The following is a 53,889-nucleotide window of genomic DNA, read 5'->3' on the forward strand; positions in this document are numbered from 1 at the left end:
CGTCCTCGCCCGCCCGCCGCGCCTCCATCTTCAGCGCCTCGATTTCGCCGAACACGTACGGCGGGAGGGCGTTGATGCGACGGAACTCCATCCGAGATCACGGTATCAGGGGCGCCCTTCGCCGCCGGTTACCGTTTCTGCCCGGTGAGCCCCGTGCAGGCTGTGCTGCTCGACCTCGGCGGCGTCTTCTACCTCCCCGACCACGACCGCGTGCTCGGCGCGCTCGCCCGACTCGAGCGCACGATCGAGCGTCACCGCATCGACGAGGCGCACTACCACGGTGTCGCGGCGCTCGAGGACTTCCGCGACGGCGACCGCAGCGTGTGGCACGCGTACAACCGGGCGTACGCCCGGGTGTGCGGGATCGCGTCGGACGGGATCGACGGCGCGACGGCGGAGCTGCTCGAGGAGTTCGGCCGGGGCGGCATGTGGACGCGCGTGATCCCGGGCGCGACGGCGGCGCTGCGCGAGCTCAACGCCCTCGGCCTGGGCCTGGCGGTGGTCTCGAACGCCGACGGCACGGTCGAGGAGCAGCTGCGGGCGGACGGGATCTGCCAGGTGGGGGCGGGCGACGGGGTGCCCGTCGCCGCCGTGCTCGACTCGAGCGTGGTCGGCGTCTCGAAGCCCGACCCGGGCATCTTCCGCCTGGCGCTCGACGCGCTCGGCGTCGCGCCGCACGAGGCCGTGCACGTCGGCGACACGCCCGCCGCCGACGTCGAGGGCGCACGAGCGGCGGGCGTGACACCGGTGCTCGTCGACCCGTACGACCTCCACCCCGAGATCGGGTGCACGAGGATCCGCTCGCTGCCGGACCTGCCCCCGCTGCTCCGGTCGGGCCGCGTCGACGGCAACGGTTCGCGCCGAGGCTGACCGGACCGACCGGGCTCGGACCGATCGCCGGATCCGGACCGCTCGGCTGCACGCGCGCCGCGGTCGGCGGCCACGGTCGCCCGCTCCCGCCGCCGTCGGCTCACCGTAGGATCGCCCCGCCCGTCCGCCCCGTGGAGGTGCGATGCCCGAGACCCTCGATCTGTCGACCGACGACTGCGTCGTCGAGCGGGAGGGGCCGGTCGTGGTGATCACCATGAACCGGCCCGAGAAGCGGAACGCGCTCAGCCCCTCGATGCTCGTCGGCCTGGCCGACGCGTACGGCTACGTCGACGCCACCGACGACGTGCGGGTCGCGGTCCTGACCGGCGCGGGGGGCGCCTTCTCGTCGGGGATGGACCTGGTGTCGATGAACCAGCCGCGCTCCGAGTACGTCGAGCGGCGGATGACCGAGGAGCCGACGCTGCACTGGAAGGCGCTGCTGCGCGACTACCGGTGCTCGAAGCCGATGATCGCGGCGGTGGAGGGCTACGCCGTGGCCGGCGGGACCGAGATGCTGCAAGGCACCGACATCCGCGTCGCCGGCGAGGGTGCGATCTTCGGTGTCTGGGAGGCCAAGCGCGGGCTGTTCCCGCTCGGCGGGTCGTCGTGCCGGCTGCCCCGCCAGATCCCGTACACGGTGGCCATGGACATCCTGCTGACGGCGCGGCCGGTCACTGCCGAGGAGGCGCGGCGGGTCGGGCTCATCGGTCGCGTCGTCCCCGACGGCATGGCGCTCACGGTCGCGATGGGCGTCGCCGGTCAGGTCGCCGAGTGCGGGCCGCTCTCGACGAAGGCGATCCTCCGAGCCTGGCGCGAGACGGAGCACCTGCCCGACGCGGAGGCGATGCGCCGCCAGGACGCGATCGGCTGGGAGGTCTTCGCGAGCGACGACGCCAAGGAGGGGCCGCGCGCGTTCGCCGAGAAGCGCCCGCCCGTGTTCCACGGTCGATGACGAGCGGCCCGGAGCCGGGGTCGATCCGCGACTCGTCCCTCCCGTCCGCCCCGGCCGGACCGCGCGAGCGGCTGGCCGCCGCCGTCCGCAGCCTGCTCGACACGGTGCTGACCGTCGACGCCGACGGCGCCGCCGTCGACGAGGCGGCCGAGACCACCGAGGCCGTCGTGGCGCGGCTGCGCGCCCGCGGCCGGCGACGGGACGGCTGGTCGGCCCGGGCCCGCCGTCACGAGGACTACCTGCCGCGGAGCCCGGCGCTCGGCGCGCTCCACCCCTCGGCGCCGCCGCTCGCGTGGCGGGTGTGCGACGGGCGCTTCGTCGCCGAGGGCACCCTGGGGGCGGCCTTCGAGGGCCCGCCCGGCTACGTGCACGGCGGCTGGGTGGCGCTGCTGTTCGACGAAGCGCTCGGTGTCGCCAACGTGGCGGGCGGGGACCCGGGCATGACGGCGCGCCTGCACGTCCGCTACCGCCGGCCGACGCCGCTGCACGCCCCGCTGCGGCTCGAGGCCTGGACGACGGGCCGGCAGGGGCGGCGCATCACGACGGCGGGGACGCTGCACGCGGGCCCGACGCTCTGCGCCGAGGCCGAGGGCCTCTTCGTCGACATCGGCGCCGATCGTGCCCTCGAGTACTTCGGCGAGCGCCCGGCGGTGCCGGACCCCGTCGACCCGCTGCCGTAGTCAGGCGAGCGCCGCCGCGCTCGCCCGGAGGCGCGGGGCCACCTCCTCGCCGAGCAGGGCGGCCTGGCCGGGGTCACGGGCGGAGACCGGGCCCGCGATGACCCAGTCGGCACCGGCGCGGGCGTAGCGGGCGAGGCCGTGGGCGACGCGGTCCGGGCCGCCGACGATCGTGCTCGGGTCGGGCCCGATCCGTCGCGCCTGCTCGCGGGCGTCGTCATCGTCGGCGGCGACGAGGACCAGCCCACCCCACGTGCACGCGAACGGCGACCGGGCCGCGTCACGACGGAGCGCAGCGGCGTGACGCCCGAAGACGGCGGGGGTCGACCCCCACTGGTTCCAGCCGTCGGCGTCGAGCGCGGCCACCCTGCGCACCGCCGGGAAGCCGCCGGCGACCCACACCGGGAAGCCGCGGTCGCGCGCCGCCGCGACCGCGGCGCGCAGCGCGCCCACGCGGTCACCGGCGGTCGGGGCCGGGACCCCGAAGGTGTCGTTCTCGTCCTGGCTCGCCGCATCGCCGGCGCCGATGCCCGCCACCAGCCGTCCCGGGGCCAGGCGAGCCACGGTCTCGAGGGCCGCGGCCAGGGCCGCCGGCGGGCGCAGGGACGCGCGCGCCACCAGCGTGCCGATTCGGATTCGCTCGGTGGCGGCGGCGACGGCGCCGAGCGCGGCCACGCACTCGATCGCGGGCCGGCGGTGACGACCGGCGTCGACGCGGAACAGGTGGTCGAAGACGAAGACGCCGTCGATGCCGACCGATTCGGCGGCGCGGGCGACCGTGACCAGCTCGGTCGGCTCGGTGACGAAGGACGGGAGGGTGAGGCCGACCTTCACGCCAGCTGGCGCGCGAGCGCGGCGGCGCCGACCACACCGGCGCGATCGCCGAGCGCGGCGGCGACGATCGGAACCTCGGGCCGGTAGGGCGCGCCCTCGAGGTGGGCGCCGAAGGCGTCGCGCAGCGGCGTCAGGAGCACGTCGCCGAGCCCGACGAGCCCGCCGGACACGACGATGAGCTCGGGATCGAGGATGTTGGCGAGGCCGGCGAACCCGAGGGCGACCTGGCGGGCGTACGCCTCGAGGATGCTCCGCCCGTCGGCGTCGCCCGCGGCCGCGGATTCGCCGACGTGCACGCTGGTGACGGCCCGCGGGTCGCCGCCGGCGCGGGACAGCACGTTCGGCGCCTCGCCGGCGGCCGCGCGCGCACGCGCCAGCGCGCCGAGCCCGCCCCCGCTCGCCTGGGCCTCCCAGTGGCCGGGCTCCCCGCAGGCGCACGCCGGGCCCTGCGGGTCGAACTGCCAGTGGCCGACCTCGGCCGCGAAGCCGTGGGCGCCTCGCGCGATGCGACCGTCGTGGATGATCCCGCCGCCGACCCCGGTGCCGAGGGTGATCACGAGCCCGTGCCGCACGCCCTGAGCGGCGCCGTACCGGAGCTCGCCCAGCGCGGCGACGTTGGCGTCGTTGTCGACCGCGACCGGCACGTCGAGCTGCTCGGTGAGGAGCGCCTGGAGCGGCACCCGGATGAGCTTCGGGATGTTCGGCGCGTAGTGGACGGTCCCGTGCCGGTCGACCATCCCTGCCGCGCCGACACCGACCGCGCCGACGCCGGGACGGGCCCCGGCCAGACGGTCGAAGAGCTCAACGATCGTGGCGAGCAGCGCCGGCCAGTCGGCTGGGGTCGGCGCCCGCTCCTCGACCTCGACCTGTCCCTTCCCGTCGACGACCGCGGCGCGCACGTTCGTGCCGCCGAGGTCGATGCCGACCGTCGGCGGGCCGCTCCGGGTCACTCGTTGCGTTCGATGGGGTGCACGGTGGCCGTCGAGGCCGGCTCGGGGGGCGGGACAGGCTCGGCCGACGGGCGCAGGTCGCGCTGCTCGTCGACGGCGCGTTCGGCGGCGTCGACCACCGCCTGGGCGGCCAGCAGGAGCTCCTGCGCGGCGCGCACGACGTGGTCGGCCACGTCGGGTCCGGCCTCCAGGAGCGCGTTCACGAGCGACTCGAGCGCGGTCGGCGGCGGGAGGCCCGGTCGGGGCGTGGTCGCCTCGTCCGGCTCGGGCCCGTCGGGGGTCGGCTGGTCGTCGCGCACCGGTTCCATCACGTCCCCTTCGGCCGTTCGTCGGCGACCCGGCCCGCTTCAGGGCTGGGCGCGCTCGGACTCTTTCTTCAGCTCCTTCAGCGCCGTGTTCACGATCATGCGGGCCGCTTGGCGCTTGATGAGACCGGGCAGCGGGATCGCCACGTCGATGGCGAGATCGTAGGCGACCCGCGTCCCGGCGCCCTCGGCCTCGAAGCCGTAGCGACCGTCGAGGCGGCGGAGCTTGTCGGCCTCCTCGAGCCGCCAGGAGAACGCGCCGGGCGCATCGGCGTAGTCGTAGGCGAGCACGTAGTGGATGCTCTGGCCGAGGCCGGCGACGCGGTACTCCACGCGGGTGCCCCGCCCATCGGCGTCACGCTCGAGCACGGCGACGTGCTTCACGTCCCGGGCCCAGTCGGGATACCGCTCGAAGTCGACGGCGACGGCGTAGACGCGCTCGGGCGTCGCCCCCACCGTGATGTGCTCGTGGGCCTCGTCGGCCATGCCCAGATCGAACCAAGCGCGCGCGCCCGCGCGCAAGCCCGCGTCAGGCCCGCTCCCGCCGGGCCGGGAACACGCCGTGCCGCGCGCCCCAGAGGCCGACGAGCCCGAGCGGCAGCATCGGGACGAGGATGCCGAAGGCGTCGGATGTGCCCGTGCCGGCGGCGATCGCCACCGACGCCGCCAGCGCGACGAACAGCTGGACCCGGACGGACCGGGGCGCCGAGCCCTGCGCGAGGAAGAGGGTGCCGACGACGATGTCGGCGCCGTTGGCATTGCGGGCCAGCGCCACGCCGAAGGCCCAGACCCACACGGCGATGCCGACGAGGAACAGCGTGACCGCGGTGGCGAGGCCGGCAGCATCGAGCGCGGAAACGCCCGCGGCGGTGGGGATCGCCGTCGCCGCGAACAGCGCCACGCTGACCCAGGACGCGGTCACGATCGCTCGTCCGGGGTACGGCTCCCTCACGCGCCGAGCGTATCGAGGCGCGGGTCAGGTGCTTCGGTCGAGTACGGCGAGGTCTCCGGCGGCGAGGGGCGCGAGGCGCGCCGCGAGCGTGTCGTAGGAGAACTCCTCGTGCGCCCGTCTCTGGGCGGCGGCACCGAGTCGATCCCGCAGGGCGCGGTCGCCGACGAGGCGCGCCACCGCGGCGCGCACCGCGGTGACGTCGCGCGGCTCGACGACGAAGCCGGTCTCCCCGTCCGCGACGGCTTCGTGAGCGCCGCCGCTGCGGCCCGCCACCGCCGGCACGCCGCACGCGGCGGCTTCGAGGAACACGATTCCGAAGCCCTCGGCTTCGAGGCCGCCCCACCGGTCGCGGCACAGCATGGCGAACGCGTCCGCGCACGCGTACAGGGCCGGGAGCTCGTGGGCCGGGACCCGACCGAGGAGGCGGGCCCGGCCGCCGAGGGACCGGGCTCGTCGCTCGAGGCGACGTCGGTCCCGCCCGTCGCCGGCGATGGCGACCTCGACGCCCTCGAGCCCCCGGACCGCCTCGAGCAGGACGTCGAAGCCCTTGCGGGGGACGAGCCGGCTGACGCCGAGCACGAGCGGCGCCTCGGGGTCGAGCCCGTGCCGTCGACGGGTGGCGCGGCGGGTCGCCTCGTCGGCGGGTGCGAAGCAATTCGAGTCGACCCCGGGCGGCACCACGAGCGTCGGGACTCGTCGCCCCGCGACTCGTGCCGCCTGGGTGGCGGCGAACTGGCCGGCGGCGACGACGCCGGCGGCGCGCCGCAGGGTCCGGCGGCCGAGCGTCGCCGTGCCGGGCAGGTGCCCGTAGACCGTCACCTCGGCGCCGTGCGCGACGACCACCGTCGGACGCTCGAGGCGAGCCGCGATGTGCCCGAGGGGGAACATCGGATCGACGAAGACGACGCCGGCCTCCACCTCGGCCGCGAGCGCATTGACGCGCCGCGCCAGGCTCGTCGTGGGCACGAGGAACCGGGCGTCGGTCCGCTCGATCCGGAACCCCTGCGCGGCGTCCCACGACGCCGCGTCCGGGTGCGCGGTCGTGAGCACGACGGTCTCGTCGCTGGGCAGCCGTCGCCAGAGCTCGTAGAGGTACGACTGGATCCCGCCCACCTTCGGCGGGAAGTCGTTCGTGACGAGGAGCGATCGAGTCACGCGGCGCGCCGGTGGCGCTACAGGTCGAGCGTCGCGCCCGACGTCACCCGGGCCCGGCGGAGGATCTTGGCCTTCATGGCCAGCAGGACGGGGCGCGGCGCCAGCGCGATCTCGCGCGCGACGGCGGTCGCCGCCTCGAGCACGGCGTCGGCGGGGACCACCCGCGTCGCCAGGCCGAGGGCGGCCGCTTCGGCGGCGTCGACGGACCGGCCGGTGAGCGCCAGGTCGCGGGCGACGCCGGCTCCGACGAGGTCGTGGAGCGGCGCGTAGACGACCGGGCTGAACCGGTGCTCCGGGTGCGCGAAGCGGGCGGTCTCGCTCGCCACCCGGAGGTCGCACATGACCGCGAGGTCGAAGCCGCCGCCGAGCGCGGGCCCGTTCACCGCCGCCACCGTGGGCAGCGGGAAGGTCAGGATCCGACGGTGCCATCGGTCGCTCGACGACCAGAGCGTCTCGGCGACGCTGGCGTCGGCGAACTCGTCGAGATCGAAGCCGGCGCTGAAGGTGTCGCCAGCGCCGGTCACCACGAGCGCCCGGAGCTCGTCGTCGTCGGCGAGACGGTCGAGGGCGTCGCTCATCTCGTCGCGGAGCGCGATCGAGAGGGCGTTGCGCTTCTCGGCTCGGTCGAGGCGCAGCACCGCGACGCCGTCGGGGTCGGGCCCGGTCAGGGCGACGAGCGGCACCGCTAGCTGGCCCGCTGGGACGCCACCGCGTCGTCGAAGGGCACCCGCTCGGCGATGAGCCGGCGGTAGTGCATGAGGGGCCGGGGTCGGCTGAACCCGACCGCGCCGACCAGGCGGCCGTCGCGTCCGACCGCGGCCACGAACCGCTGCTCGGCGAGGGAGCCGTCCACGACCTCGATGCGGTCGTCGCCGCGCACGCTGCCCGCGACCTGGATCTTCACGTCGTACTGGTCCGACCACACGAACGGGACCGGGTCGAAGGTGGGCGCGGCGCCGTCGCCGGCGAGGAGGCGACGGCCGACGAAGGCTCCCTGCTCGGCCGCGTTCGTCCAGTGCTCGAGCCGGATCGACTCGCCGTCGTAGAGCGCGCTGGGCCAGCGGGCGACGTCGCCGGCGGCGACGATGCCGGGAGCGGCCTGGCAGGTGGCGTCGCAGACCACGCCGTCGTCGATCCGGAGGCCGGAGCCCTCCAGCCAGTCGGTCGCCGGGCGCACCCCGATGCCGACGACGACGACGTCGGCGGCCACGCGGGTGCCGTCCCCGAGCAGGACCGCCTCGACTCGGTCGCCGCCCTCGAAGCCCGCCACCCCCACCCCGAGGCGGAGGTCGACGCCGTGGTCTCGGTGGAGCCGACCGAGCGCGTCGCCGAGCACCGGGCCGAGGCCGCGCACCATCGGGGCCGGCAGCGCCTCGAGGACCGTCACCGACAGGCCCCGACCCCGGCACGTCGCCGCCACCTCGGCCCCGATGAACCCGGCGCCGACCACGACGACCCGGGGGCCGCGCTCCAGCTCGTCGCGCAGCGCCTCGCAGTCGTCGAGGCTCCGCAAGAGGTGGATCCCCGGGAGCGGTGGCGTCCCTGGCAGCGTGCGCGGCACGGCCCCGGTGGCGAGGACGGCCCCGTCGAAGGACAGGCGCTCGCCGTCGGCGAGCGCCACCGTCCGGGCCCGGGCGTCGAGCGCCGCGGCGCGGCGGCCGAGCCGCCAGTCCAGGTCCAGGTCCTCGTAGGGCTGCCTGCGGAGCGCGGTCTGCTCGAGGTCCCACTCCCCCGCGAGGACCTCCTTCGAGAGCGGCGGGCGGTCGTAGGGGAGGTGGTCCTCGGCGCCGACGAACACCAGCCGTCCGCCGTAGCCGGCGGCACGGAGCTCCTCGGCGGCGCGCAGGCCCGCGAGGGCCGCCCCGACGACGACGACGGTGGAACGGTCGTCGAAGCGGCCCACCTGTCGGACGTTACCCGGGTCGATCCTCGGCACCGTCGGTCCCCTCGCCGCGCGTCGGAGACTCGCCCGATTGCTGACCCCCGTGTCATCCTTTGGCGCCCTCACGCCGCGCGCGGCCGTTCCGAAAGCCTGTCCATGCCCGAATCCGGTGTCCCCGTCGATGTGAGCGGTCGCTCGCTGCGGCTGCGCGACGTCGACCTGGACACCTTCCTGCACCCCGCCACCGTGGCCGTCATCGGGGCGTCAGAGGCGGCGCGCAAGCCGAACACGGCCATGACCCTGCGGATCAAGCAGTGGGCCGACGCGCACGGCGCATCCTTCTTTCCTGTGCACCCCGTGTACGAGACCGTCCTCGGTGCCCGCTGCTACGCCTCGATCGACCAGGTGCCCGGGACGATCGACCTGGCGGTGGTGCTCACCGGTCGAGCCGTGGAGTCCTTCGCGGAGGTCGTGGCCCGCGGGGCGAAGTTCGCCGTCATCTTCGCCGCCGGGTTCTCCGAGGTCGGCGCCGACGGGGAGGCCCTCGAGGCCCGGCTCGGCGAGCTGGTGCGTGCGGGCGACACCCACCTCCTCGGACCGAACACGAACCTGAACGCGTTCTCCGACTTCCGGGACGACCTCCCGGGCCCGTCGATCGCGCTGATCACCCAGAGCGGCCACCAGGGGCGGCCGGTGTTCCAGGGCCAGGAGCTGGGCATCGCCATCTCGCACTGGGCGCCGACCGGGAACGAGGTCGACCTCGAGTTCGCCGACTTCGCCCGCTACTTCGCGGCGCAGCCCGGCGTCGGGGTCGTCGCCGCCTACATCGAGGGGTTCAAGGACGGGCGGTCGCTCCTCCTCGCCCTGGACGCGGCGGCGCGGCGGCAGAAGCCGGTCGTGCTCGTGAAGGTGGGGCGGACCGACGAGGGCACGTCGATGGCTCGGGCGCACACCGGGCACCTCACCGGCGCCGACGCCGTCGTGTCGGCGGTGTTCCGGCAGTTCGGCGTCACCCGGGTCGACGGGCTCGACGAGCTCCTCGACGTGTCGGCCGCGTTCGCGCGCACGAAGCCGCCCCGGGGCGACGGGGTGTGCATCTACGCCATCTCGGGCGGCACCGGAGCCCACCTCGCCGACCTCGCCGCCGCCGCCGGGCTCCGACTGCCCGTCCTCGGCGCCGACACCCAGCGGGCGCTCCACGACGGGCTCATCCCCACCTACCTCCGGGTCTCGAACCCGGTCGACTGCGGCGGGCCGCCGGTCACGACCCCCGCCGGTCGCCGCATCCTCGAGCTGCTCCTCGCCGACCCGGCCGTCGACGTCCTCGTGTGCCCCATCACCGGCGCCCTCGACATGATGAGCAAGCCCCTGGCTCGTGACCTCGTCGCCGTCGCCGACACCACCGACAAGCCGATCTTCGTCGTCTGGGGCTCGCCGGTCGGCACCGAGCCCGCCTACACCGAGGTGCTGCTCGGCTCGCGGCTGCCGGTGTTCCGAACCTTCGGCAACTGCGTGCGCGCCGTGCGGGCCTACCTCGACTACTGGGACTTCGCGGCGCGGTACCGCTCGCCGTTCGACGACGTCCCGACCGAGCCCCGTCCCGCGGCCCGACGGGTCCGCCGCCTGCTCGCCACGGCCCCCGCGGGGGGCACGCTCTCGGAGGTCGCCGCCAAGCAGGTCCTCCAGGCCTACGGGGTGAAGCCGAGCCGGGACCGGCTCTGCACCACCGCCGCCGAGGCCGTCGACGCCGCGGCGCGGATCGGCTACCCGGTGGTGATGAAGGCGTCGTCGCCGGTGCTGACCCACAAGAGCGACCTCGGGCTCGTCGCCCTCGGCGTCACCACCGCGACGGCGGTGCGCAGCACGTTCGCCGACCTCCAGCGCCGGGCCCGGCAGGCGGCGGGGCGGCGAGGCCCGGTCGAGGGCGTGCTGGTGTGCGAGACCGTGCGCGACGGCGTCGAGATGGTCCTCGGCCTGGCCCAAGATCCCCTCCTGGGGCCGGTCGTCATGTGCGGCCTCGGCGGCGTGTTCGTCGAGGTGCTCGGCGACGTGAGCTTCCGCGTGCCGCCCTTCGGGCGTGACGAGGCGGCCCGCATGGTGCGCGAGCTGCGGGGCTACCCGCTGCTCGAGGGCGTCCGGGGCGCCAAGCCCGCCGACGTCGACGCGCTCCTCGACGCGATCATGAACGTCCAGCGGCTGGGGATGGACCTGGCCGGGCCGAGCAGCCCGGACGGGATCGCCGAGCTGGACATCAACCCGCTCGTGGTTCGGCCCCGCGGCGCGGTGGCCCTCGACGCCTTGGTGGTGCGGAAGTGAGCAACGTGGACGACGAGCTGCTGGCCCGGGTCGAGGACCACGTCCTCTGGCTGGTCCTGAACCGGCCCGAGGCGGGGAACGCGATCACCCCCGACATGCGGGACCGCATGATCGAGCACCTGACCGAGGTCAACAGCTCGCTCGTCGTCCGGGCCGTCGTCCTCACCGGCACCGGTGACCGGCACTTCTGCACCGGCGCCGACCTGCGGGTGGCGCGGCCGGGGCCGGCGGCCAGGCCGGACGGCGCGCCCGAGCGGGCGACCGGCGACCCGGCCCGCATGATCCGCACCGGGATCCAGCGGCTGATCGGCGCCATGCTGGACTGCGAGAAGCCGATCCTCGCCGCCGTGAACGGCACCGCCGCGGGGGGCGGCGCCGTGATGGTCCTGGCCGCGGACCTCGTGCTCGCCGCCGACCACGCCCGTCTCATCCAGGTGTTCGCGCGCCGCGGGCTCATCCCCGACGGCGGCGGCACCTACCTGCTGCCGCGGCTGGTCGGCCTCCAGAAGGCGAAGGAGCTCGTCTTCTTCGGTGACGACCTCCCCGCCGCCGACGCCGAGCGGATCGGGCTCGTGAACCGCGTGGTCCCGGCCGCGGATCTCGAGGCCACCGCCCGGGAGTGGGCCGGCCGGCTGGCGGCGGGGCCGACGAAGACGATCGGCTTCGCCAAGCGGCTCCTCAACCGCTCGCTCGACGTGGACCGCGCCACGCTCTTCGAGGAGGAGGCGCTGCTCGTGGAGCTGCTGTCCGGCACCAGCGATCAGGCCGAGGGGATGGCGAGCTTCCGGGAGCGCCGCCCGACCGCGTTCCAGGGCTGGTAGGTGGTGGCCTCGCCGCTCCGGGACCGCGCCGCCATCGTGGGCATCGGCCAGACGGCGTTCGGGAAGGGCCTGCCGGCGACCGAGCTGTCGCTCGCCTGCCAGGCGATCACGGCCGCCCTCGACGACTGCGCCATCCCCCCCGCCGAGGTGGACGGGCTCGCCTCCTACACGATGGAGCTGAACCGGGAGGTCGACGTGGCCCGCAACGTCGGCCTCGGCGACCTCTCCTTCTTCACCCAGGTCGGCTACGGCGGCGGCGCCGGCTGCGCCACCGTGCTGCAGGCGGCCATGGCCGTCGCCACCGGCCAGTGCCAGGTGGCGGTGGCGTGGCGGGCGCGGAAGCGGGCCGCGAAGACGAGCCGGCCGTGGGCCCAGGTGCCGCGCCGCCTCGACGACCACTGGCAGTGGAGCCGCCCCTTCGGGCTCCTGCGCCCGGTCGACGAGGTCGCGATGCTGACGCGCCGCTACATGCACGAGTACGGGGCGACGCGCGATCACCTGGCCAACGTCGCCCTCGCGTTCCGGAAGCACGCCAACCGCAACCCGGCGGCGACGATGCACGACAAGCCGCTCTCTCGGCGCGAGTACCTCGAGGGGCGCTGGATCTCCGAGCCGCTCTGCCTCTACGACAACTGCCTCGAGACCGACGGGGCCCTCGCGGTGGTCCTGGTCGCGGCCGAGCGGGCCGTCGACCTCCCGCGGCGACCGGTCTACGTGCACGCGGGCGCGCAGGGCCTGCCCCGCCAGCACCAGACGATGATCAACTACTTCAACGACGACCCGCTGTCGGGTCCGTCGTGGGCCGCCGCCGGCCCGCTGTGGCGGAACGCCGCCTTCGGCCCGGCGGACGTGAAGGTGGCGCAGATCTACGACGCCTTCAGCCCGCTCGTCCCGCTCTCCCTCGAGGGCTACGGCTTCTGCGCCCGCGGCGAGGGCGGCCCGTTCACCGACGGCGGGGCGCTCGAGTGGCCCGACGGCCGCCTGCCGACGAACACGTCCGGCGGCGGGATGTCGGAGGCGTACGTGCACGGCTTCAACCTCGTGCTCGAGGGGGTCCGCCAGCTTCGGGGCACCTCGACGAGCCAGGTCGCCGGCGCCGACACCTGCCTCGTCACCAGCGGCGAGGGCGTGCCGACCAGCGCCCTGCTCCTCCGGAACTAGGAGCGGGCGTGGAGACCGGGTTCGTGCTGCCCGACCTCGAGAGCGAGGACAGCGCCGAGTTCTGGGCCGGCTGTGCCCGCGGCGAGCTGCTCGTGCAGGTGTGCGCGCGCTGCGGCCAGTGGCGCTTCCCGCCCCGGCCGATGTGCCCGCGCTGCCAGTCGCTCGAGTTCACGTGGACCCCGACGTCCGGTCGGGGCCGGGTGTGGTCGTTCGTCGTGCCCCACCCGCCGCTCCTCCCCGCCTACGCCGAGCTGGCCCCGTACAACGTGGTCGTCGTCGCCCTCGAGGAGAACCCGACCATCCGGATGGTGGGCAACCTGGTCGAGGACGCCGACGGCCCCATCAACGCGGTGGACCCGGCGACGATCGAGATCGGCGAGCCGGTGCGAGTGGTGTTCGCTCGGGTCGAGGACGTCAGCCTCCCCCGCTGGGTCCGGGTCGCGAACCGCGGTCGTGGGTCCGCTGGAGCGTCGTAGCCGGCGACGACCGGGATCCTCGCGAGCGCCGTCGGTCCCTCCGGAGGAGGGGCGTGAAGCCGGCTTCGGGCTGTCGACCCAGAGCCGATGCCCGCGGCGGGCCGAAACCCGACCCGCGACCAAGGAGTCCCGGCCCGGGCGAGCCGGGGGGCGAGGTACCGGCGCCGACGCCCGGCGGCGGTGGGACGGGGGGAGACCCGCCGGCACGCCGTGGCGTCAGCGCTGGACTGTGGCGGCCGCCGGTCGGCCTCAGGCCGCCTGGCGCTCGCCGGCGAACTCCGACGCGCGCTCGCCCCGCAGGTGGGCGAGGGTGCGCTCCCAGCGCAGCTGGGCCGCGATCCACGCCAGCGCCCGCTCTCGATCCAGGTTCGTGGTGGCCATCGTTCTCTCCTCGCCGTCCCTTGCGCATCGGTGCACAAGGTCGAGCGTGTTGACTTCAACAGTATTCACTCTTAGGGTATTTCCTGTCAAGGTTAGTGACGCCCGTCACACCCCCGGCTCCCGCCGGGCCGGGCATCCTTGAGGACCCGTGACCACCGAACCCGCCTGCCCCTGGCGCATCGACGACCTCGCCCACCGGGGCGGCGTGACGGTCGACACCATCCGCTACTACCAGCGGGAGGGGCTGGTCCCCGAGGGGCGGCGGGCCGGCCGGGTCAAGCTCTACGGCCCGACCCACCTCGAGCGCCTCGAGCGCATCCGGGACCTCCAGGGGCGAGGCTTCTCGCTCGCCGCCATCCGGGCCCTGCTGGCCGGCGACCGCGAGCACCTCGTCGAGGCCATCTTCGCCGACCGGGGCGAGGGCCAGGGCTACGACCTCGACGCCCTCGTCGAGCGGTCGGGCGTCGAGCCCGGCCTCTGCGCCGCGCTCCGATCGTCGGGCCTGCTGCGCGACCCCGCCGACTACGGGCGGGAGACCTACGACGCCGAGGACCTCGACCTGCTGCGGACGATGGCCGAGCTCGAGCGCGTCGGCCTGCCGACGAAGGCCCTCGTCGCGCTGGGCCGGATCTACGCCGACGGGGTCGAGGCCATCCAGGCCGATGTGCTCGAGCTGTTCAGCACCGGCGGCGCCACCGAGTGGGCGCCGGGCGAGCTCGAGGCGCTCCGCGCCGTCGCCGCCCGGAACACCACGCAGGTCCTGCCCCTGATGCGACGACTCGTCGACTACCTCCACCACCGCACGATCCAGCGGCTGACGCTGGAGGCGATCGAGCGGGACACGCTGCCGAGCCCCGACCGCTAGCGGGCCCGGCGGCGCCGGGCGGTCCCGACGTCAGTCGTCGATGTGCCAGATGCGCGCCGCGTTCTCGCCGATGATCTTGGCCTTCTCGGCGTTCGGGATGTGACCCATCGTGTCTTCGATGACCTTCCGCGAGTACGGCCAGTCGTTGCCGTGGTGCGGGTAGTCGCTGGACCACATGATGTTGTCGATCCCGGCCGCGTGCCGCAGGGCGATTCCCGACCGGTCGGTGATGAACGTTGCCGCGTTGTTCCGGTACCAGTACGCGGACGGCGGCTCCTTGATCGGCAGGTCCCCCCACACCCGGTTCCGCCAGTAGCGGTCGTCGATCGCCTCGATGAGGTGCGGGATCCACCCGACGCCGGTCTCGATCCAGCACATCTGGAGCTCGGGGAACCGCTCGAAGACGCCCGTGAAGATCATCTGGGTGATGTTGCCGGCGCACATCGAGAAGACGTGGCTCATGCCCCCGATCGCCTTCGCGCGCGTCGCCTCGCTCGTCATGTCGTACATCGCGCTGCCGGTCCTCGCCGCCGACTTGCGCGCCGTCGCCCGCTGCTTCCGGCTGACGATGTTGATGTGGACGGCGACGGGGATGCCCTCGTCGACCGCGGCGGCCCAGAACGGGTCATCGTCAGCCGAGAGGCTTTCCTTCCCGGAGGGCCAGTTCGAGATGATCACGCCCTTCGCGCCGCGAGCCTTCGCCTTGCGGAGCGCGTCGACCGCCTGATCGACGCCGAGCGACGGCATCTGGGCCAGGCCGATGAGGCGGCTGGGATCCGGCGCGCAGAACTCCTCGAACAGGAAGTTGTTGTAGGCGTCGATGCCGGCGAGCACGAAGTCGTCGTCGTCGTCGCCCAGGAAGTGGCTGATCGTCCGCTGCGGCGGGTAGAGCACCTCGGCCCACACCCCGTCGATGTCCATGTCCTTCAGCCGCTCGGCGCCGTTGTAGCAGCCGGGGCGAGCGTCCGCGTAGGTGACCCCGAACCACCGGAACTTGTCCCACGGCATGCCGGGCGTCGACACGAGGCCGATGGGGTCGGGATCGCCGCCCACCGCGGTCAGCCACGCGTCGCCCCCGGCCGGGTCCTTGGCCAGCTTCGGCGCCTTCTCCTGGAAGCGCTCCGGCAGCCAGTTCTTCCAGATGTCCGGCGGTTCCAGGATGTGACAGTCGGCGTCGACGACGCGGACCTCGCTCATCGGCTCCTCCAAGCTCGGCCGTCGAGCCGCCAGAGTAGGCTGACGCCAGCGTCAGCAACACCTTGCCGGGGCACCGACCGGGCCGCCCCGGGCTCGCGGTCCAGGAGGAAGCACTGGCGACGGCCCTGCTCGACGGCCTGCGCGTCCTCGACCTGGCCGGCGAGCCGGCGGCGATGACCGGCCGCATCCTCGCCGACCTCGGCGCGCAGGTCGTGCTCGTCGAGCCGCCGGGCGGCCATCCGCTGCGGGTGCAGGCCGCCCGGTTCCTCGCCTGGGGCGCCGGGAAGGATCCCGTCACCGTCACCGGCCCCGACGACCCCGCCCTCGACCGACTGCTCGGCGGCGCCGACCTCGTCGTCGACACGCCGGGCTTCCCCGGCGCCCTCACGCTCGATCCGGCGCGGGCGCCGGACGCGGTGTGGGTCAGCGTCACCCCCTTCGGCGGGCGCGGGCCCCGCAGCGGCTGGTCCGCGAGCGACCTCGGGGTCATGGCGGCGAGCGCCAACATGTACTCCACCGGGGATCCCGACCGCGCGCCCGTCCGCTGCACCGAGCCGTCCGGGTACGCGCACACCGGCCCCGAGGCCGCCTTCGCGGCCCTGACCGCGCTGTGGACCGGGCGCCCACAGCGCGTCGACGTCTCCATGCAGGAGACCGTCTTCTCGGCCAACATGGGGACGCCGGCGCGCTTCCCCCAGACCGGGTTCCGCGGCGTCCGCCGCGGCGCGAGCATCGGCCGCACCCGCGAGATCTGGCCGACCCGCGACGGGTTCGTGTCGTTCGGGCTGCGAGGCGGCAAGGCCCGGGTGCCGAGCCTCCGGCTCATCACCCGCCTCGTCGCCGACGCCGGCCTCGACGCCTCCGCGCTCGAGGCGCAGGACTGGTCGACGTGGTCGCCGAACAGCGCCGACGACGCGGTGCTGCGCGCCGTCGAGGCCCCGATCGCCGAGTACTTCGCCACGCGCACGATGCAGGAGCTCTACGACACCGCGTGCGCGACGAACCTCATGCTGGCGCCGGCGAACTCGCCCCGGGAGATCCTGGCCAGCCTCCAGCTCGAGGCGCGCGGGTTCTTCACCACGCTGGGATCGGTCCCCCAGTTCCCCGCCACGTTCGTCCACGTGCGCGACCGGCATGGCAAGGTCGACCCCGCCGGGCCGCGCGCGCCCGCACCCGAGGAGGCCGGCGGCCCGACCCCGCCGACCTGGTCCGCCGGGCCGCGTCCCTCGCCGCGGCCCGGACCACCGACCGAGGGAGCGTGGCACGGGGTCCGGATCCTCGAGTTCGGATCCGGGGCTGCGGGGCCGATCGCGACGCGCTACTTCGTGGAGCACGGGGCCACCGTCTTGCGCGTCGAGTCGCGCAGCCGTCCCGACTTCCTCCGGGTCTACGCCCTCGGCCCCGACAACCCGCACGGGCTCGAGGGGGCCCCCATGTACGACGCGCTGAACGTCGGGAAGCGCAACGTGACCCTGAACCTGAAGGACCCCGACGCGGTGGAGCTGGTGCGTCGGCTCGTCGTTGAGTGGGCCGACGCCGTCGCTGAGAACTTCGCGCCGCGCGCCATGAAGTCGTTCGGGCTCGACTACGACTCCCTGGCGGCCCGCAAGCCCGACCTCGTGATGGTGAGCGCGTGCCTGAACGGCCAGACCGGCCCCCACCGCGACTATCCCGGGTTCGGCGGCCAGGGGGCCGCGCTCTCGGGCTTCAACTGGCTGACCGGCTGGCCCGACCGGGCGCCCGTCGGCCCCCACGGCACGATCACCGACTCGCTCGCACCCCGGTTCGTCGCCACCGCGCTCGCCGCCGGCCTCGACTACCGGCGTCGGACCGGGCGCGGCGTCTACCTCGACCTGGCCCAGGTCGAGACCGGCGTGTACTCGCTCGCCCCGTGGCTCATCGCCTACCAGCGCGACGGGGTCGTCGGCACCCGAGCCGGCAACCGGAGCCCGCGCGCCGTGCCCCACGGCGCGTTCCGCTGCGCGCCCGAGGCCGGCGTCGACGACCGCTGGGTCGCGCTCGCGACCTGGACCGACGAGGCCTGGGGCGCCCTGGCCGCGGTGGTCGGACTCGACGACCCGGAGCTGGCGACGGTCGCCGCCCGCCAGGCCCGTATCGACGAGGTCGAAGCCGCGGTCGAGGCCTGGACCTCCGGGCGCACCCGCGCCGCGGTGTGCGAGGCCCTGCAGCCCCTCGGCATCGAGGCGGTGCCCGTGGAGGACTTCGGCGACGTCCACGACGACCCGCAGGTCGCGGCGCGCGACCACTTCGTGCCGCTCGTGCACCCGGTGATGGGACCCGGCTGGTACGAGCGCACCGGCTTCCGCCTCTCCGACAGCCCGGCCGGCTACAAGCGGGCGGGCCCCACCCTCGGCCAGGACAACGACTGGGTCCTCGGGGAGCTGCTCGGCCTCTCGTCCGCCGAGCAGGACCGGCTGCGAGAGCAGGGCGCCGTCGAGTGACGGCGTCCCGACGTCAGCGGCCGCTCATGCCGGCATGCAGGCGCCGCCGTCGACGCACAGCACCTGACCCGTCACGAGCTCAGCGTCGTCGCTGGCGAAGAACAGCGCCGCCCCCGTGAGGTCCCAGGCGTCGAGCTTGCGCTTCATGGCGCTCATCATCGGGAGCATGTCGATGATGCTGTCGGGGACGATCTTCTTCGTCGCTTCGGTCATCGTGACACCCGGAGCGATGCAGTTCACGGTGATGTTGTACTGACCGAGCTGGCCGGCCAGGAACTTCGTGAGCCCGACGACGCCCCACTTGGTCTGGCTGTAGGTGAACGCCGCCACCTCGTGGAAGTCGCCCGGTGGCGTCATGTTGTAGATATAGGCCGCGCCGGAGGACTGGTTGATGATCCGCCCGCGGTGCTGCTCCACCATGTGGGGCGCGCAGGCGCGGGCCATGAGCCACGCGCCGTGCAGGTTCACGTCGAAGACGCGCTTCAGGTACCCGTAGTCGTTGCGCTCGTTGTCGATGTCGTAGTACAGGGCGGCGTTGTTGACGAGGATGTCGAGCCGGCCGAACCGCTGCTTCGTCTCCGCCGCGCAGTCGAGCGCCGACTGCTCGTCCGAGATGTCCGTGCGGACGAACTCGACGTCGCCCTTGCCGTCGAGGTGCTGCATCGCGGAGCGGGCGCGGTCCTCGTTGATCTCGGCCACGACGACCTTCGCTCCCTCCTGGAGGAAGCGCTCGGCGTAGGCCAAGCCGATCCCCTGCCCGGCGCCGGTGATCACGGCCACCCGGTCCTCCAGCCGACCCATCCCGGTCCTCTCCTCCATCGCTCGACCGGCTCAGCCCTTGCGGGTCCGGCCGATCAGGTTGAACGTCTCGGTGACGACGGGCGCCTTCGACTGCTCGTGCCGCCACGTGGTCTCGACGACGACGAAGGTCATGACCGCGGCGTCGGTCTCGCGCTCGTAGACGGCCAGGATCTTCCCCTCCCCCACCAGCACGTCCCCGACGACGATCGGGCGGTGGTAGGTGAACTCCTGCTCGCCGTGGAGGATGAGCGCGCCCTTCCCGTACAGCTCGCCCATGACCGCGTGCATCGGGTTCTGGCCCACGGTCGGGTCCTCGGGCTGCTCCTCCTCCCACCGGCCCATGTGCTGCATCGCGAACGAGAACGTGGGCGGGGCCGGGATCGAGTCGAAGCCGGCGGCGCGCGCCGCCTTCGGATCCCGGTACACCGGGTTGTCGTCCTGCACCGCGGCGGCGAAGAAGCTCACCGGGCCGCGCTCGATCCGAACCTTGAACGCGCCGGTGGGTTTCCCGACGATGCTCGTGTCGACAGCCATGTGTGGGTTCTCCCTCGTCTTCGGCGACGACGCGCGTGGTTGTCCAGCGCGTCGGCGGCCGCGATACGGTGACGCCGGCGTCAGTTTTCAACGAAGGAGGAAGGGCTCGCAAATGGGCTTGCTCGACGGGAAAGTGGCGGTCGTCACCGGAGCGGGGAACGGCGTCGGGCGCGGCGAGGCGATCCTGCTCGCCGACCACGGCGCGAAGGTGGTCGTCAACGACCTCGGCGGCTCGGTGACCGGCGACGGGAGCGGCGACCAGCGCGTCGCCGACGAGGTCGTCGACGTGATCGCCGGCCGCGGCGGCGAGGCCCTCGCCAACTACAGCAGCGTCGCCGACTTCGACGAGGCCAAGAGCATCGTCGACGCGGCCCTCGACCGCTTCGGCCGGCTCGACGCGATCGTCAACAACGCCGGCGTGCTGCGGGACCGGATGATGTTCTCGATGAGCCCGGAGGACTTCGACACGGTCCTGAAGGTGCACCTGTACGGGACCTGGAACACCATGCACCACGCCTCGGTGTACTGGCGGGCCGAATCGAAGGAGGGCCGCCAGCCCAGCGCGTCGATCGTCAACACCGTCTCGAGCGCCGGGCTCCAGGGCCAGGCCAGCCAGATCAACTACGGCGCCGCGAAGGCGGGCATCGCGGCCATGACGGTCATCGCCAGCCTCGAGCTCTCCCGCTACGGCGTCCGGGCCAACTGCATCGGGCCCGGGGGGTTCACCCGCATGGTCGGCCAAGCCCGGGCCGACATCGAGGTGAGGCACCCCGAGGAGTACACCGCGTTCGACCCCATGAACCCCGGCAACTCGGCGCCGGCGGTGGCGTGGCTCGTCTCCGACGACTCGAAGCCCGTGACCGGCCAGGTCCTCCGCATGGTCGGGAACTCGCTCTGCGTGTACGAGCCCTGGCGCATGGGCGAGGAGTTCTTCGCCACCGACAAGGACGGCAGCCCCACCCAGTGGGACCCGGCCCAGGTCGGCCACATCCTGAACCGCTACGTGTTCCACACCGCCAACCCGGGCATCGACGCGCAGCGCCGGAGGTAGCGGCCGCCGATGGGCTCCTTCCCCGACTACGAGACGCTCGGCTACGAGGAGCGCAACGGTGTCGCCTGGGTGACCCTGAACCGGCCTGAGCGTCACAACGCCTTCAACTCCCTCATGCAGCGCGAGCTCCACGACTGCTGGCGGTCCCTGCGCTGGCAGGAGTCGGTGCGCTGCGTCGTCCTCACCGGAGCCGGCGACCGGGCCTTCTGCACCGGCATCGACCGCATGGAGCAGATGGGCGGCGACACCGACGAGACCACGGACGCCACCGTGGTCGGCTCCCACGGCGGGACGCCGTTCCACTTCAACGACCCCGGCGACAACATCGGGCCGAAGAGCTCCGATCTCTGGAAGCCGGTGATCGCCGCCGTCAACGGCATGGCCTGCGGCGGCGCCTTCTACATGCTCGGCGAGGTCGAGTTCATCATCGCCGCCGAGCACGCCACGTTCTTCGACCCGCACGTCACCTACGGGATGACGGCGGCGTTCGAGCCCATCCACATGTCCGGCCGCATGCCGTTCGGCGAGATCATGCGCCTCTCGCTGCTCGGGAACTACGAGCGGCTGTCGGCGCGCCGGGCCTTCGAGGTCGGCCTGGTGTCGGAGGTGGTCCCCGGGCCGGAGCTGGCGGCCGCGGCGACGTGGGCGGCCGAGGCGATCGCGTCGCAGCCGCAGCTCGCGATCCAGGGGACGGTGCGCGCGATCTGGGCCGCCCGCGAGCTCTCCAATCGCCAGGCGGTGGCCCTCGGCTACGCCTTCGTCGGTCTCGGCACCGACCAGGACTCCCTCGCCGAAGGGCAGCGCCGCTTCGAGTCGGGAGAGCGGATCGAGTGGCGGCTGCGCTGACCGGGTCCGGCGCGCCCCTCCGGAGCCCGCGCTGACCGCTCCGGGCACCGGGGTCGCCATCGTCGGCGCGGCCCTGTCGGACTGCGGGCGGGTCGACACGAAGTCGGCGTTCGACCTGCACTTCCAGGCCGCGAGCCGCGCCATCGCCGACGCCGGGCTCACCAAGGACGACGTCGACGGGTTCGCGTCGTGCGGCACCGGGATCCTCGCGCCGATCCAGGTGGCCGAGTACTGCGGCCTCCGACCGAGCTGGGTCGACGGCACCCAAGTCGGCGGCAGCACCTGGGAGTTCATGGTCGAGCACGCGGCGGCGGCCATCGCGGCCGGCCACGCCGAGACCGTCGTGCTCGCCTACGGGTCGACGGCCCGGGCCGACCTGAAGCGCCGCCGTCGGACCGCGAACCTGTCGTTCGGCGACCGGGGCCCCCTGCAGTTTGAGGTGCCGTACGGGCACACGCTCATCGCCAAGTACGCGATGTCGGCGCGTCGCCACATGCACGAGTTCGGCACCACCCTCGACCAGCTGGCCGAGATCGCGGTGTCGACCCGCTCGAACGCGGCGCTGAACCCCGAGGCCTACTACCGGGACCCGATCACGATCGAGGACGTGCACCGATCCCGGCTCATCGCCGACCCGCTCACGAAGCTGCACTGCTGCATCCGAAGCGACGGGGGCGGCGCGGTCGTGCTGACGTCGGCGGATCGGGCTCGCGACCTGCGCCAGACCCCGGTGTGGGTGCTCGGCACGGGCGAGGCGGTCTCCCACACCGCAATGACCGAGTGGCCCGACTTCACCGAGTCCCCGGCCCGGCGCTCGGCCGCGCCCGCGTTCGCACGAGCGGGGGTGACGCCCGCGGACGTCGACTGCTGCCAGATCTACGACGCGTTCACGCCGATGGTGCTGCTCACGCTCGAGGCGCTGGGCTTCTGCGGACGGGGCGAGGGCGGGCCGTTCGTCGCCGATGGCCGGCTGCGCGTCGGTGGGGCGCTCCCGACCAACACCGACGGCGGCGGGCTCTCGGCCTGTCATCCCGGCATGCGCGGGATGTTCCTGCTCGTCGAGGCGGTCCGGCAGCTGCGCGGCGAGGCCGGCGCCCGACAGGTGCCCGACGCCCAGCTGTGCTGCGTGAACGGCACCGGCGGCTGGTTCTCGTCGGCGTCGACGGTGATCCTGGGCCGCGACTGACGGGGCGGCCGGGGTCAGGCGGGGGCCGGACCGGGAGCGCCGAAGAACCCGCGGTGGACGACGGTGGTGAGCGTGTCGAGCGTCGCGGCGTCGCCGGCCGCGATCCGGCCCGAGGCGACCCCGTAGCTGAAGCGCTCGAGCATGGCCATCAGCGCGCCCACCGCCGCGGCCTCGCCCGCCGGGGGCGCGCCCGCCTCCCGCATGCGGAGCGCGAGCCGGTCGCCGATGGCGGTGAACGCGCGGACGCCGAGCCGGTCGACCTGGCGGTCGCCGACCTGATCCTCCATCCAGGCGCGAATCACCGGGCCGTAGTGGCGGTAGATGTCGAGGAAGCGACCGAGGAAGCGGCGCAGCTCGGCGCGACCGGCGGCGTCGGCGCCGATCGGCCCGACGGCGGCGGCGAGCTCGGTGAGCCGATGGGCGCAGTCGACGGCCAGGGCTCGCAGCAGGTCCTCCTTGTTCGAGAAATAGAGGTAGAAGGTCCCGTGCGACGTGCGGGCGGCGCGCACGATGTCGTCGACGCGGGCGGCGTGGTAGCCCCGCCGGGCGAAGACCCGCAGGCCCCCGTCGAGGAGCCGCCCCAGCGTGCGCCGGCCCTGGGCCCGCAGCTCGCGCTGCTGCGCTGGGAGCCCGGCGCTGCCGCCGTCCGGCCGCGGCAATGACTTGTACGATGCGTCGGCGCCCACCGGGGGCTCGTCGCGTGTCGCCGCGTCGCCCATCGGAACCGAGCCTGCTCGAGAGCCCATCATGCTCGCCGCCACCCTACGCGAAGCCGCTCGCCGCTTCGCCGACGTGCCCGCCGCGGTAACCGAGGACGGCTGGGCGCTCACGTACCGGGACTTGGATCGCATCTCCGACGAGGTCGCCGCGGGCCTCACGCGCCGCGGCCTCCGGTCCGGTGACGTGCTCGCGCTGGTGCTCCCACCCGGCGCGGAGTACCTCCTCTCCTACCTCGCCGCGGCGAAGGTCGGCGCGATCACCGCGGGCGTGAACGACCGCTTCACCGGGCCCGAGCGCGCGACCGTCCTCGAGCGGGCGCAGCCCCGGCTCGTCCTCACCGAGCCGGGTGTGGCCGTGGCGGACTTCGACCGCGTCGAGCTCGCGCCCGCCGCCGGGGCCGACGACGTGCACACGGCCCTCCGGGCCGCGGAGCCGATCCCCCGAGCCGTCCCCGACGACCCGGATCGGCCGGTCGCGATCGTCTTCACGTCCGGGACGACGGGGATCCCGAAGGGCGCCCTGTACGGGAACCGGCAGCTGGCCTTCATCACCGCCACCGACGTCGGCGAGGCCTGGGGTGGCGGCACCCGCAGCTTCAGCGGCACCTCGTTCGCGCACCTGGGGTTCATGACGAAGCTGCCGGGCAACCTCCGCCGGGGTGGGACCAGCTTCATCCTGCGCCGGTGGAGCGCGCACACCGCGCTGACGCTCCTGGCCGAGCAGCGGATGACGACCGTGGCGGGCGTGCCGACGCAGCTCGCGCTCATGCTGCGCCAGCCCGACTTCGACGCCTTCGACCTCGAGAGCGTGCGCTTCATCGTCGCCGGCGGCGGCCCGATCACGCCCGGTCTGGCCGAGGAGGCCCGGGCCCGGTTCGGCGCCGCGCTCGCGACCCGCTACTCCTGCACCGAGGCCGGGATCGGGCTCGGCACCGCGTTCGACGACCCCGACGAGGACGCCGTCGTGAGCGTCGGACGCCCCCATCCGGCCGTCGACCTCGCGATCCTCGACGAGGACGACCAGGCGGTGCCGGCGGGCGACGTCGGCGCCGTCTGCCTGCGCTCGCCCGCGGTCATGACCGCCTACTGGCGGGACCCCGACGCCACCCGCGCCGCGTTCACCGCCGACGGGTTCGTGCGCACCGGCGACCTGGGTTGGCTCGACGAGCGCGGGCGCCTGCGCCTCGTGGGCCGCACCAAGGAGATGTACGTCCGCGGCGGCTACAACGTCTACCCGGTCGAGGTCGAGGCGTCGCTCTCGACCCACCCCGAGGTGACCGCCGTCGCCGTGGTGGCTCGACCCGACCCGGTCATGGGCGAGGTGGGGATCGCGGTCGTCGTGCCTCGCCACCCCGCCCGTCCGCCGACGCTCGAGCAGCTCCGCGCCCACGGAGCCAGCCGCCTGGCTCGCTACAAGCTGCCCGAGGAGCTGCGGGTCGTCGAGGCCCTCCCGCTCACGGCCATGGACAAGGTCGACCGGCGCGCCCTCGCCCGACACGTCGGCCAGCTCGAGGCGGGCTGAGCGGTGCCGACGGGGCCCGGCGTCGACGAGCTGGCGGCGATCGCCCGCGCCCACGCCGCCGCCGAGGCCGCCGACGACCTCGAGGGCACGCTCGCGACGCTCGACGACAACCCGGTGTACGAGCTGCTCCCGATGGGCGTGGCCTTCCGTGGTCGCGCCGCGGCCCGCGCCTACTACGAACACTTCTTCGGGACGGTGCGGCCGCTCGTCCGCGGCTACGAGCTCCGCGACGAGTGGGTGAACGACCGCGGCCTGGCCCAGGAGTACCTGATCGAGTTCGGGCTGGCCGAGGGTGTCGAGCGCCATCCCGTCCTGTCGATCCTCACCTTCGGCGCCGCGGCGTTGTCGGGTGAGCGTGTGTACGGCAGCGACCGGCTCCTGGTCCTGCTGTTCGGTCCGGTCCTCGGGCTGGCCCGTCCCCTCGGCTGACGGGCGGCCGCGCCGCGGCGACAGCCCGGACAGGCGAACAAAAGGCCGGGGCATGATGCCCCGACCGGCGCGCCGATCGACTAGAAAGCACCGGATGCGTCTGCGCTGGTTGATCCTGCTCGTGAGCGTCGCGGTCGTCGCGGCGGCGTGTGGCGGTGGCGGCACCGTGGCCGCCAAGCACAAGAAGCTGCCGCCCACCACGGTGACGACCGCCGGGCCGCCCGTGGCGCCCCTCACCGGCCTGCCCGACAACGCCGCGCAGGCGCTCACCCGTCCCGCCCTGTCGATCAAGATCGAGAACACGCCCGAGGCGCGGCCCCAGACCGGCCTCGACGTCGCGGACGTGGTCTACGAGGAGATCACCGAGGGGAACATCACCCGCTTCATCGCGGTCTACAACTCGACGATCCCACCGATCGCCGGACCGGTGCGATCGGGGCGGGCGATGGACCCCGACATCCTGATCCCCCTCGGCGGGATCTTCGCCTACTCGGGCGGCATCCAGCAGACCGTGGACGCGATCAGCCGGACGCCGGGCGTCAACGTCATCGTCGACACCGGCTCCGACCCCGCGCTGTTCCGCGACCACACCAAGTCGGCACCGCACAACCTCTACGCCCACGCCGACCAGCTGCTGGCGCGGGGCGGGAAGCCGGTCCCGCCGTCCCCGCTGTTCCACTACCTGCAGCAGGGCGCGCAGTTCGCGGGTGACGGGGTCAAGCAGTTCAGCATCTCCTACGACACGCTGTATCGGCCGACCTACACCTACGACCCGGCGTCGAACACCTGGAAGCGCTCGATCGGCGGCACCGCGTTCATGGACACCGACGGCCAGCAGGTGGCGCCGACGAACGTGATCGTCCAGTTCGTGGGCTGCTGCCTCAACAGCCCCGAGGGAGCCAAGGACGTGACCGTGGGCTCCGGCGACATCACGGTGTTCAGCTCCGGCCGGATGACCAAGGGCACGTGGCGGCGCAGCAGCAACACCCAGCCCATCCAGTACTTCGACTCGAACGGGTCGCCGCTGCAGCTCACCCCCGGCCGCACCTGGGTCGAGTTCTTCCCCGTCACCGGCGAGGCCCTCGGGGTCTTCGGCGTGACGCCCGACCCGACCCGCACGATCCCGGTCACGACGCCGACCACGGCGCCGACCACCACGACCACCAAGAAGAAGCGCTGACGGCGTCGGCCCGGCGCGGCTAGCGCGTCGCCTCGTCGACGAGGCCGTACCGGCGCCGGATGGCCCGGTCCGCCGTCCCGAACAGCAGCTCGTCGACGAGGATCCCGATCACGAGGATCACGATCATCACCGAGATGAGGCTCGGCGCGTCCGAGAACTGACGGGCGAACTCGAGGCGCTCGCCGAGCGAGAACCGGCCGGGGATCTGCACGAGCAGCTCGCCGGCGAGGAGACTCCGCCACGCGAAGGCCCAGCCCTGCTTGAGCCCGGCCACGAACGCCGGCAGCGAGGCGGGGAGTACCACGTGGCGCAGCGTCGCGAAGCCGTGGGCGCCGAGCACCCGTCCCGCGCGCAGCCACAGCGGCGGGATGTGGTCGATGCCGCTGATGAGCCCGTTGGCGATCGACGGCGCCGCGCCCAGCACGACCACGAAGAGGATGGCTCCGTTCGTGAGCTTGAAGAGGAGGATCGCGAGCGGGAACCAGGCGATGCTCGGCATCGTCTGCAGGCCCGTGATCAGCGATCCGAACGCCGCGCGCAGCACCCGGCTGCGGGCCACGAGCGCGCCGAGGGTCGAGCCGATGAGGATGGCGAGGCCGAACCCTTCGACGGCGCGGCCGAGCGTCGTCCCCGCCGCGTCCATGAGGTCGCCGAAGTTCGAGTAGAGCGTGTGGAACACCTTGCCGGGCCCGGGCAGCAGGTACTCCGGGCGCCAGCCGGTCCAGACCACGCCCTGCCAGAAGGCCAGGAAGATCGCGACGGCGAGGGCCTTCGGCCACAGGTGCGACCACAGGCGGGCGGCCCGGCCGCGCGCGGGCCGGAGCTCGAGCTCCAGCGCGTCGAGCCCGGACAGCTGGGCGTCGATCCCCGTCGCGTCGTCCCGGCGCGGGGAGTCAGTCGTGGCCATGTCGGCTCACCTCCTGGCGCATCTGGTCGGTGATCGTGGCCGCGAGCGACGCCACCGACGCCGAGTCGATCCGGCGGGGGCGCTCGATGGCGACGGGGAACTCGGCGATCACCCGACCCGGGCGGCTCGAGAGCAGGACGACGCGGTCACCGAGACGCACCGCCTCCCGCACGTTGTGGGTGACGAAGAGCACGCTCATCCCGCGGTCGCGCCAGATCCGCTCGACCTCGTCGTGCAGCGCGTCGCGCGTCATGGCGTCGAGCGCCCCGAACGGCTCGTCCATCAACAGGACGTCGGTCTGCTGGCCGAGGGCGCGCGCGAGCGCGATCCGCTGGCGCATGCCGCCGGACAGCTCGTGCGGTCGCTGGCTCGCGAACTCGCGCAGGCGCACCAGCTCGAGGAGCTCCTGAACCCGGTCCCGCCGCTCGGCGCGGCCCATCCCGCCGAGGCGCAGCGGCAGCTCGATGTTGCGGGCGCAGGTCAGCCACGGGAACAGCGCCGGGTCCTGGAACATGAGGCTGGCTCGCCCCTCGACCTGGACCCGGCCGGAGCTCGGCCGGTCGAGGCCAGCCACGAGGTTCAACAGCGTGCTCTTGCCGCACCCGGAGGCGCCGAGCACGCAGACGAACTGGCCCGGTTCGACATCGAGGCTCAGCCGGTCGAGGGCGTGCACGGCCCGGGACGCCTCGCCGAACAGCTTCGTGACCGCTTCGACGCGGACCGACCCGACCCGTGACGGCGCACCGACGACGTCGGTTGACGACGGTGCCGCCCGGCGCCGGGCCCAGACGCTCACGGTCACGACGTCGACACCGCGGGCTTGCCTCTCGCCCGCAGCACCCGGTTCAGGATGCGCACGTCGAAGATGCCGTTCACCCTCGCGGCGGCGAGCAGCCCGAGCTGATGAGCCTCCTGGGCCTGGGTCCGCAGCGACGAGCCGATCGGGTCGTTCGTGAAGGTGATCGCGGCGAACGACGCCGTGATGAGGGTCGCCCGCAAGGACTGGCCCGTGGCCGCCTGGATCCCCTGCGCGACCAGCTGCTCGGCGCGCGTCGGATCGCTCTGGACGAGGCCGACGGCGTCGACCTGGCCCTCGAGGAGCGCCTGGATGACGTCGGCGTGGGCCTTCAGGTAGTCGGTGCGGACGACGAGCTCGGTGGTGGCGAAGCGCCCCTGCGGCCACAGCGCTCGCTCGTCGACGAGCACCTTGCCCCCGCCGTCGGTGACCAGGCGCGTCGCCCAGGGTTCGGGCACCCACGCCCCGTCGATCTGGTGCTGCTCGAAGGCCTGCAGCGTCACCGCGTTGTCCTCGGGCCGGATCGACACGTCGCCACCGCCGTTCACCGAGGTCTTGAGGCCGTGCTGCTTCAGCCAGGTGCGGAGCGCCACGTCCTGGGTGTTGCCGAGCTGGGGTGACGCCACGACCTTGCCCTTGAGGTCCGCGGCCTTGGTGATGCCCGGCCGCACGACGAGGAAGGCGCCTCCCGACGCCGCGCCGGCGACGATGCGCACCGCGCCGTGCGACTGGATGAAGGCGTTGATCGCGGGGTTGGGCCCGACGTAGCTGGCGTCGATCGAGTTCGAGAGCAGCGCTTCGACCGCGGCGGGGCCGGCGCTGAACGTCGACAGCTTCAGGGTCACGCTCGGCCCGAGGGCGGCCTTGAAGAGCCCGCCTTGAACGCCGACGAGGGGCGTGGCGTGGGTGACGTTCGGGAAGTAGCCGAGCCGCAGGGTGCCGGATCCTGCTGGCGCCGCCGACGCCGCCGACCCGGCCGCGGTCGTCGCCCCGATCGCCGCGGCCGCCATCGCGAGCGCCACCGCCGTTCGCAGGACCCGCCGGCTCGTGCCCATGCCTCGCCTCCACCCGGCTCGCCTTTCCTGGCATTCCCGGGAAAGTTGATTAATAAGGGTGGGAAACTAAAGTATGAGGGGTGGACGGGTCAAGCGGGCCCGGGCCCCAGATCCTCGGGGGATCGCCATGTGGATCAACCGGCGCACCGACTACGCCACCCGGGCCGTGCTGGCCCTGGCCCTGGCCGACGACGGCCGGCCCCACAAGCTCCAGGAGCTCGCCGAGGCGACGAGCACGCCGCTCACCGTCCTCGAGCAGCTCCTCCCCCAGCTGCGGGCGGCGGGGATCGTGCGCTCCGAGCGCGGGCCCGCCGGCGGCTACCGGCTCAACCACCCCCCGGCCGAGATCACCCTCGGCCGCGTGGTCCGGCTGATCCAGGGGCCGCTGGCCCCGATCGCCTGCGCCACCCGCCACGACGCCGAGCCGTGCCCGATGGAGCTCGGCTGCAGCCTCCAGGCAACCTGGTCGGCGGTCCGGGACGCCACCATCGCCATCCTGGACGCCACGACCTTCGCCGACCTCGCCGCCCAGGCGGGTGGGCGCTGGGAGCCGCCGCCGGTGACGGTCGAGGTCACCGTGCCCGCCGGGGCCGGCCGCCGTCACCAGCCGACGGGCTGAGCGCACCGGGGCGACGCCGGGCGCCACCCGGCGGCAGCCCGGTCGGCCCGAGCGGCCCCTCGGGTACCGTTCTCGCCCGCATGGAGCTGGAGTTCACCCCCGAGCAGGAGGAGCTGCGCGCCGGCGTGCGCGCCCTGCTCGACCGGGAGTGCCCGATGAGCCTGGTGCGCGCCGTCGTCGAGGACGGCGCCGTCCCCGACGCCCTCTGGAAGCACATGGTCGAGCTCGGGTGGCCGGCGCTCACGGTCCCGGAGCCCCTCGGCGGTCTCGGCCTCGGCCCCGTCGAGCTCGCCGTCGTCGTCGAGGAGCTCGGGCGAGCCGTGGCGCCCGGCCCCTTCGTCCCGACGGTGTGCCAGTTCGCGCCCGCCGTCCGCGAAGCGGGTGACGCCGCGGCGCGGGAGCGCTTCCTGCCGCGAGTCGCCGACGGGTCGTTGACCGGTGCGCTGGCGGTCGCCGAACCCGGCCGGCCCGCCGACCCGGCGGCGGTGCTCGCGATCGCGACCCGAGACGGTGACGGCTGGGCGCTGTCGGGGACCAAGACCGCGGTCCTCGGCGGCGACCGCGCCGACGAGATCGTCGTCGTCGCACGCACCCCCGACACCGACGGCGACGACGGCATCCTCGCCCTCGTCGCCCCGCGCGCGGCGCTGGAGGTCACGCCCTGGCGGGCCCTCGACCCGACCCGCGGGCTCGTGACCATCCGACTCGACGGCGTGCACCTGGACCAGGACCGGCTCCTCGGCGAGCCGGGCCCCGACACCGCCGCCCGGCTCCGTCGCGCCATCGAGGAGGCCACCGCCGCCCTCGCCGTCGAGATCGTGGGGACCTGCCAGACCATCTTCGACGTCACCCTCGAGTACGCCAAGCAGCGCGAGCAGTTCGGCGTGCCGATCGGCTCGTTCCAGGCAATCAAGCACAAGTTCGCCGACATGCTGATCGCGCTCGAGCGGGCGCGCGCGACGTCGTACTTCGCTGCGCTCAGCCAGGCCGAGGACGACCCGAGCCGGGCCATCGCCACCGCGACCGCCAAGGCCGCGGCCGGGGACTGCCAACGTCGCCTGGCCAAAGAGGGGATCCAGATCCACGGCGGCATCGGATACACCTGGGCGCACGACATGCACCTCTACGTGCGCCGGGTGAAGACCGACGCCCAGCTGCTCGGCACCACCCACGAGCACCGGGCGCGGATCGCCACGCTGCTCGGCCTCTAACGCGACCGCCGCCCGGCACGAGCCGGGCGGCTGTCGTCACCCTGCACCGCCTAGGAGGTCAGAAGATGATCTCCCACAGCGCGTACCAGACGACCACGAGCACCACGCCCGTGCCGATGGCGCGCCAGTGGTTCTCGTAGATCCAGTTCGTGAGGTTGCCGGCGGCGCGCCCCCCGATGATGCCGAGGGCGTTCAGCTCGAACGCGGCCCAGATGACCGCGGTGATGATGAAGTAGACGGCGCGGTCACCGCTGTGCGTCACGTCGTAGAGGTTGCCGTTGAAGAAGTGCGCGGTGCCGATCATGAAGAAGAGCATCGGGAGCGAGAAGATCGTGTTCTGGCGCGATGCCAGCGCGGCCCGGCGGCCGGCGTCGGCGGCGGTCGGGTCGGCCTGCCCGCCCGCTTGCACGTTGCGGGCGTTGGCGATGACCGTCTTCTGGTTCGGCCAGATCACGAGCCACACGTTCAGGAACATCGTGACGCCCAGCAGGATGCCGGTCGCGATGCTGATCCCGCTCGAGCTCTTCCAGTAGTCACCGTTGACGAGCTCGGTCTTCAGCTTGCCGCCGCTGCTGAGGGACCGCTGGTCGACCAGCAGCAGGATGCCGAAGCCGAGGGTCGCGGCCGCCGCCCAGCGGAACCACCACAGGGCCCGAGAGGCGAGCTTGTCGATGGCGTTGTTGCGGGCGCTGCCCTCCATCTGCGCGAAGGACGGAACCTGCACGAAGTTGAAGTAGTAGAGCAGGCCGATCCAGACGATCCCTACCAGGACGTGGGCCCAGCGGAGCAGGAACTGCAGTCCCGGCTCGCGATGGAAGATTTGTATGGCCTCCAACATGGTGTGGGCCCCCCTTCACCGTGGTCTGAGGTCGGCGGCAACGTAGCACCGAAGCGCCGCGAAAGGGTGTTTCCCGGTTCGACGAACGTCGCGACGTGCGCTCGGCTCAGAGGTCGGGAGTCTGCGGGTCGGTCGGCGTCGCCCCGGCGAGCGGCTCGCGCCGAGCGACCACCATCGCCGAGAAGTCGGCGGACGCGATGAGGTCGTCGAGCGGGTCGAGGACGCGGACCTCGACCACGATCAGCATGTGGCCGGACCGCACGACGTGGGCCTCGGCGCGAACCGGGCCGGCCTTCGGACGGCCGAGGTACCGGACGTGCAAGTCCGCGGTCACGAGACTCTCCCGCAACGGGTCGAAGCCGGAGGCCCGGCCCGCGCACGATCCGGCGGCGACGTCGACGAGGGTGGCGATGGCACCGCCGTGGAGGTTGCCGGACCCGTTGAACGCGGGTGGCGCCACCGGCATCTCGACGACGACCGTGCCGTCGGGTGCCGGTGTCTCGCGGAACTCGAAGCCGAGAAACGCGTGCAGCGGGGTGTTCGTGAACGCGGCGAGCAGCGCCGCCCGCGTATCCGCGTCCGGGCCGTCCACGTCAGGTCACCCGGGCGGCGCTCTCGACGCCGAGCCGCACCAGCTGCAGGTCCTCGCCGTCGACGTCGAGCTCCGTGACCGAGCAGTGGGCGGGCGAGCAGCACCACACCCGATCGTCGCCGGTCGCCTCGCCGACCGCCACGTTGATGGCCACGAAGTGCGTGACGACGGTGGCGTCGCGCCCGATAGCCGCGAGCGCCTCGAGCACGCCCCGTCGCCAGCGCCGCAGGTCGTCGTCGACGTCCGGCCACCGGCGGCCGAACGTCTCGCGAAGCCAGCGCGCCCGGTCCCCGCGTCGCCCGGGCGGGGTCGGAACCTCGCCCACGTCGGGATCGACCCGCGCTCGAGCACCGGCCCCTGCCACCGCGGCTGCGGTCTCCGCCGCCCGGGCGAGGGGTGACGACACGACGGTCCGCCGCGCCGCTGCGGGCAGGCGCGCCGCCAGGTCGGCCGCCTCCTGGCGCCCGAGGCTCGACAGGCCCGGGTCGTCGTGCTCCTGCCACGACGCCGACGGTTCCGCGTGACGCACGAGGAGGAGCCGGGTCATGGAGACGCAACGTACTCGCACCCCTGGAGGACCCAATGACCCGCGTCGCTCGCCGCGTGCTCGCCCTCGTGTCCATCGTCGGCGGTGGACTGATCGGAGCTGCCCCCACCGCGACCGCCGAGCGTCCGAGCCCGCCACCGGGCGCGCCGCCCACGGCGACGGTGCCGAGCCCGACACCCCCGTCGAGTCCCGACACGGTGCCGGTCCGGACCGGCCGCGCCGAACCGCCGACCGCCGGCCCTGGGAGCTCCCCGACCGCCCCGCCGGCAGACGCCATCGGATCGGGGTCGGCCGCGGTCCGCACCGGACGGGCCGCACCGCCGGCACCACCCGCGCCGCCGGCACCACCGCCGACCGCACCACCGCCGACCGCACTCCCGCCGAGCGACGCCGCCACCCCGCCACGGGCCCCGGCCGGCCCGAGCGGACGGGCCCCCAGCCGGGGCACGGCGCCACCGACCGACGGGCACGGGCCACCGACCGACGGGCACGGGCCACCGAGCTCGACGCCCGCGCCGGCATCGAGCACGGCGCCGGCGTCGCCCGCGCCGGGCGCGCCCGCAGCCGGGACCCCGCCTCCGCTCGGGCCGAGCACCTACACCGTCGCCGTCGGCGACAGCCTCTGGAGCATCGCCACGGCCGAGGTCGCGCGCGCCACGGGCCGGAAGCCGGGGTCGGTGGCACCGCCCGAGGTGACCGGCTACTGGCAGCAGGTCTGCGCCGTCAACCGGGGCCGCCTCCGCTCCGGCGACCTCAACCTCATCTACCCCGGCGAGCAGGTCGAGCTGCCCCCGGTCGCCCCGTAGCGGCGCCGCGCTTGACCAGCCCCGCCGCGCTGAGGAACATGCGGCGTGATTCGGTGGGGGGCGGTCCTGGCCGCGGCCGCGGTGGTCGTCGCGACCGCCGCGCCCGCGGCGGCGGCGCGCCCGCACTCGACGGGCGGCGGGACGTACGTGTACTGGGACCAGAACGAGGAAGAGCAGGTGCTCACGCCCTCGGGCCACGTCGGGCTCCTGGTGCCGCCGTACGACCCGAACGGCCAGATGTGCATCTTCCCCGACCGGTCCGGCCGCTTCGTGACCGGCTACAACCCGACGCTCCCGGGCCAGCACAACCCGGGCAGCCGGAAGCCGATCATGAACCCGCCCGTCGGTGAGGCGGTGTGGGACCGGCACGGCCGCTTCACCGGCCGGACGATCGCGGTGCCGGGCCCGTACGCGAACCCGGGCTCGAAGGTCGGTGGCGACATCCCGCCGGACCAAGCCGCGGCGCGGGCCTTCAACAACAACGGGACGTACACGGGCTGCACGTTCGATCGGGGCGGCAACCTGCTCGCCGCCGACCTCGGCACCGCACAGGGCGCGGTCCCGGTGCCCGACAACGGTCGGCTCATCGAGTGGTTCGCGCCCCGGTACACCGACTACTGCATCCTGGTCGGCCCCACCCAAGGAGGAGTCGGGGCGCACCACGTCGACGGGACCGGCGGGCTGCGCGACCCGGGCCAGCTGGTCACCGACGCCGCCGGGAACGTCTACCTGGCCGAGAGCGGCGGCGGCCGGGTCCTCGAGTTCCTCGCCTCGTCGGTGCCGACCCGCGCGCAGCAGTGCGGGCCCGACAACCAGGCCCGCCCGCCGGTACCCGCCCAGGTGTTCACCCAGGGCCGGCAGGCGTTCCCGCTCGGCATCGCCCGTGACCCGACCTGTCAGTGCTGGGCGGTGGGCAGCGTGATCGGCGACCCGGCGGTGGCGTGGTACGACGACCACGGCCAGCCGGCGCCGAGCCGACCCCCGGTCCCGACCGGCCCGTACAGCCCGTTCGGGGTGGCCGTCGCGCCGGACGGGACCCTCTACATCGTCGACATCCACGTCGCCTGCACGACCAGCGGGTGTGGGCCGGTGACGAACGGCGGCCAGGTCCTGAAGGTGCCGGTCGTGAACGGCGTCGCGCAGGCCCCGGTGCCGGTCGTCGGCGGCCTGAACTTCCCCACCAGCGTCACCGTGTGCACGGTGACGGCGAAGACGGTGTGCCCCAGCCCGTAGCGGCCGCCCCTACGACCCCGTCGGGGCCGTCCCGCCAGGGGTGAAGGCGAACACGCCGTCGGGTGCGCCCACATGGGACGCGCCGGTGCCGAGCACGAGCGCGTCGCCGACGGTCGCGATCCCGGACCAGCACGGGGCCGGCAGCGCCAGCTCGCTGAGCAGCTGTCCCGACGCCGCGGCTCGCACCTGCACCACGTCGCGCAGCGCGCTGCCGTTGAACGTCAGGCCTCCCGCGATCGTCGTCGGGCCGAACGACGCCGCGCCGGACGCCTGCCACCGCACCCTGCCGGTGGCGGCGTCGAAGGAGTGGGTGGTCGGCTCCTGCATCGGGACGTCGCGCGGGTTGCTGGGGTCGCAGCGGATCATCCCGGCACCCTCGAAGCGGCCGAAGTCGCCGAGCGCGGTCGCCCCGTACACCGAGTGGCCGTCGTACCCGGCGGTGCCGATGAACCCGCCCGAGAAGCCGCCGAAGACCACGTTCGTCCGCCACCGCTGGCGTCCGGTCCGCGGATCCAAGGAGTAGTAGGTGCCGTCCTTGCCGCCGACGCCGAGGAACGTGGCCGTGCCGCCGCCGCCGACACCGGCGTTGGCGGTGGCCCCGAAGTCGAGGTCGCACTGGCGGTCGGATCGCGCCGGCCGGTAGGTCCAGGCGATGCGGCCGTCGGCGACGCGAAGGGCCACGACGCTCTCGGACAAGGGGGGCGGGTTGGAGAACCGACAGTCGGCGACGTCGAAGACCACGAGCCGAGACGCGGGCAGCAGCGTGCCGGACGACCACACGTTGCCGCACCCGTCGTTCAGGGGTCGGCCCGCGGCGTCGACGTCGGTCTCCCTGACCCACACCGGGTTGCCGGTGGCGAGGCTGGCGGCGACCACGTAGCCGCGGCGCCCGCGCCGACCGTCGACCGACAGGCCGACGATCACCCGGCCGTCCGTGACCACCGGCGACGAGAAGATGCGAGCGTCGTCGTGGGTCGGGTCGGGCGGCAGGTCGGGCCGGCCGGTGTACCCGTGCTTCCACACCAGCCGCCCTCGCACAGCGTCGAGCGCGTAGAGCGTGTACCCCCCGCCGAAGAGGACCAGCGGCGGCCGTCGGCCCTGGGCCGGCTCGAACCAGGCCGACGAGGTGACCATGCCGCCGTCCGACGTGGCGTCGCGAGGCTGCTGCCCCGGCTGCGGGCTGATCGCGGGCTGCGCGTCGAGCGGGAACTTCCATCGCAACGCGCCCGAGTGGAGGTCGATGGCGTAGAACCACCCGTCCCACGACCCGGCGTAGACGGTGCCCGCCACGACCGTCGGCGTGGCCGTGACCGCGTCTCCGGTCGGGAAGAACCACGCCGGGCGCAGCGCCGTCGCGGTCGTGGCGTCGAGGGTGGTGCGACCGTGGAAGGTGTGCTGCGCGTCGTGTCCGTAGGTGGGCCAGTCGCCGGGTCCGGGTCGGGGCCCGCCGCCGCTGGCCGCCGACGCGGTCCGGCCCGGCACGAGGACCAGGAACGCGACGGCGGCGAGCGTCGCCGCGCCGCGCCCGCCGCTCCCCGCTCCCACCCGGGGATGCTGGCACGGGCGGGCGCCGGCCCCCGGGTCACGCCGGGGCCGTCACCGGGCCCCCCGACCGCCTCAGGCGTCGCGCGGCAGCCCGAGGACGCGCTCGCCGATGATGTTGCGCTGGATCTCGCTGGTCCCGCCGGCGATGGTCAGGTTGCGGTTGAAGAGGAACCCGCGGCTCCACACCGCCCCCTCCCCCTCCTCGACCGCTCCCTCGGGTCCGAGGAGGGTCAGCCCCACCTCCTGCACGTGCTGGTCGTGCAGCACGCCGAGCAGCTTGCGGACCGCGGCCTCCGACCCGCTCGGGTCCGCGCCGCTCAAGGCGGCGAGCGTCAGCCGGAACCCGAGGCAGGCCAGCGCGTAGCCCGTCGCCACCAGGCCGCCCACCTCGTCGAGGACCAGCGGGTCCGAACCGTCGGCGCGCGCCAGGCGCTGCAGGATCTGCTCGAGCCCGGGCCCGAGGGCCAGGCCGCTGCCCATGAACACCCGCTCGTTGGCGAGGGTGGTCCGCGCCGCCCGCCACCCGTCCCCGGGCGACCCGATCAGGCAGTCGTCGGGGATGAACGCGTCGTCGAAGAACACCTCGTTGAACATCGAGTCGCCGGTCAGCTCGCGCAGGGGGCGGACCTCGAGCCCGTCGGTGCCGCGCATGTCGACCAGGAAGCACGAGATCCCCTCGTGCTTCGGGCGCGTGGCGTCCGTCCGGGCGAGGAGGATCCCCCAGTCGGCCAGGTGCGCCATCGAGGTCCAGACCTTCTGGCCCGTCACCCGCCAGCCGCCGTCGGCCCTCGTGGCCCGCGTGCTGAGGCTGGCGAGGTCCGAGCCCGCCCCCGGCTCGCTGAACAGCTGGCACCACATGATCTGGCCCCGAAGCGTCGGCGGGATCCACCGCTCCTGCTGCTCGCGGGTGCCGTAGACGATGACCGGGGGGAGGGCCCAGCTGCCCACCATGATGCCGGGGCGCGGCACGCGGGCGCGACGGAACTCCTCCTGGATCACCAGCTGCTCCGCGGCCTTGGCGTCTCGGCCCCAGGGCTTCGGCCACGTCGGCATGATGTACCCGGCGTCGGCGACCGCCCGACGCTGCTCGTCGGCGGCCAGGTCCTGGACGGAGGCGAGGAAGGCGCGCAGCTCGGCGCGCCAACGGTCCGCGTCCTCACCGAGGTCGACGGCGAGGACGCGCCGAGCTCCGTCCCGCGCCGCCGCGGCGGCCCGCATCCGCCACGCGTCCTCGGGGCCGAGCAGGCTGCGGAGCGACAGGGCTCGGCGGAGGTAGACGTGGGCGTCGTGCTCCCACGTGAACCCGACGCCGCCGAGGACCTGGATGCAGTCCTTGGCGTTCGCGAAGGCGGCGTCCAGCGCCAGCGCCAGGGCCGACGACGCGGTCAGGCTCGCGGCGGCGTCGGCGGTCGCACGCGCCGCGTCCCAGGTCGCGGCGCGGGCGAGCTCCAAGCGCCCGAGCATGTCCGCGCACCGGTGCTTGACCCCTTGGAACTGGCCGATGGGCCGGCCGAACTGGACCCGGGTCGCGGCGTGTTCCGCCGCCGTCGTCACGCACCACTGCGCGACGCCGACGGCCTCGGCCGCGACGAGCACCGCGGCGACGTCGCGGGCGGTGTCGGCAGCGAGGCCCGGCAGCCGACGGTCAGCGGGAACGACGGCGTCGACCGCCACCTCGGCGACGCGACGGGTGCGGTCGACGCTGGGCAGCTCCCGACGCTGGTCGGCGGGGACGTCGAGCGCGCACCACTCGAGACGATCAGCGACGCGGACCGGGGCCAGCAGCACGTCAGCGAGATGCCCGGCGAGGACGGGACGGACGGTGCCCTCCACGTGCAGACCGTCCGCGCGCTCCGCACCGGTCAGCGCTGGTGCGGCGTCGAGCGCGACCGCGCCGACTCGCTCCCCCGTCGCCAGCGCCGGCAGGAGGCTCTTGGCGAGGGCCTCGTCGCCGCCGCGCTGCACGAGCGCGGCGGCGAGCACGGTCGGGAGCGTCGGCCCGGGGGCGACCACCCGACCGAGCTCCTCGAGCACGACCACGAGCTCGGGGAGCCCGTAGCCGGAGCCGCCGTGCTCCTCGGGCAGGTGGAGCCCGAGCCAGCCCTGGGCGGACAGCTCCGACCAGAACGGCGGGAGGGACTGCCGCTCGGCGTCCAGGAGCGCCCGCGGCACCGCCGGCGGGCAGTGACGCTCGCACCAGCCGGCGACGGCGGCGTGGAGCGCGAGGTGGTCCTCGGAGACCCCGATCGGCACCCGACGATCCTACGAACCGGCCGCCGGTGCCCGGGTGCGGGCGCGGGCCGCGTCACGCGCGACGCCGTTCACGATCGGCGCCAGCAGTGCGGGCGCGCTGATCATCACGTCGTGGCCGGCGTCGACGTCGACGACCTCGAGCCGGCCGCCCGGCGACTCGCGCAGCCAGCCGATCTGGGCGTCCTGCTGCGCGGGGGCGAGCGCCTGGTCGCGCCGCAGCCGGACGTAGGTCTTTGGCAGCGTCGGCGGGACGCCACGTCGGGTCACCCGGTCCGCGAGCGCCGCGGGCGCCTCGACGCCGACGTGCGCCAGCACGAACGCGGTCTGGGCCTCGTCCATGTCGTTGCAGAACATCTGCCGGACCGTGGCCTCGTCGAGACCGGCCAGGGCCACCGACCCGGCGCGGGCCTCGGCCACGGCGTGCCGCACCGAGTCCTGGAGCTCGTCGGAGAGGGCCTCGATGCTCGAGCCGCCCTCCGGTGGCACCAGGCACGAGACGAAGACCAGGTGCGCGACCCGGGACGGCGCCCGCCCGGCCACCTCGGCGATCGTGAGGCCGCCCATCGAGTGGCCGACGAGCACGAACCGCTCGAAGCCGGCCGCGTCGGCGTCAGCGAGCACCGCGGCCGCGAAGTCGTCGAGCCCGAGGCCCGTGATCTCGGGCGGCAGCGCCGCGAGCGGCGCGCCCCGGATCTCCTTCGGGGGCAGGTCGACCGCCAGCACCGGGGCTCGCAGCCAGGGCAGGAGTGGCTCCCAGCACCAGGCCCCGTGCCCGCCGCCGTGCACGAGCACGATCGGCTGCCCGTCGTCGCTCACACGATCCGTTCGTCGTCGCGCCAGATGGCGATGGCTTGCGTCGGACAGCCCTGGCCGGCGAGCACGACCTTGTCCTCGGGATCGCCGGCGGGGTCCTTCACGAAGGCGATCCCGTCCTCGCCGAGGTCGAACGTGCCGGGCGCCCAGAAGGAGCAGTTGCCGGAGCCCATGCACTTCGAGCCGTCGATCTCGATTCGGAGCACGGGCTCACACGGGGTCGAAGCGGACGGGCAGCGTCGTCGGCGACCGGAAGGTCTCACCGTGGATGTGCGGGTCGTCGCGCTCCGCCACTTCCGGGTCGAGGCGAAGGTTGGCGCAGCGGTCCAGCAGCCGATTGACGGCGGCGCGCATCTCCATGCGGGCCAGGTGCATGCCGAGGCACATGTGGGGCCCGACACCGAAGGAGATGACGGGCTTGGCCTCCCGGAACAGGTCGAAGTCCTCGGCGCGCTCCCAGCGGGTCTCGTCCCGGTTGGCGGACCCGATGTTGGGGATCACCTGGGCGCCGGCAGGGATGGCGGTCCCCGCCACCTCGGTGTCGCGGACCGCCACGCGCGAGGTGATGAGCAGCGGTGGCTCCCAGCGGACGGCCTCCTCGACGGCCGGGGTCAGGAGCGCCCGGTCGGCGTCGAGGGCGTGGAGCTGGTCGGCGTTGGTGAGGAGGCCGAAGAGCAGGTTGCCGGTGGCGCGGTAGGTCGTCTCGGCGCCGGCCGGGAGCAACAGCCGGAGGAAGGAGAAGATCTCCTCGTCGCCGAGGCGCTCGCCGTCGAGCTCCGCGGTGGCGAGGTCACTGACCAGGTCGTCACGGGGGCGCGCCCGTCGGTCCTCGAGCACCTGCTCCAGGTACGAGCGCAGCTCGGCCGACGCGCGGATGGCCTCCAAGGGCCGGCCGCCCACGCTGATGATCGCCGACGCCCAGCAGTGGAACTGCTCGTAGTCGGCGCGCGGCAGGCCCAGGATGACGGCGATCACCTGCACCGGGTAGCGGTAGGTGAGCTCGCGAACCAGCTCCGCCCGCCCCTGAGGCGCGAAGCCGTCGATCATCTCGTCGACGACCGGCACCACGAGGTCGTCCTCGAGGTGCGCCAGGGTCTTCTGGCGGAACGCCTGCGCCACGAGCGACCGCAGCCGGCGGTGGTCGGGCTCGTCCATCCCAACGAGCGGGTACGGCCCCATGACCGCGGCCATGTTGGCGCGGATGCTCTCGGACGAGAACGTGTCGTTGTCGCGCAGCACCGCGGCGCAGTCGTCGTAGCGGTAGACCTCGAAGCCGTCCACGACGGTGCCCGTCGATCCCCAGGCCGGTCGGGTCGCCACCGGGAGCTCCCGCCGTCGCCGAGCCAGCTCGGGGTGCGGGTCGCGGACGTCCTGCGGGTCGGCGGCGAACTGCTCCATCGGGTCCCAGCCGACGACCGGGCGGGCGGTCTGGGTCACGGCCCGAGCCTATGCCGCCAGCGCGCGGAACCGCTCGTAGCGTTCGGCGACCGGCTCGAGCCAGGCCGGGTCCGGCTCGACGCGTCGCCCGACGCGTGCCCACCGTCGTCCGTCGGTCATCGCGGTCGGCTCCTCGAGCCCGGCGGCGATGCGGGCCAGCCACGCCGAGCCCAGCGCGCCTCCCTCCGGCACGAGGACGCAGTCGATCGGCAGCGCGGTCGCGTCGGCGACCGCCTGCACCCAGTCGTCGACGCGCGTTCCCCCACCCGACGCGACGAGCCGCCGGGGCTCGATGCCGTGGTGCGCGCGGGCCAGGTCGAGGATGCGTCGGGTGACGAAGCCCGACGCCTCGAAGGCGGCGCGGCGGATCGACGCCGCGTCGTGGGTCAGGTCCAGGTCGGTAAGCGTGGCTCGACGGTCGGGATCGTGCAGCGGCGCCCGCTCACCGCGGGGGTAGGGCACCCACACCGGGACCCGTCGGGCGTCGACCGGCCCGCTCGGCGCGCCGAGGAGCCCGGCGGCCCAGTTGCAGAACAGGCCCCCCGCGTTGCTCGGGCCGCCGACCAGCATCTTCCCCGAGGCGGTGTGCGGCAGCACGTAGAGGCCGGGCGCGGCGTGCTGCGCCGGGCTCACGGCCCACACGATCAGCGTGGTACCGAGGAGCAGCAGCACGTCGCCGTGCTCGTCGGCGCCGGCGACCAGCTGCTCGGCGAGCGCGTCGATGCACCCGGACGCCAGCGGCGGGCCGTCGCCGTCGATGCGCCCGGCCTCGAAGCCGGTGGGCACGAGGCGCGGGAACTGCTCGACCGTGGTGCCGTGGTCGGCGGCGACGGCCGGATCCCACCCGGTCCAGTCGAAGAGCGGGTGCGCGGTGGCCGCGGTCGACGTGTCCAGCACCGCCTCGCCGGTCAAGGCGTGGTTGGCGACCGCCTGCGCGGGCCAGTAGCCCGCCGCGTGCGGTGCCTCGCGCTGCAGCCAGCGGAGGAACGCCAGCAGCTCGCCGGCCTCGATCGGGTTGCCGCGGACGGCGGTGCGGCCGCGCTCGTCGCCGTAGAGGAGCCCGGGCTGGATCGGCACGCCGTCGGCGTCGACGGCGGTCAGCGACGGCACCATCGCCGCCACGCTGACCCCGCGCACGTCGAGGTCGCCGAGCGCCCGCAGCGCCTGGCGCGGGCCGCGCCGCCACGCGTCGGCGGCGTCGTGCTCGAGGCGGCCCGGCGCCGGCACCCGCACCTCGTGCGGCACCCGGGCGCTCGCCACCACGACGCCCTCGTCGTCAGCGGCGACGGCCTTCACCGACGAGGTGCCGATGTCGATCCCGACCGTGACCGGCGGGCTCATCGGGGCGCCGCGAACGCGGCCAGCACGGTGTCGTGGAGCCAGCCGTTCGTCGTCACGCACGGGGCGTCGTCGGCCCAGCCCGCGCCGGTCAGGTCGCTGACCCGCCCGCCCGCCTCCTCGACGATGGGGCGGAGCGCGGCGACGTCCCAGAGGGCGAGGACCGGCTCGACCATGACGTCGACTGCGCCCTCGGCCACGAGCACGTGGCCCCAGAAGTCGGCGAACCCCGCCGCCTGCCAGCACCGTTCGGCGAGGCCGCGGAACGCGGCGCCGAGGCCGCAGACGTCGAAGTACCGCTCGCTCGGCCCGCAGAGGTGCGCGTCCTCGAGCCGCCGGACCGCCGACACGCGGATGCGGTCGCCGTCGGCGAAGGCGCCGCCGCCCCGCCGGGCCCACCAGCGACGCCCCAAGGCCGGCGCCGAGACCACGCCGAGCGCGACGTCGCCCTCGACCTCGAGCGCCAGCAGCGTGGCCCAGGCCGGGACGCCCCGGACGAAGCTCTTCGTCCCGTCGATCGGGTCGACGATCCACCGGCGGCGGCCGTCACCGGTGGCGCCGAACTCTTCGCCGACGACCCCGTCGCCGGGACGAGCCTCGTCGAGCCGCTGCCGCACCATGGTCTCGACCGCGTGGTCGGCCTCGGTGACCGGTGTCCGGTCCGGCTTGGTCTCGACACGCAGGTCGTGGGCGCGGAACCGCCGCGTCGTCAGCTCGTCCGCCGCGTCCGCGAGCGACAACGCGAGCGCCAGGTCGTCGTCGAGGTCGCCGCGGATGCCGGGCAATGTAGCCCGACGCGCGTCGTCCGGGTCCCGGCGTCCGCGTCCGGTTACCGCGCGGGGACCTCGAGGACGGTCGCCGAGCCCATGCCGCCGCCGGCGCACATGCTCGCCACGCCGTACCCGCCGCCGCGACGCCGGAGCTCGTACACGAGGGTGGCGATCATCCGAGCCCCCGTGCACGCGACCGGGTGGCCGAGGCTGCACCCGCTGCCGTTCACGTTCACGATGTCGTGCGGGAAGCCGAGGACCCGGCTCGACGCGACCGCCATCGACGCGAACGCCTCGTTGATCTCGACCAGCGCCATGTCGTCGAGCGCGAGGCCGGCGCGGGCGACCGCCTTCGGGACCGCGACCGTCGGCCCGAGGCCGGTGTCCGCCGGCGGCACGCCGGCCGAGGCCCACGAATGGACGACGGCGAGCGCCTCGAGGTCGTGGTCTCGGGCGTAGGCGTCGTCGCAGAGCACGAGCGCGCACGCGCCGTCGTTCAGGCCCGACGCGTTGCCAGCGGTGATGGAGAACCCGGGGATCTCGGGGTGCAGCGGCGGCAGCTGGGCCAGCCGCTCGGGGGTGCTGTCCCGCCGCGGGTGCTCGTCGGTGTCGAAGATCTTCGGGTCGCCGCGGCCCACCGGGACCTCCACCGCGAAGACCTCGTCGGCGAAGCGGCCGTCGTCGATCGCGGCCACGGCCCGCCGGTGCGAGTGGTAGGCCCAGTCGTCCATCTCCTCCCGCGAGACGCCGCAGCGCTGGGCGGTGTTCCAGCCGACGGTGATCGACATGTCGGTGGCGGGCGCGTCGGGCGTCTCGGGGTGCGACGGCGACAGCCAGGGCTGCACGCCGGCGTACGAGCCCGGGAGCTTGCGGAACACCTGCGGCGACTGGCTGATGCTCTCGGTGCCGCCGGCGACGACGACCCGGTCCATGCCGGCGCGGATGTTCGCCGCCGCGGTCTGGACCGCGGCCATGCCGGACGCACAGTGCCGGTTGTGGGCCATGCCGGGGACGTCGGTGAGCCCGAGCTCCACGGCGACGTACCGGGCGATGTCGCCCCCGCCCTGGAGCACCTCGCCGAGCACGATGTCGTCGAGGTCCTCGGACGGGATCCCGCTGCGCTTCACCGCCTCCTCGACCGCCAGGCGGCCCAGCTCGAACGCGCTCATCCCGGCCAGCGACCCCCGGCGCGCGGTGCCGATCGGCGTGCGGGCGGCGGCGACGATCACGGCGTCTCCCACTGCGTGCTCCTCCCGAGTTGGCCCGTACCGACAGTCGCCGTCGCCCGGGCGGGCTCCGACTCGAGGTCACCCTACCCTGACGTCGGCGTCAGGTCGCTCGGCTACGTTCGCGGCGTGCCTCCCTCCGGCGAACTGCAGGTCGACCAGCTGCGCTTCATGGCCCGCGAGCATCCCGACGCCGTCGCGTACCGCAACCTCGACGCCGGCACCGCGATCACCTTCGCCGACTGGGACCGCGACTCGAACGCGCTGGCGCGCGGGCTCATCGAGCTCGGGCTGCGCCCCGACGACCGCTGCTCGGTCTACCTGCCCGCCGACGAGGTCCTCCGCTGGATCGTCGCCTACGCCGCCGTCCACAAGGCCGGCGCGGTGGCGGTGCCGACGAACACCCGGCTCTCCGAGCCGGAGCTGGCCGCCATCCTCGGGCACGCCGAGGTGTCGACGATCCTCACGAGCGAGTCGCTCGTCACGCTGCCGCTGGCGGTGCGCGGCCGCGTCCCCTCGCTGCGCACCATCGTGTCGGCGGGCGGACCGGTGGCCGGCGCCGAGCCCTGGGACGCCGTGCCCGCCGGCGACGGCAGCGACGTCCAGGTGCGGCGCGAGCCGTCGGACCTCGCCGACGTCATGTACACCTCGGGGACCACCGGGCTCCCGAAGGGCATCGCGGTTCGGCACAGCAACCTCGCCATGATCCCGAACGTCGAGCCCGTCTGGACCGGCGACGGGTGGATCCACGGGGCGCCGATGTTCACGTTCGCGGGCATCGCCTTCATCTACAACCCGATGAAGATGGGCCTGGTCGGGCTCTACCAGCCGCACTTCGACGCCGGTCGCTGGCTCGAGTACGTCGAGCGGGAGCGCCCGACCTTCTGCATGCTCGTGCCGGCGTTCGCCGAGCTGCTCGTCGCCCACCCCGACTTCCATCGCCGCGACCTCTCGAGCCTCCAGCAGGTCGCGGTCGGCAGCGCGCCGCTCGCACCGCAGACCCAGCTGGCCCTCATCGAGCGGCTCCCGGACGCGACGGTCGGGAACTCGTACGGCATGACCGAGGCCGGTCCGGCGTACATCGTCATGCCGAAGGAGGAGATCAAGAACCGGATCGGGTCGGTCGGCAAGCCGTTCGGCCCGATGGAGATCAAGGTCGTCGACGACGACGGCCGCGAGCGAGCGCCCGGCGAGGTCGGCGAGCTGCTCCTCCGCATGGCCGGCAAGCAGCGCGAGTACTACAAGGACGACGAGGCCACCGCCGCCACGTGGACCGAGGACGGCTGGCTGCGGAGCGGCGACCTCGCCTACCTCGACGACGACGGCTTCCTCTATATCTGCGGTCGCAAGAAGGACATGATCATCCGCGGTGGCAACAACATCTACGCCACCGACGTCGAGGCGGTGCTGCTCGAGCACCCCGAGGTGCGCGAGGCGGCGGTGACGGGGGTCCCGCACCCGGTGCTCGGCGAGGACGTGGCCGCCTGGGTCGTCGCTCGTCCCGGCCGTGGCCTCGACACCGACCAGCTGTCGGCGTTCGTCGCCGAGCGCCTCGCCGACTACAAGCGGCCCCGACAGCTGTACGTCGTCGACGAGCTGCCGCGCAACGCGACCGGCAAGGTCATGAAGCACCGGCTCCAGACCCCCTCGGCGTCCTGAGGGCAGCCGGCGACGCCCGCCGAGTCGCTCGACGCCACGGCCGCGATGGTCCGGGCCGCCATCGACCGGTTCCCGCCGGCGCCGGTCGAGCGTCTGTGCTTCGGCACCCCTGACGCCTCGGCCATCGCCGCGCGCCTCGACGAGTTCCTCCGCCGGGAGCTCGGCGCCGGGATCGATGAGCCGTGCTTCTACGTCACGAGCGTCGGCTGCGTCCTCGGCGCGGTGCTCGACGACCGCCGCCGGGTCGTCGTGAAGGCCCACCAGCCGGGCAGCGACCCCGACCAGCTCGCCGCGGTCCAGCGGGTCCAGCGCCATCTCGGCGCGCACGGGTTCCCGGCCCCAGCGCCGATCGCCGGCCCGGCTCCGCTCGTCGCCGGGCTCGCCACCGTCGAGACGATGCTCGAGGGCGGCGCGATCCCCGACGCCCGGCAACCCTCGATCCGCCGGGCGATGGCCACCTGGCTCCGTCGGCTCCTCACCCTGACCGCCGGCTTCGCCCGCGACCCCGCGCTGGCCCGGCCGGTGATCCCGCGCGGGGATCCCGCCCGCGTCTTCCCGCCGCCCCACAGCCCCGTCTTCGACTTCGAGGCCACGCGCGACGGCGCCGAGTGGATCGAGGCGCTCGGGGCCGAGGCGGCGGCGGTCGTCGACGACGAGGGCGGCACCGCCGACGTCGTGTCGCACGTCGACTGGCGCGTCGAGCACCTCCGCTCCGTCGGCGACCGGCTCGTCGCCGTCTTCGACTGGGACAGCCTCCGGACCGACCGCGAGGCCGCCGCGGTCGGCCAGGTCGCGCACGGGTTCACGATCGACTGGGGGGCCGCCGAGGCCCACGTCCCGACCCTCGACGAGGCCGCGGCGTTCGTCCGCGACTACGAGCGGGCCCGCGGCGCGCCGTTCACGGACCGGGAGTGGCGGGTCGCGAAGGCGGCGTGGGTGTACGCGACCGCGTACGGAGCCCGGTGCGAGCACGCGCTCCTCGGGGCCGCGGTGGCGCCGGTCCCAGAGGCGTTCCGAGCGCGGCTGGCCGCGCACGGGGCGGCGTGGCTCCGGTAACGTGCCGCGCCGGCGCGAAGGAGCAGGGCATTGGCGCTCACCGAGCTGAAGGGCCAGACCACGGGCCGCCAGACCGTGGTCATCGAGCGGGGCCCGGTGCGCGTGTTCGCCGAGGCGCTCGGCGACGACGACGCCGCGTACCGGGCCGACGGCGCCCCCGTGCCGCCGACGTTCCCGTTCGTGATGTCGTACTGGGGCTCGCTCGGCGCGGGGGGCGCGGCCGGCCTCCCGATCGACCGGCTCCGCGGCCCCGGGCGGGCCATCCTGCACGGCGAGCAGGCCTTCGAGTACTACCGCTGGCCGCACGTCGGCGACCTGCTCGAGGGGTCCACCGTCGTCACCGACGTGTACGAGAAGGAACGATCGAACGGCGGGAAGCTCGAGTTCTACGAGACCGAGACCGAGTGGAAGGACGCCCGCACCGACGAGCCGGTGCTGAAGGCCATCTTCACGCTCGTGATCAACGTCCGGCCGCCGAAGGACTAGGACCGTCCCGAGCGGGTCGGCGACGGCCGCCCGCGCCGGACCTCCGTCCGGGCGCGCTGCGATGCGCGAACATGCGCGCATGGCGACGTTCAACCACGTGGGCCAGTGCGTCACCGACCTGGCCCGGTCCCGACGCTTCTACGAGGAGGTCTTCGGGTTCGAGTTCTGGCGCGAGATCACGCCCGACGACTCGCCGTCGGATCGGCTGCTGCGCCTGCAGCCTCCCATCGGCATGACCGCGTGCTACCTGCGGCGGGACGGCCTGATCCTCGAGCTCCTCCACTTCGGGGGGTCCGGCGCGCGGTCGGCGCCGCCCGCGGTGCGGGCGATGAACGAGCCGGGCCTCACCCACGTGTCGCTGTCGGTGGACGACCTCGACCTCGCGTGCCGGCGGGTGATCGAGCACGGCGGCGAGGTGCTCGAAGACACGAACATCGGGTTCGGTGTCTTCGTCCGCGACCCGGACGGGCAGCTGGTGGAGCTGCTCCCGATGGCGTACCGCGACTCGCTGGAGCCCTGACCCGGTGGACCCGGTCCACGCCTTGACCCTCGGCGACGTACTGCGAGAGCACGCCCGCAGCCGGCCCGGCCAGCTCGGCGCCGTGGACGGGGAGCGGCGGCTCACCTTCCCCGCCCTCGACGCCCGCGTGAACCAGCTCGCCGCCGCGCTCGCCGCCGACGGCGTCGAGGCCGGTACGCGCGTCGCGTGGCTGGGCCAGAACTCGTTCCGGGTCCTCGAAGGGCTGCTGGCGGCGGCGAAGCTCGGGGCGCTGTTCTGCCCGGTGAACTGGCGGTCGAGCCCGGACGAGCTGGCCTTCGTCGTCGACGACCTCGAGCCCCGGGTCGTGATCTGGCAGGACGAGGAAGTCGGGGCCGCCGTCACCGAGGCCCGCCGCCGCGCGCGGGCCCCGGCCCGCTGGGTGCGCCACGACCAGCACCCGGGAGGGTACGAGGACTGGATCGCCGCGCGCCCCACCGCCGATCCCGACCGCCGCGTCGACCCGTCGTCGGCCGCGCTGGTGGTGTACACGGCCGCGTTCGACGGTCAGCCGAACGGGGCCATGCTGAGCCACGTCGCCTGCATCGCCCAGGGCCTGGTGTACGGGCACTACACCGGCACGACCGCCGACGACGTGTACCTGAACAGCGGCCCGCTCTTTCACCTGGGGACGCTCATGCACACGCTCGCCACCTTCGTCGCCGGCGGCACCAACGTGTTCGTGCGGCGCGTCGACGCCGAGCTCCTGTGCCAGACGATCGAGCGGGAGCGGTGCACCGGCGCGTTCATCGTCGGCCCCACCCTCGACCAGGTGCTCTCGGCCCGAGAGGCCGGCGGCCACGACCTGTCCAGCCTCCGCACGCCGCCGGGCCGGCCGGCGTGGGACGCGGTCACGAGCCCCGACGACAGCCCGTGGGCCGCCCGGCCCGGCGGGTACGGGCAGAGCGAGGTCGTCGGGATGCTGACCTACAGCTGCCTCGGCCTCGACGCCGCCGGCACCCACGGTCGTCCGTCCCCGCTGGCCCAGGTCCGGGTCGTCGACGAGGACGACCGCGACCTGCCCCCGGGGGAGGTCGGGGAGATCGTGGCCCGCGGCCCGACGGTGATGTGCGGCTACTGGAACCGCCCCGCCGAGAACGCCAGCCGGCGCCGGGGCGGGTGGCACCACACCCGCGACCTCGGCCGCCGCGAGGCCGACGGGTCGATCACGTTCATCGGGGCCAAGACCCGCATGATCAAGTCGGCGGCGGAGAACATCTACCCCGCCGAGGTCGAGCGCGGCCTGGCCACCCATCCTGCGGTCGCCGAGTGCGCGGTGATCGGCGTGCCCGACCCCGCCTGGGTGCAGAGCGTGAAGGCGGTGGTCGTGCTGCGCGCGGGGGCGGCCGCGACCGCCGACGAGCTGATCGACCACTGCCGGGCCCAGATCGCCGCCTACAAGAAGCCCCGGTCGGTCGAGTTCGTCGACGCGCTGCCGCGCCGCGGGCTCGCGGTCGACTACGACGCGCTCGACGCCCGGTTCGGCGGCGGCAACTACCCCGGCGGCCGGACGCGCAGCACGTGAGCGCCCCGTTCCCCTCCGGGTCCTACCGTCGGCGCCTCCGCACCGTGACCGAGGACGACGGCGTCGTCGCCGGCGCCCTCGAGGACGACTTCCACTACTTCACCGTCCGCCTCGGCCACGACGGCGAGCGCGTCCTGGCGATGGACGCCGAGTCGCGGCGCTGGCCGTGGACGACCTGCCCCGGCGCGGCCGAGCCGCTGCGGGCGCTGGTCGGCATGCCGCTGTCGAGGCGCTGCCTGGCCGTCGGCGACTGGACCGACCCCCGCCGCAACTGCACCCACATGTTCGACCTGGCCGGGCTCGCGGTCGCGCACGCCGCCCGCGGCGGTCCACCGGGGACGGCCCGCCAGTACGACGTGGCGATCCCGGCCGGGGCCCAGGCCGGCGGGCGGCGCGAGGTGCGCCTGTGGCGGGACGGGGAGCCCACGCTCCGCTGGGTCCTCGACGGCCGGGCCTGCGTCGACCCGCCCCCGTACTCGACGACGCGCTGGCGCGGCGGCTTCCTCCGCTGGGCCGACCGGACCCTGCCCCCCGACGACGCCGAGGCCGCGATCGTCCTGCGCCGCGCCTGCGACATCGGCATGGGGCGGGGCATGGACCTGGACGCGGTCCCCCGCGCCCTCGACCTCCTCGACGTCCAGGGCGCCATCTGCCACACCATGCAGCCGGGGGTGGTCGAGGTGTCGCTCCGCAACCGCGGGACGACCCGGGACTTCGACGCCGACCCCGACCGGCTGCTCGCCGACTGGCCCTGACCGGCGGCCCCGGGGCCGATCCCGCCTCGTCACCGAGCGCCGGCGGTCGGGGAGAGCCCGACCAGCGACGCGAAGTCCGCCATCCCGGTCCGTGCCTCGCGTGATCGCGCCCAAGGCGACACGATGAGGCGGGTCACGCCGAGCTCCTCCCAGCGGCGGACGTCGTCGGGCCCCGCGACCGGCCCGCCGAGGCAGACCTCGAACCGCTCGGCGTCGCGCCCGGCCTCGGCCCGCAGCGCCCGCAGCCGGGTGACCTGACGGGCGCCGCTCTCGAAGTCGTGGCTCATCCCGATCCACCCGTCGCCGAGCCGGGCGGCGCGGCGCAGCGCGGCGTCGCTCTCGCCGCCGACGAGGATCGGCGGCCAGGGGCGCTGGGTCGGCTTCGGCTCGAAGACGGCGCCGTCGAAGGAGAAGAACTCCCCGTGGTGCGACACCACCTCTTCGGTCCAGAGCCGCTGGCACACCTCGAGGGCCTCGTCGACGCGCCGGCCCCGCCGGTGGAAGTCGAGCTGCGCCGCCACCCACTCCTCCTCGAGCCAGCTGGCGCCGACGCCGAACTCGGCCCGGCCCCCCGACACGAGGTCGAGGGTCTGCACGCCGCGGGCGGCGACGAAGGGGTGGCGCAGCCCGACGTTGTACACGTGGGTGCCGAGCCGCACCCGCTCGGTGCGGCCGGCGAGGTACGCCAGGTAGGCGAAGGCGTCGAAGATCGGTGTGGTGGGCGGGACGGGCGGGTGCTCCTCGCCGGGATGCGGCGACCGGCTCATCCGGCTGGTGAAGATCAGGTGCTCGGGGAGCCACACCGACTCGAAGCCGAGCCGCTCGGCCTCGAGGGTGCAGTCGACGAAGAACGCCGGGTTCAGACGGCCGAGCGCGATCCCGAACTTCACCGGGCGCGCTCGTCGTCGGGCCGGCCGCTCATGCGTGCGTCACGTACGAGCCGTCGTCGCGGCGATGCCAGCCCCCGGCCGCGAGGTTGCCGCCGTCGACGTGGATCGTCGTGCCGGTGACGAAGCGGCTGAGGTCGCCGGCCAGGAAGACGGTCGCGGCGGCGACGTCGTCGACGTCCCCCTGGATCGGCAGCGGCGTGTGCACCGCCACCGGCCCGATGCCGGGCGTCGGGATCACGTCCGGGGCGATGCAGTTGACGCGGATGCGCCGCGGCCCGAGCTCGAGGGCGAGGGACTTCGTCAGGCTGGTCACCGCGGCCTTCATCGCCGAGTAGACCGCGTAGCCCGGCGCGGCCCGGTGGGCCTCGATCGACGTGAGGTTCACGATCGAGCCGCCGCGGTCGGCCATGGTCGCGACGACCGGGCGCACGAGGTTCGTCACGCTCACGAAGTTCTCGCGGATCAGCGCGTCCTGACCCTTGGCGCTGACGCCGAGGAAGTCGGCGACGAACCCGCCACCGGCGTTGTTGACCAGCACGTCGATCGGCCCGAGCTCCTGCGCCGCCGTCGCCACGAACCCGCGGCACGCCTCCTCCTCACGGACGTCGAGCTCGGCCGCGACGACGCGCCGGCCCTCGGCCTCGACCGCGTCTGCGGTGGCGTCGAGCCCCGTGACGTCGCGGTCGCAGATCGCCACGTGCGCGCCGAAGCGAGCCAGGGCGACGGCGGTCGCCTCGCCGATGCCGACCGCGGCGCCCGTGACCACGGCGACCCGGTCGGTCAGCAAGGCCGCCGACGGGTCGAGGGTCACGGCGCCGGACAGTACCCGCCGGCTGCCAGTAGCGTCGGGCCTCGTGGGCTACTCCGTCGAAGGCAAGCACGTGCTCGTGACCGGTGCGTCGTCGGGCATCGGCGCCGCGATCGCCGAAGGCTGCGCGCGTCGTGGCGCGACGGTCGGGATCTGCGCGCGCCGTGGGGACCGGCTCCAGGCCGTGCTCGAGCGACTCCGGGAGCACTCGCCCGGCTCCCGCGCGTGGACCGTCGACCTGGCCGACCTCGACGGAATCGCCGCCTTCGCGGCGCGAGCCGAGCGGGAGCTGGATGGCGTCGACGTGCTCGTGAACAACGCCGGGATCCCGAAGCGCCGGCACGTGACGCGGCTGGAGCCCGACGAGGTCGAGGCGGTCATGCGGATCAACTACTTCTCGCCCGTGCGCCTCACCCTTGCGCTGCTGCCGGGACTCGTCGATCGAGCCGGGCGGATCGTGAACATCTCGTCGGTGGCGGCGCGGCTCGGTCCGCCGATCGAGGCGGCCTACGCCGCCAGCAAGGCCGCGATCACGGCCTTCTCCGAGTCGATGGCGGTCGACCTGCGCGACACCGAGCTGCTGGTGCACGTGGTGAACCCCGGCGTCCTGGACACGGAGCTGTTCCACCTGCCCGACAACGAGGCCGGGTTCCACGACTCGGTCGAGATGCTCCCCGTCGACGCGATCGTCGAGCCCGTCCTCGCCCAGCTCGACGCCGGGACCTTCGAGGGCTACGTCCCGGGCTGGTTCGCCGACATCGTGGCCGGGAAGTTCGGGGACCCGGACGCCTTCCTCGCCGGGACGAAGGAGTACGCCCGGACGAAGTCGTCGTAGACCACGATCAGCGGGCCGGCGGCCGCCGGACCGCCCGTGGCGTCACTCGAGGAGCTCGGGCTGCTCGGCCACGATCCACTCGTAGAGCGGCGAGAAGCTGAACCACCCGGCGACGTGCGACCCCACCTGGCTGGCGGTGAGCGCAGCAGCCTCCGGCGAGATGTGCACCGGCGTGCCGGCGGCCTCGGCGAGCAGCTGGGCCTGGCAGGAACGCTCCATGGTGATGAACCACCAGACCGCCTCGTCGACGCTATGCCCGACGGTGAGCAGCCCGTGGTTGCGCAGGATGAGGGCCTTGTTGTCGCCGAGCGCATGCGCGAGGCGCTTGCCCTCCTCGAGGTCGAGGACCACGCCCGTGTAGTCGTCAAACAGGGCGTGGTCCGGGTAGAAGGCGCACGCGTCCTGGGTCAGCGGGTCGAGCAGGCGGCCGAGTGACGACCACGCCTTCCCGTGCAGCGAGTGGGAGTGGGCGGCGGCCACCACGTCCGGTCGGGCCTCGTGCACCTGGGAGTGGATGGCGAACGCGGCCGCGTTCACGCCTTTGTCGCCCTCGACGACCTCGCCGTCACGGTTGACGAGCAGCAGGTCGGAGGCGCGGATGAACTTGAAGTTCACGCCGAACGGGTTGACCCAGAAGTGGTCGAGGTGCTCAGGGTCGCGAGCGGTGATGTGACCGGCGACACCCTCGTCGAACCCGAACTTGCCGAACAGGCGGAAACCGGCCGCCAGCCGCTGCTTGCGGTGGCGTCGCTCCTCCTCGAGGGTGGCGAACTTCGGGCGGTAGTCCGCGTAGGGCGCGAGCTGCTCGAGATCGCTCTGCGTGGTTG

General features: G+C 74.1%; 56 protein-coding genes. 26 read left to right on the top strand and 30 right to left on the bottom strand.

Features of this window, described 5'->3' with window-relative positions; genetic code table 11:
* Positions 1-144: 144 nt before the first annotated feature.
* The 3 genes from VG869_05490 (at position 145) to VG869_05500 (ending at position 2,502) form a co-directional block, all read left to right on the top strand.
* Complete coding sequence (locus VG869_05490; GenBank protein HEV3450640.1) at positions 145-870, top strand: HAD family hydrolase; 726 nt, start codon at positions 145-147, stop codon at positions 868-870.
* Between the two features lie 142 nt (positions 871-1,012).
* Positions 1,013-1,822: a crotonase/enoyl-CoA hydratase family protein gene (locus VG869_05495; GenBank protein HEV3450641.1), complete on the top strand. Its 810-nt coding sequence runs from the start codon at positions 1,013-1,015 to the stop codon at positions 1,820-1,822.
* Positions 1,819-2,502 carry a PaaI family thioesterase gene (locus VG869_05500; protein ID HEV3450642.1) on the top strand — a complete coding sequence of 228 codons (684 nt, stop codon included), beginning with the start codon at positions 1,819-1,821 and terminating at the stop codon, positions 2,500-2,502. Before VG869_05495 ends, VG869_05500 begins: the two co-directional genes overlap by 4 nt.
* Here VG869_05500 and VG869_05505 read toward each other — a convergent pair whose 3' ends face one another.
* The 8 genes from VG869_05505 to VG869_05540 are packed head-to-tail and all read right to left on the bottom strand — an operon-like array spanning position 2,503 to position 8,598.
* Positions 2,503-3,333 (bottom strand): LLM class flavin-dependent oxidoreductase, encoded by an 831-nt coding sequence (locus tag VG869_05505; protein ID HEV3450643.1) that lies wholly within the window; start codon positions 3,331-3,333, stop codon positions 2,503-2,505.
* On the bottom strand, positions 3,330-4,283 hold the full coding sequence (locus VG869_05510) for an ROK family protein (protein ID HEV3450644.1): 954 nt from the start codon (positions 4,281-4,283) through the stop codon (positions 3,330-3,332). The genes VG869_05505 and VG869_05510 overlap by 4 nt, the downstream gene beginning before the upstream one ends.
* Positions 4,280-4,591: a hypothetical protein gene (locus tag VG869_05515; GenBank protein HEV3450645.1), complete on the bottom strand. Its 312-nt coding sequence runs from the start codon at positions 4,589-4,591 to the stop codon at positions 4,280-4,282. Before VG869_05515 ends, VG869_05510 begins: the two co-directional genes overlap by 4 nt.
* Before the next feature lie 39 nt (positions 4,592-4,630).
* On the bottom strand, positions 4,631-5,074 hold the full coding sequence (locus VG869_05520; GenBank protein ID HEV3450646.1) for an SRPBCC family protein: 444 nt from the start codon (positions 5,072-5,074) through the stop codon (positions 4,631-4,633).
* A 43-nt stretch (positions 5,075-5,117) separates the two neighbouring features.
* Positions 5,118-5,540, bottom strand: coding sequence for a hypothetical protein (locus VG869_05525; GenBank protein ID HEV3450647.1), 423 nt, complete (start codon positions 5,538-5,540; stop codon positions 5,118-5,120).
* 24 nt (positions 5,541-5,564) lie between these two features.
* Positions 5,565-6,695, bottom strand: a complete 1,131-nt coding sequence (locus VG869_05530; GenBank protein HEV3450648.1) for a glycosyltransferase family 4 protein — start codon at positions 6,693-6,695, stop codon at positions 5,565-5,567.
* A 17-nt stretch (positions 6,696-6,712) separates the two neighbouring features.
* Positions 6,713-7,378, bottom strand: a complete 666-nt coding sequence (locus VG869_05535) for an enoyl-CoA hydratase/isomerase family protein (protein HEV3450649.1) — start codon at positions 7,376-7,378, stop codon at positions 6,713-6,715.
* 2 nt (positions 7,379-7,380) lie between these two features.
* On the bottom strand, positions 7,381-8,598 hold the full coding sequence (locus VG869_05540) for an FAD-dependent oxidoreductase (protein HEV3450650.1): 1,218 nt from the start codon (positions 8,596-8,598) through the stop codon (positions 7,381-7,383).
* A 135-nt stretch (positions 8,599-8,733) separates the two neighbouring features.
* On the opposite strand from VG869_05540, the gene VG869_05545 reads away from it, so the two are divergent.
* The 4 genes from VG869_05545 to VG869_05560 are packed head-to-tail and all read left to right on the top strand — an operon-like array spanning position 8,734 to position 13,351.
* Complete coding sequence (locus tag VG869_05545) at positions 8,734-10,893, top strand: acetate--CoA ligase family protein (GenBank protein ID HEV3450651.1); 2,160 nt, start codon at positions 8,734-8,736, stop codon at positions 10,891-10,893.
* Entirely contained in the window at positions 10,890-11,714 is an 825-nt protein-coding gene (locus VG869_05550) for an enoyl-CoA hydratase/isomerase family protein (protein HEV3450652.1), read from the top strand. Before VG869_05545 ends, VG869_05550 begins: the two co-directional genes overlap by 4 nt.
* A 3-nt stretch (positions 11,715-11,717) precedes the next feature.
* Complete coding sequence (locus VG869_05555; protein HEV3450653.1) at positions 11,718-12,875, top strand: lipid-transfer protein; 1,158 nt, start codon at positions 11,718-11,720, stop codon at positions 12,873-12,875.
* Positions 12,876-12,883: 8 nt separating this feature from the next.
* On the top strand, positions 12,884-13,351 hold the full coding sequence (locus VG869_05560; protein ID HEV3450654.1) for an OB-fold domain-containing protein: 468 nt from the start codon (positions 12,884-12,886) through the stop codon (positions 13,349-13,351).
* A gap of 249 nt (positions 13,352-13,600) precedes the next feature.
* Here VG869_05560 and VG869_05565 read toward each other — a convergent pair whose 3' ends face one another.
* Positions 13,601-13,732: a hypothetical protein gene (locus tag VG869_05565; GenBank protein ID HEV3450655.1), complete on the bottom strand. Its 132-nt coding sequence runs from the start codon at positions 13,730-13,732 to the stop codon at positions 13,601-13,603.
* Between the two features lie 148 nt (positions 13,733-13,880).
* On the opposite strand from VG869_05565, the gene VG869_05570 reads away from it, so the two are divergent.
* A complete protein-coding gene (locus tag VG869_05570) occupies positions 13,881-14,597 on the top strand; it encodes a MerR family transcriptional regulator (protein HEV3450656.1) in 717 nt (238 codons plus the stop codon).
* Between the two features lie 30 nt (positions 14,598-14,627).
* On the opposite strand, the gene VG869_05575 is transcribed toward VG869_05570, so the two are convergent.
* Positions 14,628-15,794, bottom strand: coding sequence for an amidohydrolase family protein (locus VG869_05575; GenBank protein ID HEV3450657.1), 1,167 nt, complete (start codon positions 15,792-15,794; stop codon positions 14,628-14,630).
* Between the two features lie 62 nt (positions 15,795-15,856).
* Between VG869_05575 and VG869_05580 the strand changes: the two genes are divergently transcribed.
* The gene (locus VG869_05580; GenBank protein HEV3450658.1) at positions 15,857-18,256 is read left to right on the top strand and encodes a CoA transferase; all 2,400 of its coding nucleotides are present in this window, start codon (positions 15,857-15,859) and stop codon (positions 18,254-18,256) included.
* Positions 18,257-18,280: 24 nt separating this feature from the next.
* Here the strand turns inward: VG869_05580 and VG869_05585 are convergent, their stop codons facing one another.
* A complete protein-coding gene (locus tag VG869_05585) occupies positions 18,281-19,057 on the bottom strand; it encodes an SDR family oxidoreductase (protein ID HEV3450659.1) in 777 nt (258 codons plus the stop codon).
* A 30-nt stretch (positions 19,058-19,087) separates the two neighbouring features.
* The gene (locus VG869_05590; protein HEV3450660.1) at positions 19,088-19,591 is read right to left on the bottom strand and encodes a MaoC family dehydratase N-terminal domain-containing protein; all 504 of its coding nucleotides are present in this window, start codon (positions 19,589-19,591) and stop codon (positions 19,088-19,090) included.
* Positions 19,592-19,703: 112 nt separating this feature from the next.
* Between VG869_05590 and VG869_05595 the strand changes: the two genes are divergently transcribed.
* Genes VG869_05595 through VG869_05605 form a run of 3 tightly spaced genes read left to right on the top strand, consistent with a single transcriptional unit; the run spans position 19,704 to position 22,674 of the window.
* Positions 19,704-20,642, top strand: coding sequence for an SDR family NAD(P)-dependent oxidoreductase (locus tag VG869_05595; GenBank protein ID HEV3450661.1), 939 nt, complete (start codon positions 19,704-19,706; stop codon positions 20,640-20,642).
* 9 nt (positions 20,643-20,651) lie between these two features.
* Positions 20,652-21,488 (top strand): enoyl-CoA hydratase/isomerase family protein, encoded by an 837-nt coding sequence (locus VG869_05600; protein ID HEV3450662.1) that lies wholly within the window; start codon positions 20,652-20,654, stop codon positions 21,486-21,488.
* A 31-nt stretch (positions 21,489-21,519) separates the two neighbouring features.
* Positions 21,520-22,674 (top strand): acetyl-CoA acetyltransferase, encoded by a 1,155-nt coding sequence (locus VG869_05605; protein HEV3450663.1) that lies wholly within the window; start codon positions 21,520-21,522, stop codon positions 22,672-22,674.
* 14 nt (positions 22,675-22,688) lie between these two features.
* On the opposite strand, the gene VG869_05610 is transcribed toward VG869_05605, so the two are convergent.
* Positions 22,689-23,360: a helix-turn-helix domain-containing protein gene (locus tag VG869_05610; GenBank protein HEV3450664.1), complete on the bottom strand. Its 672-nt coding sequence runs from the start codon at positions 23,358-23,360 to the stop codon at positions 22,689-22,691.
* A 61-nt stretch (positions 23,361-23,421) separates the two neighbouring features.
* Here VG869_05610 and VG869_05615 point away from each other — a divergent pair, with 61 nt between their 5' ends.
* The 3 genes from VG869_05615 (at position 23,422) to VG869_05625 (ending at position 26,524) form a co-directional block, all read left to right on the top strand.
* Positions 23,422-24,915: a class I adenylate-forming enzyme family protein gene (locus VG869_05615; GenBank protein HEV3450665.1), complete on the top strand. Its 1,494-nt coding sequence runs from the start codon at positions 23,422-23,424 to the stop codon at positions 24,913-24,915.
* A 3-nt stretch (positions 24,916-24,918) separates the two neighbouring features.
* A complete protein-coding gene (locus VG869_05620) occupies positions 24,919-25,344 on the top strand; it encodes a hypothetical protein (protein HEV3450666.1) in 426 nt (141 codons plus the stop codon).
* Between the two features lie 94 nt (positions 25,345-25,438).
* A complete protein-coding gene (locus tag VG869_05625; protein HEV3450667.1) occupies positions 25,439-26,524 on the top strand; it encodes a DUF3048 domain-containing protein in 1,086 nt (361 codons plus the stop codon).
* A 19-nt stretch (positions 26,525-26,543) separates the two neighbouring features.
* Here VG869_05625 and VG869_05630 read toward each other — a convergent pair whose 3' ends face one another.
* The 3 genes from VG869_05630 to VG869_05640 all read right to left on the bottom strand — a co-directional run bounded on the left by VG869_05630 (position 26,544) and on the right by VG869_05640 (position 29,282).
* Positions 26,544-27,431, bottom strand: a complete 888-nt coding sequence (locus VG869_05630; protein ID HEV3450668.1) for an ABC transporter permease — start codon at positions 27,429-27,431, stop codon at positions 26,544-26,546.
* Positions 27,418-28,128 (bottom strand): ABC transporter ATP-binding protein, encoded by a 711-nt coding sequence (locus VG869_05635; GenBank protein HEV3450669.1) that lies wholly within the window; start codon positions 28,126-28,128, stop codon positions 27,418-27,420. The genes VG869_05630 and VG869_05635 overlap by 14 nt, the downstream gene beginning before the upstream one ends.
* Positions 28,129-28,229: 101 nt before the next feature.
* Positions 28,230-29,282, bottom strand: a complete 1,053-nt coding sequence (locus VG869_05640) for an ABC transporter substrate-binding protein (GenBank protein HEV3450670.1) — start codon at positions 29,280-29,282, stop codon at positions 28,230-28,232.
* A 127-nt stretch (positions 29,283-29,409) separates the two neighbouring features.
* Between VG869_05640 and VG869_05645 the strand changes: the two genes are divergently transcribed.
* Positions 29,410-29,901 carry an Rrf2 family transcriptional regulator gene (locus tag VG869_05645; GenBank protein ID HEV3450671.1) on the top strand — a complete coding sequence of 164 codons (492 nt, stop codon included), beginning with the start codon at positions 29,410-29,412 and terminating at the stop codon, positions 29,899-29,901.
* Positions 29,902-29,981: 80 nt separating this feature from the next.
* The gene (locus VG869_05650) at positions 29,982-31,112 is read left to right on the top strand and encodes an acyl-CoA dehydrogenase family protein (GenBank protein ID HEV3450672.1); all 1,131 of its coding nucleotides are present in this window, start codon (positions 29,982-29,984) and stop codon (positions 31,110-31,112) included.
* Between the two features lie 58 nt (positions 31,113-31,170).
* On the opposite strand, the gene VG869_05655 is transcribed toward VG869_05650, so the two are convergent.
* The 3 genes from VG869_05655 to VG869_05665 form a co-directional block, all read right to left on the bottom strand.
* Complete coding sequence (locus VG869_05655; GenBank protein HEV3450673.1) at positions 31,171-31,950, bottom strand: urate hydroxylase PuuD; 780 nt, start codon at positions 31,948-31,950, stop codon at positions 31,171-31,173.
* 106 nt (positions 31,951-32,056) lie between these two features.
* Positions 32,057-32,542, bottom strand: a complete 486-nt coding sequence (locus tag VG869_05660; protein HEV3450674.1) for a PaaI family thioesterase — start codon at positions 32,540-32,542, stop codon at positions 32,057-32,059.
* A gap of 1 nt (position 32,543) precedes the next feature.
* Positions 32,544-33,089 (bottom strand): histidine phosphatase family protein, encoded by a 546-nt coding sequence (locus tag VG869_05665; GenBank protein ID HEV3450675.1) that lies wholly within the window; start codon positions 33,087-33,089, stop codon positions 32,544-32,546.
* Positions 33,090-33,766: 677 nt separating this feature from the next.
* Here VG869_05665 and VG869_05670 point away from each other — a divergent pair.
* Positions 33,767-33,895, top strand: a complete 129-nt coding sequence (locus VG869_05670) for a hypothetical protein (protein ID HEV3450676.1) — start codon at positions 33,767-33,769, stop codon at positions 33,893-33,895.
* Positions 33,896-33,940: 45 nt separating this feature from the next.
* Entirely contained in the window at positions 33,941-35,128 is a 1,188-nt protein-coding gene (locus tag VG869_05675; protein ID HEV3450677.1) for a hypothetical protein, read from the top strand.
* A 9-nt stretch (positions 35,129-35,137) separates the two neighbouring features.
* Here the strand turns inward: VG869_05675 and VG869_05680 are convergent, their stop codons facing one another.
* The 8 genes from VG869_05680 to VG869_05715 all read right to left on the bottom strand — a co-directional run bounded on the left by VG869_05680 (position 35,138) and on the right by VG869_05715 (position 44,525).
* Positions 35,138-36,673, bottom strand: coding sequence for a PQQ-binding-like beta-propeller repeat protein (locus VG869_05680; GenBank protein HEV3450678.1), 1,536 nt, complete (start codon positions 36,671-36,673; stop codon positions 35,138-35,140).
* Between the two features lie 72 nt (positions 36,674-36,745).
* Entirely contained in the window at positions 36,746-38,926 is a 2,181-nt protein-coding gene (locus tag VG869_05685; GenBank protein ID HEV3450679.1) for an acyl-CoA dehydrogenase, read from the bottom strand.
* A 9-nt stretch (positions 38,927-38,935) separates the two neighbouring features.
* Positions 38,936-39,742, bottom strand: coding sequence for an alpha/beta fold hydrolase (locus VG869_05690; GenBank protein ID HEV3450680.1), 807 nt, complete (start codon positions 39,740-39,742; stop codon positions 38,936-38,938).
* The gene (locus VG869_05695) at positions 39,739-39,945 is read right to left on the bottom strand and encodes a ferredoxin (protein HEV3450681.1); all 207 of its coding nucleotides are present in this window, start codon (positions 39,943-39,945) and stop codon (positions 39,739-39,741) included. The genes VG869_05690 and VG869_05695 overlap by 4 nt, the downstream gene beginning before the upstream one ends.
* 4 nt (positions 39,946-39,949) lie before the next feature.
* The gene (locus VG869_05700) at positions 39,950-41,137 is read right to left on the bottom strand and encodes a cytochrome P450 (GenBank protein ID HEV3450682.1); all 1,188 of its coding nucleotides are present in this window, start codon (positions 41,135-41,137) and stop codon (positions 39,950-39,952) included.
* 48 nt (positions 41,138-41,185) lie between these two features.
* Entirely contained in the window at positions 41,186-42,517 is a 1,332-nt protein-coding gene (locus VG869_05705) for an FGGY-family carbohydrate kinase (GenBank protein ID HEV3450683.1), read from the bottom strand.
* Entirely contained in the window at positions 42,514-43,299 is a 786-nt protein-coding gene (locus VG869_05710) for an inositol monophosphatase family protein (GenBank protein ID HEV3450684.1), read from the bottom strand. The genes VG869_05705 and VG869_05710 overlap by 4 nt, the downstream gene beginning before the upstream one ends.
* A 44-nt stretch (positions 43,300-43,343) precedes the next feature.
* Positions 43,344-44,525, bottom strand: a complete 1,182-nt coding sequence (locus VG869_05715; GenBank protein ID HEV3450685.1) for a thiolase family protein — start codon at positions 44,523-44,525, stop codon at positions 43,344-43,346.
* Between the two features lie 114 nt (positions 44,526-44,639).
* Here VG869_05715 and VG869_05720 point away from each other — a divergent pair, with 114 nt between their 5' ends.
* The 6 genes from VG869_05720 (at position 44,640) to VG869_05745 (ending at position 50,529) form a co-directional block, all read left to right on the top strand.
* Complete coding sequence (locus VG869_05720) at positions 44,640-46,169, top strand: class I adenylate-forming enzyme family protein (GenBank protein ID HEV3450686.1); 1,530 nt, start codon at positions 44,640-44,642, stop codon at positions 46,167-46,169.
* A 45-nt stretch (positions 46,170-46,214) separates the two neighbouring features.
* Entirely contained in the window at positions 46,215-47,225 is a 1,011-nt protein-coding gene (locus VG869_05725) for a phosphotransferase (protein HEV3450687.1), read from the top strand.
* Positions 47,226-47,255: 30 nt separating this feature from the next.
* The gene (locus tag VG869_05730) at positions 47,256-47,711 is read left to right on the top strand and encodes a MaoC family dehydratase N-terminal domain-containing protein (protein HEV3450688.1); all 456 of its coding nucleotides are present in this window, start codon (positions 47,256-47,258) and stop codon (positions 47,709-47,711) included.
* Positions 47,712-47,790: 79 nt separating this feature from the next.
* On the top strand, positions 47,791-48,231 hold the full coding sequence (locus VG869_05735; GenBank protein HEV3450689.1) for a VOC family protein: 441 nt from the start codon (positions 47,791-47,793) through the stop codon (positions 48,229-48,231).
* A gap of 4 nt (positions 48,232-48,235) precedes the next feature.
* Positions 48,236-49,774, top strand: coding sequence for an AMP-binding protein (locus tag VG869_05740; protein HEV3450690.1), 1,539 nt, complete (start codon positions 48,236-48,238; stop codon positions 49,772-49,774).
* A complete protein-coding gene (locus VG869_05745; GenBank protein HEV3450691.1) occupies positions 49,771-50,529 on the top strand; it encodes a DUF2889 domain-containing protein in 759 nt (252 codons plus the stop codon). The genes VG869_05740 and VG869_05745 overlap by 4 nt, the downstream gene beginning before the upstream one ends.
* Before the next feature lie 29 nt (positions 50,530-50,558).
* Here the strand turns inward: VG869_05745 and VG869_05750 are convergent, their stop codons facing one another.
* Together VG869_05750 and VG869_05755 are read right to left on the bottom strand one after the other, a co-directional pair.
* A complete protein-coding gene (locus VG869_05750) occupies positions 50,559-51,419 on the bottom strand; it encodes an LLM class F420-dependent oxidoreductase (protein ID HEV3450692.1) in 861 nt (286 codons plus the stop codon).
* Positions 51,420-51,447: 28 nt separating this feature from the next.
* A complete protein-coding gene (locus tag VG869_05755; protein HEV3450693.1) occupies positions 51,448-52,230 on the bottom strand; it encodes an SDR family NAD(P)-dependent oxidoreductase in 783 nt (260 codons plus the stop codon).
* Positions 52,231-52,273: 43 nt separating this feature from the next.
* Here VG869_05755 and VG869_05760 point away from each other — a divergent pair, with 43 nt between their 5' ends.
* On the top strand, positions 52,274-53,062 hold the full coding sequence (locus VG869_05760) for an SDR family NAD(P)-dependent oxidoreductase (protein HEV3450694.1): 789 nt from the start codon (positions 52,274-52,276) through the stop codon (positions 53,060-53,062).
* A gap of 42 nt (positions 53,063-53,104) precedes the next feature.
* Here the strand turns inward: VG869_05760 and VG869_05765 are convergent.
* On the bottom strand, positions 53,105-53,889 hold a 785-nt coding region (locus VG869_05765), incomplete at its 5' end, for a class II aldolase/adducin family protein (protein ID HEV3450695.1).

The sequence above is a fragment of the Acidimicrobiia bacterium genome, from assembly GCA_035948415.1.
Classification (GTDB): Bacteria; Actinomycetota; Acidimicrobiia; order IMCC26256; family PALSA-555; genus PALSA-555.

Bases quoted from the DNA above. Each gene is read 5' to 3' on its own strand.
- VG869_05495 (HEV3450641.1), top strand. From the start codon at position 1,013: ATGCCCGAGACCCTCGATCTGTCGACCGACGACTGCGTCGTCGAGCGG.
- VG869_05500 (HEV3450642.1), top strand. From the start codon at position 1,819: ATGACGAGCGGCCCGGAGCCGGGGTCGATCCGCGACTCGTCCCTCCCG.
- VG869_05515 (HEV3450645.1), bottom strand. From the start codon at position 4,591: ATGGAACCGGTGCGCGACGACCAGCCGACCCCCGACGGGCCCGAGCCG.
- VG869_05520 (HEV3450646.1), bottom strand. From the start codon at position 5,074: ATGGCCGACGAGGCCCACGAGCACATCACGGTGGGGGCGACGCCCGAG.
- VG869_05545 (HEV3450651.1), top strand. From the start codon at position 8,734: ATGCCCGAATCCGGTGTCCCCGTCGATGTGAGCGGTCGCTCGCTGCGG.
- VG869_05565 (HEV3450655.1), bottom strand. From the start codon at position 13,732: ATGGCCACCACGAACCTGGATCGAGAGCGGGCGCTGGCGTGGATCGCG.
- VG869_05575 (HEV3450657.1), bottom strand. From the start codon at position 15,794: ATGAGCGAGGTCCGCGTCGTCGACGCCGACTGTCACATCCTGGAACCG.
- VG869_05585 (HEV3450659.1), bottom strand. From the start codon at position 19,057: ATGGGTCGGCTGGAGGACCGGGTGGCCGTGATCACCGGCGCCGGGCAG.
- VG869_05590 (HEV3450660.1), bottom strand. From the start codon at position 19,591: ATGGCTGTCGACACGAGCATCGTCGGGAAACCCACCGGCGCGTTCAAG.
- VG869_05595 (HEV3450661.1), top strand. From the start codon at position 19,704: ATGGGCTTGCTCGACGGGAAAGTGGCGGTCGTCACCGGAGCGGGGAAC.
- VG869_05600 (HEV3450662.1), top strand. From the start codon at position 20,652: ATGGGCTCCTTCCCCGACTACGAGACGCTCGGCTACGAGGAGCGCAAC.
- VG869_05615 (HEV3450665.1), top strand. From the start codon at position 23,422: ATGCTCGCCGCCACCCTACGCGAAGCCGCTCGCCGCTTCGCCGACGTG.
- VG869_05625 (HEV3450667.1), top strand. From the start codon at position 25,439: ATGCGTCTGCGCTGGTTGATCCTGCTCGTGAGCGTCGCGGTCGTCGCG.
- VG869_05630 (HEV3450668.1), bottom strand. From the start codon at position 27,431: ATGGCCACGACTGACTCCCCGCGCCGGGACGACGCGACGGGGATCGAC.
- VG869_05640 (HEV3450670.1), bottom strand. From the start codon at position 29,282: ATGGGCACGAGCCGGCGGGTCCTGCGAACGGCGGTGGCGCTCGCGATG.
- VG869_05645 (HEV3450671.1), top strand. From the start codon at position 29,410: ATGTGGATCAACCGGCGCACCGACTACGCCACCCGGGCCGTGCTGGCC.
- VG869_05650 (HEV3450672.1), top strand. From the start codon at position 29,982: ATGGAGCTGGAGTTCACCCCCGAGCAGGAGGAGCTGCGCGCCGGCGTG.
- VG869_05655 (HEV3450673.1), bottom strand. From the start codon at position 31,950: ATGTTGGAGGCCATACAAATCTTCCATCGCGAGCCGGGACTGCAGTTC.
- VG869_05665 (HEV3450675.1), bottom strand. From the start codon at position 33,089: ATGACCCGGCTCCTCCTCGTGCGTCACGCGGAACCGTCGGCGTCGTGG.
- VG869_05700 (HEV3450682.1), bottom strand. From the start codon at position 41,137: ATGGAGCAGTTCGCCGCCGACCCGCAGGACGTCCGCGACCCGCACCCC.
- VG869_05705 (HEV3450683.1), bottom strand. From the start codon at position 42,517: ATGAGCCCGCCGGTCACGGTCGGGATCGACATCGGCACCTCGTCGGTG.
- VG869_05725 (HEV3450687.1), top strand. From the start codon at position 46,215: ATGGTCCGGGCCGCCATCGACCGGTTCCCGCCGGCGCCGGTCGAGCGT.
- VG869_05735 (HEV3450689.1), top strand. From the start codon at position 47,791: ATGGCGACGTTCAACCACGTGGGCCAGTGCGTCACCGACCTGGCCCGG.